This window comes from Ureibacillus chungkukjangi (genome assembly GCF_003217295.1).
Classification (GTDB): Bacteria; Bacillota; Bacilli; order Bacillales_A; family Planococcaceae; genus Ureibacillus; species Ureibacillus chungkukjangi.
Genome location: NZ_QJTJ01000001.1, coordinates 230687 through 285911 on the forward strand (window position 1 = coordinate 230687; position 55225 = coordinate 285911).

The following is a 55225-nucleotide window of genomic DNA, read 5'->3' on the forward strand; positions in this document are numbered from 1 at the left end:
AATATTTCTTTTTTGAACGAAACGGGAATCATGGGAATTTTATTTTATGAGGGGGTTGAGTTGGGGTGGGGGTTGAAACTCACTTCCAATCCGAATTCCATCCATAACGAGTTTCATTCCACTTATGAAACTCACTTCAATCCTGATTTTCTCCAACAACGCGTTTCATCCCAGTTAAATAAAAAAAGATAGGAGCAATAAATACTCCTACCTTCGTGTATTATTTCACAATTATGCGTGTACTGCTTTTAATGCTTTAACGATTTTCTTAGTTAGGTCAACTACGCGTGCAGAGTAGCCCCACTCGTTGTCATACCAGGCAAGAACTTTCACTTTGCGTGAGCCCATTACCATAGTTAACTGACCGTCAATTGTTGAAGAATAAGTTGTAGTGTTGTAGTCTGTTGAAACTAATGGCTCCATTGTGAAATTTAAAATTCCTTTTAATGGACCTTCACTTGCTGCTTTGAAGGCTGCATTTACTTCTTCAATTGTTACGTCTTTTTGTAGATCTACTACAAGGTCAACTAGAGAAACGTTTGAAGTTGGTACGCGCAATGCCATACCGTGTAATTTACCTTTTAGTTCAGGTAATACTAGTGATAACGCTTTTGCTGCACCAGTAGAAGTTGGGATAATGCTTTCTGCACATGCACGAGCACGGCGTAAATCCTTATGTGGATTATCTAAGTTCTTTTGGTCATTTGTATAAGCATGAACTGTAGTCATTAAACCATTTTCAATACCAAAAGTATCATTTAATACCTTTGCTACTGGAGCTAGACAGTTTGTTGTACAAGATGCATTTGAAATTACATCATGTTTGTCGATATCTAATAGCTCATCATTCACACCCATAACAAGCGTAATATCTTCATTTTTACCTGGAGCAGTTAAAATAACCTTTTTTGCACCAGCTTCTAAGTGCATTGCTGCTTTTTCACGATCATTAAATTTACCAGTTGCCTCAATTACAATATCCACACCTAATTGTTTCCATGGTAATTGTAGTGGATCACGTTCACTGATTAATTGTACATGTTTACCATTTACGATTAACGCATTCTCTTCAGTTTCAACCGTTCCTTCAAAACGACCATGATTTGTGTCATACTTAATTAAATGTGCTAACGTTTCTGCTGGGTAACTTGCATTTATCGCAACAATATTTAATCCCTCTTGAGCAATCGCTTGGCGGAAAACCATGCGTCCGATACGGCCAAAGCCATTAATAGCAATAGAAACTGTCATTATTAAAATTGCCTCCTATATTTGAAGTTTATATTAGTTAATTTTCATCTTGTAATTAGTATAACACATTTACGCAAAAGGTGAACACAATTTAACCAAAATAAAGAAGTTTCTATATTCTGAAAAGTCGACAATTATTTTTGAATCCAGTAGTTATAATCACTGTGATACTTTATATAACAGTAGTTATAGTTTTTCCTACCCATACTTAAATATTCTGAAACAAGAAAAAGGCCGACTCATAAAAGTCGACCAATTGTATAGCATATTTGGTTAAATAATCCGCCTAAAGTACAAGATTAATGTATAAAGCGCTAAATAACGTTCCAGTTACGCAATATAGTTTCTAATTGCTGAGCCGTTTCTTCGATTGTCCCATTATTATTTATAACCGCGTCTGCCCCTTGCTCTTTTACACTAAGTGACAGCTGTGTTTGAATACGTGCTTTTGCATCACCTTCAGATAATTGGTTTCGCTCCATTAAACGCTTTAGCTGCGTTTCTTCCGAGACTGACACAACCAATATCTTCTCAACAAAATGCTGTAATTTACTTTCAAACAATAATGGAATATCCATAACAACTGTTTTTTCACCATTCTCAACATGCTCGTCTCGTTGACGAAGCATTTCCTGGCGTATTGCAGGATGGATGATGCCGTTTAAAACTTTTCTTTTTACTTCATCATTAAATATGATAGCACCGATTTTTTGACGATTCATAGCTCCATCTTCTGTTAAAGCATCTTCACCAAAAGCCTCTACAATTTTTTGCAGGGTAGATGTTCCTGGTTCTACAACAAGTCGAGCAACAACATCTGCGTCAACTATAGGTAAACCATATTCCTTTAACATATTGGCCACGGTACTTTTACCGCTCGCTATACTGCCTGTTAACCCAATAATCATTCCCCATACACACCTTTAATGCTGACATTTCGGACAATATACCGAAGTACGTCCGCCTAATATCAATGATTTTGTAGCCGTATTACATTGTGGGCAAGTTTTCTTCCCGTACATTTTTAAACGGTCCTGCATCCCGCCAGCCTCACCGTTTATATTGCGGTAGTCTGAAATTGTTGAGCCACCCATTTCAATACTTTCCTGTAAAATCGTTCGAATCGCCTCAAACAATTCAATTTTTCTTTTTTTACTAATGCGATTTGTATTTCTAGCAGGATGTATGCCCATTTTAAAAAGAGCTTCTGTTGCATAAATATTGCCACAGCCCGAAATGACCTGTCCATCCATAATCACTTCTTTAATGGGCTTGTTTTGATATTTAGACTGCTCACACTTTTCTAAAAAGAAATCACATGCCCCTGTCTCAAAAGGCTCAGGTGCCATTAGAAGCAGTGGTGGATGCTCCTCAACTTTTCTTATAAAGCGAAGCTCCCCAAAACGTCGAATATCCGAATAAACTAACAGGTCCCCAGTCTCCAGGGTAAATATGGCATGTACATGCTTACGAAACTTATCTTCTGTAATTTCGCTTAATGCTTGTACAACAAACCATGCTCCAGACATCCCTAAATGATTCACAAAAAGAAATTTCTCTTCATTTTTTTCTAAATGAAAATAAATATACTTTGAGCGACGGGTAATTCTTTGAATCAGCATTCCTTGCATAGCCTCTTCAAAAAGATTCGGCTCTATATTTTTGACAATGCATTGCTTGCCTAGTCCAAAAGAGGTGTAGATTGTTTCAGAAAGCTCACATTTAGTAATGAGCTTCCCTTCAACTGCAGGCACCAGTGCCCGAACAACCCCTTCTACCTCTGGTAATTCAGGCATAATTCCACTTCCTTATTTTGCATCGTACCAGGTTTGACCATAATTGAAATCTACTTTTAATGGAACAGCTAGTTCAATGGCATGCTCCATTACTTCTGGTACAATTCTTTCTAAAATTTCTATTTCTTCTTGCGGTGCTTCAAAAATTAATTCATCGTGCACCTGTAGTAATAGCTTTGACTTTAATCCTTCTTCTTTTAAGCGAGCATCCATATCAATCATCGCTTTTTTAATAATATCTGCTGCACTACCTTGAATTGGCGTGTTCATAGCAGTCCGCTCTGCAAAGCTTCGCAAGTTAAAGTTTCTGCTCGTAATATCCGGTAAATAGCGTCGACGATTTAATATTGTTGTGACATATCCTTTGAGCTTCGCCTCTTGAACAATTGTGTCCATATATTCCTTAACACCTGGGAAGCTTTGTAGATATTTCTCGATAAAATCGGCTGCTTCCTTACGCGTAATATTTAAGCTTTGCGATAAACCATAATCACTAATTCCATAAACAATTCCAAAGTTAACTGCTTTTGCAGCACGTCGCATATTCGAGGTTACATCTTCCTCTGATACATGGAATACATCCATTGCAGTACGTGTATGGATATCCATCCCTTTGTTAAACGCATCTACTAAATTTTCATCATTGGACATATGAGCTAATACACGTAATTCGATTTGTGAATAGTCTGCTGCAAATAAAATCCAGCCTTCTTCAGATGGAACAAACGCCTGGCGAATTTTTCTACCTTCCTCCAAACGAATCGGAATATTTTGAAGGTTCGGATCTGTCGAGCTTAATCGACCAGTAGAGGTTAATGCCTGTTGGAAACGAGTATGCACCTTGCTGTCCTCACAGTGTACCTCTTTAATAAGACCTTCAATATAAGTAGATTGTAATTTGGCTAACTGACGGTAATCTAGAATAAATTGAACAATTTTATGCTCGCTTTGTAGCTTCTCTAATACATCAGCAGCTGTTGAGTAGCCCGTTTTTGTTTTCTTAACAACTGGAAGTGCCAACTTTTCAAATAAGATGACACCTAATTGCTTAGGAGAATTAATATTAAATTCCTCTCCAGCAAGGTCATAAATTTCTGTTTCAAGTGCAGCAATTTTCTTCTCTAAGTCTGCTCCCATATTTTCAAGAGTCGGGATATCCACCTTGATTCCCTTACTTTCCATAGACCCGAGAATCGATGCAAGCGGAAGCTCCAAGTCGTAATATAGCTCAAACTGTTCGTTTTCCCTTAGCTTCTCTTCAAGAATCGGCTGTAATGACCAAATAGCATAGGCTTTACGGCTAACATGCTCACCTAAAACCGTTTCTTCAGGAACCGTCCATTTTGCACCTTTTCCATAAATCGTTTCATTTGCTTGGACATCTGAATAGCCAAATTCCTTTGAAATTGTGGCGATATCATCACCTGAAATGGCTGGATTTACAATATAAGCTGCAAGCAGCATATCAAATTCAACACCACGCAAGGTTACACCAACACGATTTAAGATAGCCTGAGCTGCTTTACTATCTGACATGTATTTCTTTTTTGTTTCATCCTCTAACCAGTTTTTAACTGCTTCATTTTGCTGCATTGCTTCAAAGGAAAGATAGAACGTTTCTTCACCATTTGTAAAGCCAAATCCTAAAACTCGACAAGAATGATAATGTTCATTTTCAATTTCTACATGAACAGCCATGACATCCTTTAGCATATCCTCTGTTACTTCTTGCACAATATTAAAATCTAATTCAGCAGTTTCCTTTTCTTCTACCTGGAAATCACTTTTTTCGATTAACGATTTAAAAGAAAGCTCTTGCCATACATTTAATAGTTCTTCCTCATTTGGCCCCGGATAATTTAAATCCTCCAAAGTGATATCAATAGGAGCTTCTGTAAAAATTGTCGCTAGCTGTTTAGAAAGCTTTGCTTGTTCTTCGTTGTCCACAAGCTTTTCTTTCATTTTCGACTTTTTCATTTCTTCGATTTGTTCATATAAAGCTTCTACAGAACCATATTCCTTTAATAATTTGATGGCCGTTTTTTCTCCTACACCCGGTACACCTGGAATATTATCAGAGGCATCTCCCATTAACCCTTTCATATCAATGATTTGAAGAGGAGAAAGTCCGTACTTTTCTTCAATATGGGCTGGCGTGTATTTTTCAATATCCGTCATCCCCTTACGAGTGATATAAACAGTTACTTGATCAGTGGCCAGCTGTGTTAAATCCTTGTCCCCTGAAACGATGATGACATCCATCTGTTCGTTAGCAGCTTGCTTTGCTAGGGTACCAATAATATCATCCGCTTCGTATAGTTCCTTTTCGTAACGCTTAATTTGATAAGCATCGATTAGCTTTCGTATATACGGAAATTGCTCTGAAAGCTCTGGTGGTGTTTTTTGTCGTCCGCCCTTATACTCACCATAAGATTCGTGTCGGAAAGTGGTTTTCCCGGCATCAAAGGCTACTAGCATTTTGGTTGGTTTCTCTTCTTCTACTATTTTTTGCAGCATAGTTGTAAATCCATATACAGCATTCGTATGAATTCCACTATCATTTGCTAGTAAAGGCAATGCAAAAAACGCCCGATATGCCAAACTATTTCCATCTAGTAATAATAATTTATCTTTACCCATTAAACGCTCTCCTTCATAATTACAACAATTCTTTATCTACATATAAATAGTCTCTATTTTACTTTATCCTTTCAACGACCTTTTTTCCATTATAAAACACGTATCAGCCGAAATTACGACCAATACGTGTTACGAATATTCTACAAAAGAATTAGTTATGAATTTTAGGAGTTTGATTGTTTGATAATCTAGGATAGAAGATTTCCTCGTAAATCACTGTTAGTAAAAATGCATTCATAAAGGCAAATACTAAATAAAGGGGCATCCCACCAAGATCATGTACCATTAAACTGCGAGCAAAAATTTCTACGAATCCAACCTGTGTGAAATAGAAAATCATTCCTACACCAACCTGCCAAATTGGACGCTTGTCTTTTCTAGTTTCAAATTTCAATACTTTTTTAAAGCTATTTCGTACATCCTCTACGATGTATAGTGAAAGACCCAGTATAACGACGAATAATACAGGTATATGTAACAACTCAATTTTTAACCAAGAGTATGGAGTTGCATTAAAAATTGAAGTTATAGAACAAGACATTATGAATGCTAGAAGTATATTTTGAATCAGTTGGTTCACCTTTTGCAACATTCATTCCTCATTTCGCTAAATTTACTTCTTTTATAGTACAACAGATACTATATTAATGAAAAGTAGTAAATTATGTATCTTTTAAACTATTTTTTTAACATCAAAGCCATAAAAAGAGGTATAACCCAATCACTTAATAGGTTATACCTCAACATATTAGTTTACTTTCAAATTATTATAGGAGCACTTTCCACCTTCAAATGCATAGAGGCCCCACATACCATGTTGGAAGGTATCATCTTGTACGGTCAATAGATGCTCATCATTTATATATAAAGATAAATTATTATCTATTGCTTTCACCTTTAAATGATACAACTCACCGTGCTGCCATTTGAAATCTGTAGATGCTAAAACGGTTGTATCAAAGTTCTTTAAACCAATAGCTACCTTGTTATTAGCCTCAAAGCCTGCATAATAGAACTGTTCTGTACCTAATGATCTAAAGAGAATTCCATGAGAATTTCCTTTTTCTGGAGTTATTTTCGCTTCGATGATAGCATCCTCCATATAATAATGCCCGGTGTAGCTAGAGCAATCTTCATCGCTTTCCATTACCATTTTATCCTCTTCAATTGTCCAATTCCCACGCTGATGAGCAAAGGGTGTCACACATTTAAACTCAACCACTTGTTTATTAAAGTCAATTTCATATGACGGCTTACCATAGATTCGAAACTCATCTAAAAAGATTTTACCGAATGCCCTTTTTGTTCGAGAAGAGTCGGAATGAATCATCAAACCTACCTCTTCTATTAAATCACCATTTGTATCTGGAATGGTAAATTCAATCGTTTGCCAAATATTATTCCCGATAATCGGTTCTGCCGTTTTAATGATTTTTTTATCAGATGTTGTACGTATATATGGTGTTAAAACGATTGCTTTTCCATGTAAACGCTCTATCCTAACCTTCATGGAAACCGTTTGCCCACTATAGGCAGTTGGCGCAAAGGTTGGGGAATATTTTTCATCCATGAAAAGATTTCGCCGGTAAAAGGTTCTATAGAATACTGTTGATAAATCTCCTTGATACATTCGAAAAACAATAATTTCTAAGGATCCACTAGTTGTATATCCTTTGTTTTCCGAATTACGCAAAAATGTTTTAAATGGATAGCTAGTACGGAAGCCATGAGTTGAGCCTGGCAAAGTAAAGTCAAAATAAATTTCCTTCTCTTTATAGCTTTTTACTAATTCAGCAGGCGCTTCCTTATTTGCTTCCCGATAGCCTAAAAGGGCAACCTGTTTTGCAAATGTAGGTAAATCCACGATATTTAAATAGCCCGAAACACTCGATGCAACGATGGAATCATTAATTGGCTTGCGATAATTAGGAGCAATTCCATCTATCCCATTTAATGCTCCAACAATTGATCCTACAGTACCTGCATTACAATCGGTATCCCAGCCGCACATTGTAGCTATTTCAATTGTTCGGCTAACATCCCCTTCTCCGTAAAGAAGTGCTAAGATACATAACCCTGCGTTGGGAATAATATGGCAAACACCGCCATACTTATCGTATCCCCACTCATCCTCAAGAAACTGGCGACAAGCTCGGAAATCATCAGGATTATTTTTATGAAACTCCATTACAGCATGAACTACTTTTGTATAAGTACTTTCTTCTGGAATTTGTTTTAATGCCTCCTGGATAATTTCGTGGACATCGCTCTTGCCAAAAGCCAGCGCTATGCATGCTGCAATAAATCGAGCTCCGTATATCCCGTTTCGATCGTGGGATACACTTGCTGCAATTTCAGCATATTCTGCAGCCCTCTCTGGATTATTCGGGAAGATTAAGCCAAAGGAATCGATAAATATCTGACCTCCGATTTGCTCTGCTAAAATCTCGCCATTTTGTTCTATTGACCCAGAGCGGTGTGCTGTTATGCCATTTTTCAAATTTAAATAAGCTGTATGCTCGGTACTGATTTGGTCACCCCCCCACCAAATCATCCCTAGTCCTTCACGTAAATAGTTTAACCATGTTTTTGCAACGTCCTGTGGCTCTAACTTGCGGTCCTTTGCATGATCAAGCAGTGATCTTATAAAAAATATTGGACCGTTTGCATCGTCATCAGCTGAAAAAACATTATAATCCTTCACATAATCCGTAATATCTCCAAAGACATCCTGAATCATTTCCGCGGTCCATTCAGGTGGCTCCACTGGTGCACCTAACCGTATACCAGCATTCATCGCTAAAATACTTGCATATACTTTTTCTAAATAATCGTTTGGGATCATCATATGGCCCCCCCATTAATGCCCAATAATTCCTTCCTGTTTCCGAATGATTTGTAAATCCTTTTTAATAATTTGTTTTGCTACTTCTCCAAAGGAAGTCGCCTCGTTATCAAAATTAATCTGGTTCGTCCTTGAAAGTAAGTCTATGTCTTCCTCTTCAATAAATTTTGTTCCATACATCGCCCCCAAAATCACTCCCACCATTACACCGATTGAATCGGTATCTCTACCAGAATTGACACCATCTAAAATCGACTTATAGTATTCTCCATCGTTATAAACGATAAAGGCTAATGCCAATGGCAATTCTTCAATAGAGAATAACCGGCTTGGTGTATAATGATTCGAAGGAATTCCAACCTTCTCTATTTTGCGGTGCACATCATCACCCATTGGAGAAAAAGGGGCAATGCTGTCATGGAAGCTCTTTACTAATTCATGGTAGGAGCATTTACGTTTTTTTAATTCCTCCGCTTTTGTTGTAAGCGCTATTATCGCTTGCTTTGTGCCATCCTTGGCGACAGTAATAGCCGTTTCAACAACATTCTCTACTGTTGCATTCGGTGTAAACGCACATGCGACACATGCTGCCAAAACTCCAGCCGCTTCAAGGCCATAGCTTACTTGATGGCCAGAAGCAAATGCTATTGCTTCATTATATGCAGCAAGTGGGTTTCCTGCGTTTACTATTCCAATAGGGGCAATATACATCGCGGCACCACAGTTCACCATATTTCCTATGCCACCTTGTCGAGGCTCACAATTAGCAAGGACATGGCGAAGGAAAATATGTTTTTCTGGATAAAATAAGCGATCTAATATAGGTGCCTTTCGATTAAATTCAGGAATAAAGGTTTTACGAAAGGCAATCTCTTTTGTAAATTCATTTGCCAGGTCATAGGCATCTAAATGACGCTTTTCTGTTTTATAGACACGACAAAGGGCTAATGTCATCAAGGTGTCATCAGTAATAATCCCATTGCCTCGTCTTTTACCAAGTGTTGCATCTTCGCCCAATGCTTCCTTATACCAAAGTGTTTTTAAGCTTGTCACATAGCCATACTTTTCTTCAATTTCTTCACGTGACAATTTTTCAATAGGAGCACCGAGCGCATCGCCCAGTGCTGTTGAGATCAAAACCCCTTTTACACGTTCTTCAAATGATATCATTCATAACATTCCTTTATTTAATCGTTTCGTTCGCTAGCTTTGTAATGCCCTCTCCTCCGGCTGCATACCACTCTTCTACAAATGTATCGAACTCGTCGATTGAAATTTTCCCCGTAATAATATCAGCCGCATATTCTTTGTATAAATTCTCCATCGCATCCCATTGGCTAATGTACTCTTCTGGTATTGTGAAATCATTGTCTGCTACATAAGTATCAACGATTGCATTTGTAGATGCCTGACCTGGAGGGCTCAATAAAGGCGTTTCAGAACTGATCGGTGTATCTAGCTTCACATCTTGCGGCTCCCAGAAGCGAGAAAACCATTCAGAATAGAACTTCTCAGTTAACACGACTTCATCCCCTTCAATCGTGTATTGCTCTCCCTCATACCCTAGTAAATCAAGCTTCATCCCTTCAGGACTTGCTAAAAAATCTAAAATTTCAAATGCAATGATTTTGTTTGCTGATTGTGACGAAATGGCAAGTCCGCGTGGCTCCTTAGTAACACTCGTTGCAGCATAGCCCGATGAAACACCAGATGCACTTGGTAAAACAGTTAACTCAGCTCCCTCGCCATTTACAGCTACTGTGCGAGTATTATATAAATCGATTACTTTTCCATTTGTTCCAACGATAACGCCTGCTTTATTATTATAGAAATCATCTTCTTTAACGTCCCATTGCTTCGTTAAATATTGGTTATCTAGTAAACCAGCTGCATACAGCTCCGCATAGTATGCTAGCTTTGCTTTTTCAGCCTCAGATACTTTTTTGTACACATAGCTACCATTATCATCTTCTAGCCATGTCGAAGTAACTCCAAATGCCATGTTAAAGATAAAATCCAATTCCGCAATATCCCCAGCAACAGTTACACCATAATCAGACAATCCTTTATCAACCATCTCCTGGAAGAAGGCCTTATAATTCTCTGGAGATGGGTCTGCTAATAAGCTTTCTGATGTGGATATCTGCTCTAAATAATCCGTACGAACAACCGGCACCTTATGATTAATTGGCTTTACCCATAATAGATATGGATAATTCTCCAATCTTGTGACATTATGTTCATATAAAATATCCTTTAAATATTCAGAGCCCTCGATATACGGCGTCAAATCCTCCAACAATCCTTGAGATGCAATTTGTTCGTCACTGCCCTGGAAGTAAATAATGTCTGGAATTTCGCCACTATAAAGAAGTAAATTTAACTTTTCAGCATAATCGCCTTGTGCAATTTCCACAATATTAAACTCAACGTCCAAGTCCCTATGCTCTTTTAAAGCGACCTCTAATGCATCATAGTATTTTACTGAAGCCTCACTCGATGGACCATCATCTTTATAAGCAATCGTAATAACTGTTTTTCCATCCTCTGTCACTTCTGGTTCTGCAATTACTTCTTCCCCTTTGTCACTGCAAGCTACTAAAAAAACTGCCAACAACCCAAATAACATGAACCCCCAAACTTTTTTCACCCTTTAACCCCCTGTTTATATTTATTTATTCTTTTACTCCACCATCCATAGTCCCCTTTGTAAAATACTTAAGGATAAGTGGATAAAGTAATAACATTGGAATAACAGCAACCACAATTGTTGCTGACTGTAGAGACCCAAAATCCAGAGTTGCCAATAATTCAGGAGTCATCCCCTCTACCCCCTTTAATAACGTTGTATTGTCCTGTGTTACAACGAACTGGCGTAATACAACCTGAAGTGGCCATTTATTTGGATCTGATAAATAGATTGTGGCACGGAAATATTCATTCCAATGATATACCCCATAAAATAAGGCTAATGTGGCAAGGGCAGGCTTTGAGAGCGGCAGCATAATTCTCGTGAAAATTCGAAAATGTCCCGCGCCGTCTATTTTTGCCGCTTCTAATATACTAGTAGGTACCTCCTGGAAAAAACGCATTAAAATAAAGAGATAATAAACATTAATCGCCTTATATAAAATGACGGCTGCATAGGAATTTAACAAATGCAAATCCTTCATAAGCAAATACTCAGTAATCATTGATGGTTCAAATACCATAATAGCTATCAAAACTACTAAAACAATTCGCTTTCCAACGAATTCGGTTCTAGCTAAAACATAGGCAGTAATCGCCGTTAAAAATAGGTTTAGCAAGGTACCCACAATCGTGATAAACACTGAGTTAAAAATACTTTTTAATATAAATGGATTGGACATGATAATTTCATAGTTGATAAGGGAAAATCCTTTAGGCAACACGCCCAGTCCAGATAATTCGCTGACTCTCGCTGGATCAGATAAGGACAGCGCAAGTATATTCAATAATGGAATTAAGACAGCTAATGTAAATAAAAATAAAATAAATTGAATGATCGTCTTTGTCATACTAAATTGCCTCATCTTAATTCCCCCTTACCATACGCCTTTTCCGGTTAATCGCTTCGACAAGAAGTGAGTGCCCAATATCAATACCAAGCCGATGACACCCTTAAATAAGCCTGCTGCTGTGGCATAGGAATATTGTCCATTCAAAATTCCGATTCTATAAACATACGTATCTAAAATATCGATAACGCTCAAAACAGAATCATTCATAAGGTTAAATACTTGGTCGAAGCCTGCACTCATAAAGAACCCTAAATTTAATATAAACAATGTAACGACTGTACTCATCAGTGCTGGTAACGTGATATAACGCATTTGTTGAAGGGTTGAAGCCCCATCGATTCGGGCTGCTTCATAAAGTGAGGGATTTATTTTAAGAATAGCTGCCAAATACAGAATGGAATCCCAGCCTGCACTTCGCCACATTTCTGAATACACAAGCACCCATCTGATATGCTCTTTACTTGTCATATAGTCAAGTGAAGGGAGCTGGAAGAAATCTCGAATAACATTTACTCCTCCATTTACTGGATTTAGCAATGTAATCCAGATTCCTGCTATAACCACCCATGATAAGAAGTGAGGTAAATAAGAAACAGACTGGACATATTTTCGATATGGACCAAAACGCAATTCATTTACTAAAAGCGAAACAAGTATCGGTATTGGAAAAATAAAAATAATTTTCATGGTACTGATGATAACGGTGTTCATCAAAACATCCTTGAAGGCTGGTGAGCTAAATAGCTGTTCAAAATGCTTCATGCCAACCCAGACATTTTCACCGATTATTCGATAATCCTGAAAGGCTAGCTTCATGTTGACAATAGGTATAATGTGGAATATTACAAAGTAAAGCATTCCGGGCAAAAGCATCAAATAGAGTATCCAATCCTTTCGAATACGTTTTAAGCTGCTTATTTTTCTCATCCCCTCACCCCTTTCTTCACATTTCACTCATTTTATAGCTCGAGATTCATCAATGGAGCATGCTGCTGGGCGCCATATACATCTCGATCCCCAGGGCTCCCTGAGGAGATTTTTCTAGCAATAGTTATTTTTATGCCAAGTGCTTGATCGAAATAAACTAGATGATGAATATCTTTGATCGGCAAATTATAAATCTCTGCAATGGTCTCTTTTGAGATAATCCCTGAATTCTTTACTTCCTCATAGACTGATTTGTCATCAAATAAAACATCCAAAGTGATTTCAAAGGGTCCTGCATTTTTACTTCGCAGGATTTTCGCTTTTTCAACTAATTTGACCATACTTATACCTCCACAATTTCCAGAAGGAATGGATCACGGTTAATCTGCATTAAATGATAGATTGAAAACTCATAGACAGGACCAAATTCAATATCACTTGGCGCAAATGGGAACGCTAAATTTCCTGCTGAGGATTTTCGCCCCTGGTAGCCATAATGTAAAAAGGTAGATCTTACATTGGCACAGATTGAATTGGCAAGCTCCTGATCCTTTGCTAATACCTCAAACATGACTCCAATTTCGTGTCCATTGAAGGAGCTTGGCTCTTGCTCCCCTAATACGGCATCCTTCCCATAGTGATAAAAGTTTACCTGATAGTCAGCCTCCGAAATCTCAGCGAAATAACTTTTCACTTGCACAAGGACTTCCTTTTCTACCTCTTCCAATTGAGAGATTAGTAACGGATCCCGAACACCAGCAATCACAAATGTACGAAAGGCAACCTGTCGGGCTCCTTCTAGCTTGATTTTCATTTCTTTATCCGGGAGGTATTGACTGTTTCGAACCTCAATAATCCCCTCTGCTACTTCATTGAATTCACATTCTTCCAGATTTAATGTAAAGCCAGGCCCATGCAATATAAAGGGATGCTCTTTTTCATAAAAGGTATGTGCTGCAACGCTTGTTGGAGTGCATTTTCGAATCGGGTTTAATGCCTTCACAGTAAAGGAGTCATGGTAAAGCGTCCCTAAAATACTGTCCTTAGTTGTTCCAGGCTCGGCACATAAAGCACCACACTCCAATATCTTTCCTAAATGATAAGACAAGCCGGGATCCATCCCATGATAAATGCCTAATGCAGCAAAAGGAGATGGATCATAGCTTCTACCACATAGGATAATGTCACATTTTTGTTTTAATGCTTTTAAAATTGGTTCATGCCCCATCTGTGCCACAATTGTTTTTGTATCTAAAATCTTCTCTTTCGTAAGCTGGGGAATATTGGCACTTAATGGTGTAATGCGCCCCTCCTCTAGAGCATTAATAATCGTTTGTTGCTTAAAATCAGCCCATATAATACCGATTTTTGCATGGGTGCTTCGTTCAGCTAAAATCTCCCTTACTACCTCAAGAGTTAGCTCTACATGTGTTTTCGCACCAGCTCCACCTGAGGAACCGATGATAACTGGAATTCGATGCTGTAAGCCCTTTTCTAAAATAATGGACAAATCCTTTTTGAGGGCTCGTCGACTCACAATTGAAACATTGGCTCCTAATTTGTGAGGACCTGCGTCTGTTGACCCTGCATCTACTACAATTCCATGAATCTTTTCCTGGAAAGCTTTTAAAAAAGGTTCTTTTGGAAATCCATATCCGAGAATGCCACAAGGAGATAGTATTTTTATGCTGTTTTGCATCTATTTCCTCTCCATTTCTTGACCATTTTTGTAATCGGTTACACTCTAAAAAAAAGGATTGGAACCAATTACTTTACCAAAACCTGTCTACTATTTTATTTTTTCCATTCGTTCCTTAACCTGTGCTAGCGTTGGCATACCACCCTGTGCCCCTATTTTCTCTACAGATAACGAAGCAGTCGCGTTAGCAAATGTTAAAGCCTCTTCAAGAGAGAAATCATTTGAAATCGCATAAGCAAAAGCGCCATTAAAGGTATCGCCCGCACCAGTCGTATCAGTCACTTCGCTCTTATAGCCAGGCACCTTAATAAGCTTTTTCCCATTGTGATAACAAACTCCATTTTCTCCAAGGGTTACAATTACTTTGTTAGGGAATTGTTCAATTACGTCTTCCACCTTATCTCCAAAAATAGTCTCAAGCTCATGTTCGTTTGGAGTTAAATAGTCTACTAAATCCATCCACTCTAATTTAAAAACACTCGCAGGCGCAGGATTAAGTATCACTTGTATACTTTTTTGTTTACATTTTCCCAATACATATTCAACAGTTTCAGCTGGAATTTCAAGCTGCATGACAACTAGGCTACTATTATTTATATGCTCCCAATGTTCATCAATCACTTCTTTTGTTACTTCTAAATTAGCACCCGGAACAACAATGATGCGGTTATCCTTTTCATGAAGAATAATATTAGCTATTCCCGTTGAGACATCCCCATATTGCAAACCCTTAACATTCACATTCTCTTGAACTAACTGCTTAAAAAGATATTCTCCAAAGGGATCTCTTCCAACTCTACCAACAAACGAAATATCACCACCAAGCCTAGAAATGGCTACGGCTTGATTAGCTCCTTTTCCACCTGGATTCATTTCAAAAAAAGAGCCTAACAAAGTTTCTCCCTTTTTTGGAAAAACCTCAGAACCAACCGTTAAATCCATATTGATACTTCCGATTACTGTAATCATGCATATAACCCCTTCTCGCTGTACTCCGTATAAATTAGTTTAGGCAAAATTCGTTGTCCTCATAAAACGATAGAAATGGAATGCTAAGCTCATGCATAAAATAATCGTATATTCTATAGTCCTACAACCCATCAACTTTACGAGCTAATTTTATATTCTATGCGTGCTTTTTCTAAAATTTGAAATGGATTACCCGAAAAGTTTTTATAGAGGAGGAAGTTTATGGAAGCTTTAGCTTTGGAAAATATTTGTAAAACCTATGCTGACGGCTCTCAGGCAGTTAGCAACTTTAATTTACTAGTGGAAGAAAAAGAGTTTATTGTACTAGTGGGACCATCTGGTTGTGGAAAATCTACAACTCTACGAATGATTGCTGGACTTGAAGAGATTACAGATGGTACCTTGCGTATTTCTTCCAAACAAATGAACGAGGTTGCCCCTAAGGATCGAGATATTGCGATGGTATTCCAAAACTATGCGCTCTACCCTCATATGAATGTTTACGAGAATATGGCTTTCGGTTTAAAGCTTCGAAAATTTTCAAAGAAGGAAATTGATAAAAGAGTAACAGAGGCTGCTGGCATTTTAGAGCTTACTAACCTCTTAAAGAAAAAACCCTCCTCCCTATCAGGTGGTCAAAGACAGCGTGTTGCTTTAGGCCGTGCCATTGTGAGGGATGCCAGTCTATTTTTAATGGATGAACCGCTATCGAATTTAGATGCAAAGTTACGTGTCCAAATGCGTGCAGAAATTTCAAAGCTTCATCAACGCTTAGGGACTACAACTGTCTATGTAACACATGACCAAACAGAAGCAATGACAATGGCAACCCGTCTAGTGGTGATGAAGGATGGCATCATCCAACAAATAGGCTCGCCAAAAGAAGTCTATGACCTGCCAAATAATATTTTTGTAGGCGGATTTATAGGAGCACCTGCGATGAACTTTTTTGAAGGAAAAATTGAAAATGACCATTTCCTAATGGAAGCCTATCAATTTAGAATTCCTCAAAATAGATATAAAAAGTTAAAGTCATTGGGCTATGAGGGGAAAACAATCAAATTAGGCATTCGACCAGAATATATTAATCAAAATACAATTTTAAAGGATTCTCCAAATTTGGTGAGAGAAAAAGTTCTGGTGGCAGAATTAACAGGCTCCGAGCTGATGCTCCATTCGATGATAGGAGACCAACCCTTTATCGCCCGAGTCCACCCAGATACAATCGCTTCCCCAGGTGACGAAGTAGAACTGTACTTAGAGATGGATAAAGCACATTTCTTTGATGTGGAGACCGAAGAACGAATCTGAATGCTGGTAATCTTAGAATAGAATCGTTGGTTAGTAAGATTTTTAAAAAGAAGAATACACGCAAAAAGGCAGCTAACTAGTAGATTAGTTGCCTTTATATTTGGTTATAGGGGGCTTCTATTGAAGGGGCTGCCGGTTGTCTGACGTGTTTTAGGTTGTCGTTTCCTCCATAACGCGTTTCATCACCGTTTTCTGGTGCGTTTCGCTTTCCCTTTACATCCACAACGCGTTTCATCCGCTCTCTCTGACTCGTTTCACTTTCCATTTACATCCATAACGCGTTTCATCACCGCTCTCTGTCTCGTTTCGCTTTCCCTTTACATTCATAACGCGTTTCATCACCACTCTCTGACGCGTTTCACTTTCCCTTTACATCCATGACGCGTTTCATCACCGCTCTCTGTCTCGTTTCGCTTTCCCTTTACATTCATAACGCGTTTCATCACCGCTCTCTGACTCGTTTCACTTTCCCTTTACATCCATAACGCGTTTCATCACCGCTCTCTGACTCGTTTCGCTTTCCCTTTACATCCATAACGCGTTTCATCACTGTTTTCTGGTGCGTTTCGCTTTCCCTTTACATCCACAACGCGTTTCATTCGCTCTCTCTGGCGCGTTTTCGGCAGATAAAAAACTGTATCCACATTCACATGAATACAGTTTTTTCGTCTGTTTTACTTGCTTCATAACTATTTAATTTTTAATATAATTTTCCCTTTAGCTCTCCCGGCTTCTGCATATTCCATCGCCTTTTGAGCATCCTCAAAAGGAAAGACTTTATCAATGACAGGCTTGATTTTACCTGCTTCAATATAGTTTGCTAGTATGCGTAATTGCTCACCGCTTGGCTCCATGAACAAAAATGTATATTGAACATTATGCTTTTTTTCAAGAGCAGTGAGCTTTTTACTTGCTACTGCGAACAGGAAGGTTTTAAACAATCCCGAGCCATATTTTTTCGCAAAGCGAGCATTCGGTAATCCAGAAACTGAAACAATTTTCCCTCCTTCTTTGACTATGCCAAACGATTTCTCAAGTATCTCACCCCCAAGAGTATCAAATACCGCATCGTAATTTTGCAATATATCTTCAAACTTTTCTGTTTTGTAATTAATAATTTTATCTGCGCCAAGAGAATTTACTAAATCCGTTCCCGCTGCACTTGCTGTCGTTGCAACAGTGGCTCCCATTAACTTTGCAAGCTGGATTGCAAAAGTTCCGACACCACCAGCTCCTGCTTGTATTAAAATCTTTTGTCCTTTTTGTAATTGTAGAATGTCTTTAAACGCTTGATATGTAGTTAACCCAACCAACGGAATCGAAGCTGCTTCTTCAAAGGTTAAATTCTTAGGTTTTAAGGCAATATCATCTTCATGTACAGAGATATATTCAGCAAAAGTACCAATTTTACTTTTACGTGGACGGGCATATATTTCGTCACCGACTTTAAAACGAGTTACCTTTGCGCCAACTTTTACTACAACACCCGAAAAGTCATTTCCAAGAATAAGAGGCATTTTATATTTAAGTAACAATTTCACTTTCCCATCACGTATCTTAAAATCAACCGGATTAATACTAGCTGCATGAATTTCTGCAAGTACCTCATGATCAGCAATTTCTGGTGTAGGCAATTCTGCCATACGCATTGGAGCCTTTCCGTATTTATCTATGACCATTGCTCTCATGTCTATTCCCCCAAATAATGTATTTTATATTATAAATTTCAATAAAAATCCTCCAAAAACTTATCAATATCGCTCACTAGATTTTTTAATAAACCTATTTTGGTACGTATATTTATATAGTAAAAATTCATTGTCCCTTCCTTACGCATTAAAATAACACCGGCTTCTCGTAAAATCTTAAGATGATGTGAAACAGCAGGTCGAGAAAGATGTGTTTGTTCAGTAATCTCACCTACACGCAATCCGGTTTGACATTCCGTTCCCATTAAAACCAAAAGAATAGATTGACGGGTTTCATCACCAATCGCCTGTAATACTTTTTGAGAATGAATAAAATCTTCTTTGATACGATTTAGTTGGTCTTGTTTATTCAATAAAATCCCTCCAATAGTCCGTCGAATAGTTTAAGTTAACGAACCATATCACCGAACACAACAATATAATATAGTTAAGTTTGGTGCAATATTGAGAAAGTAAATCGAGACGAATGAAATTTCACTTCAAATACAAGGCATTCGTTTCATCTATTAATGCCAATATAAAAAGCACCTTCCTTGGAAAGTGCCTACTTTTTGAAGAATATTTTTCAGACAAAGCTGCTTTTTGAGTTTGTACGGATTTTATCTACAAATAGAAAAGTCAAATAACCTACAATATTAAAAATGATAATTACTAAAGCCCATTTGACATTTAGTTTTTGCTGGCAACTAATACTTTTTATTGCCCATATAGAAAATAAGATAGCATAGAGGAGACCTCCTAATAATAAGCAGAATACGCTTAGCTCATGGAAGCTTTCTCTTTCAGTTACAACATACCAATTACCAGTACCACTCCCTGTAGGTAATTTATCAATAAATAATAATTTATGTGTCCCTAGATCTCGACTATACTTAAAATCAGATTTGGCATTATTAACATACTCAAATATTTTTTCAATAGGAATATCTTTAACATAATAAATTTGAATCTTTGAGATATGCTTGGTCTCGTGGACTAAATGTTCTATTTCTTTTTTTTCAGCAATTGATATATTACTGTTACTGTCTAAACTATAATGGACTGCTGTTGATAAAAATGATTTTTCATTTAAACTTGTGGTCTAACTTGACTGAAGAACACTAAAAACAATGATTGCTAAAATAAGAAAACCTAAGGCTAAGGCGAAATAAAGTAACCTATCCCTCTTTTCACCAATCTTCAAATAGACACCTCCATTATTAGTACATGTCCACGGTTAACGAAATATTACTCTGCTAATTATCACATATTAAAATAACTATTCATTAATTAACTTATCATTGAATGTTGCCGTCATACCCCACGATGTTAAAAGTTATTCAAAAAATAATTCCCTTTAAAACAATAAAAAAGGTACATTCCTCGAAAAAGAAATGCACCACATAATGGACTAGCCTGCAATATTTTAATTTTCATTATTCCCCCCCCCATAGTAGCCCTTTGCCACTATAAAAGCTATTCTTTATCAAGCATCGTTTGCTTCATTGGTAGTGCTCAATGTATTTGCCTTTTTCAAAAATGTCTTGAGCTGTTAAAGCTGTCCATTCTTCTGGTGTTAGTGTGGGATATAAGTCGAGATAGGATTTAACCATCTTATAGCCCTCACTGTAACCATATAAATCAGGTAAATCTTTTCCACCAATTATAATTTCTAACGACCGATTCAAGTCCTGTTTGTTTAAATCTGGTTCTACTTTAGACCATAATTCTTTGTTGTATGTTAAATCTACTGAAGTGCTGCTTTCTAGCTCGGGATAAACGGTTTTTTCGAACATGACCGCTTTTCCTTCAAAGATAAGATTATCTAAAACAGTTCCGAAATGATTATTCAAATACTTTTGGGTCCAAAAACTGTGATGATATTCATGTGCAACACCAACCTTTATAAAATCATCACTAAAATAGCCATTATAGGGAATAATAATTTTCCCTGCCCCAACAGTAATCATATGTACATCATGGGTAGAGGGCAAAACGCACACCGCTACCTCTTCTTGAGAGGGTAGAAGTTCTGCAGATTTCAAAAGGGACTCCTGAATGAGCTCATTGATTTCTATTTTACGAGTTTCTAAATTTTCACTAATTATTTCTAATTCTGTTAATCTATTTGGAACATCCCCCAGTAAGTCCTCTGCCATATAGAGGTATTCAGCATTTTTAAAACAATCCTTGTATATAGGCTGTATAACTTCCTCTTTATATTTTTCCAGAGTTCCATTGCTTGGATCCCCCTTTGTTTCTTCAATATACCGCTCAAATAGTTGATTGGCATGAATGATTTTAAACTTTTGCTTTGTCTGGGGATTCTCAAATGTATACATTATTTCAATATCATCGGTATTTAGTTCTTCCTTACTTTTTTCAGCTTGCGTACAAGCCGTGAGTGTAAATAATAATAGAAATACCATGAAAAAAACACTAGTTTTGGATTTCAATTTCAATCTTTTCCCCCCATGCAGTTTGACATTGAAAGCTACTGTTACTACATTTTAAATTTTCCCATCTTATAAAATATAGTATTCTAACAATTTTTGTAAAAATAGGCTGACCTCCAAACAAGAAGCCAGCCCATTTTCTTATTCTAAATACCCTGATAAAATTCTAGCATATGGAGAGTTTGATGGAAGGATAATAACTGTGTCTTCCCCGATTGTCTTTTTGTAGGATTCGAGTGTTCTGTATAATCCATAGAATTCTGGGTCGCGTGAGAAGGCAGAGTTATAAATTTTGGCTGCCTCTGCTTCCCCTTGTGCACGGATAACAGCAGCATCTTTATTTGCTGTTGCTATTAATTCACTAACTTCACGATCCGTTTGGGCAACACGCTCATTCTTTACTGCATCCCCTTCAGATAGATATCTCTGAGCAATTGATTCACGTTCAGAAATCATGCGCGTATAGACAGATTGTTCATTCTCCTGTGGTAAATCCGTACGACGAATACGGACATCAACAACTGCTATTCCAAAATTACCATTTTCCAGAGCCTTATTTACTTCTTCCGTTACACGGTCATTTATACTACCACGCTCGGAATTTTCATCATTTATAATTTGGTCGTAATTTAATTGTCCCAGCTGTGTACGCAGTACGGAATAAATATATTCCTCCATACGAGACTCAGCATTTATGAGCGTCCCAGCATTAGAAATTAACGATTTCGGATCTGTAACACGCCATACTGCATAGTTATCAATAATAATTCTCTTCTTATCTAATGTGTTAATCTCTTCTTGTGTCATTTCGTATGTCATCAAGTTTTTTGGTAGGGTAGTTACACTTTGGATAAATGGAATTTTAATATTTAAGCCAGGTTCTTCCTCATATTTTACAACTTCTCCAAATTGACGAACGACCTTGTACTCATTTTCTTTCACAACATAGACATTCCCTATGACAATAATAATTACAGCAAATATGGCAGTAAGGAGGATAGCCGATTTGGCGAATTGCCGTCCATTAAACGGCTTTTTCTCCTTCACAATCTTCGTATCATTTGGGTCGTTTGAATTTTTCTTTTTGTTTTTATTATTTCCGAAAAGCGATTTAGCCACTTTTTCTAAATCACCATCAAATTGATTGTTGTTGTTACTCATTGCTTATCGCTCCCTTCAGAGGATTCTTCTGTTTTGACAGGAGAGGTTGCCGTTGGTTGAAGCGGTAAATATTTTAAGGTTTCACCATCATCATTCATGATATAGATCTGAGTATTTGGTAAAACATTTTCTAAGGTTTCAAGAATTAAACGCTGTCTAGTAATATCTTTATTGCCTTCATATTCTTTATATAAATCATTGAAGATTGCAACTTCCCCCTCGGCTTGCTGAATACGGGCAATTTTTTCTCCCTCAGCACGAGACTTAATAGCACTTACTTCACCCTGTGCTTCACTTAATTTTTGATTTTTATATTTTGCTGCTTCATTTGTTTTCGTGCTTTTCGTTTCACGAGCATCTGTTACAGCAGTAAAGGCTGCACGTACTTCCTTATTTGGTAACTCGACGTCCTGAAGCTTTACACCCAGAATACTTACGCCAATGTCATATTTATCGACTAATGACACTAATAAATCTCGTGTAAATAATTCAATATCCGCTTTTCCGTTTGTTAATGCATTATCAATAGTAGTGCTGCCAATAATGGAGCGAATCGCACTTGAAGTGGCATTATGTAGTATTTGTTTTGGATCTTCGGAGTTAAAGAGATATTTCTTCGGATCTGTAATCTTCCATTGTACGACTAAGTCTGTAAGTACAATATTTTCGTCACCTGTAATCATTTTTGTTTCATTGTCATAGGATTCAATCACGCCATCCTCGGTCTGTTCATAGCCAAACTGCAAACTATACGTTTCCTTTGAAAGGATTTCTACCTTTTGTACCGGCCATGGTAACTTAAAATGTAATCCTGAATCTGTAATGGTTTCATCTGCTTGACCAAAAGTAATCACAACTGCCTGCTCTGACTCATCTACTGTATACCAGGAAGTAAAAACTGCTATCAGTGCAATGATTGAAAACAAACTTAGTCCAGTGATTAACAAAGTACGTTTAACACTCATCTTGTGGTCCCCCTAAATTGTAAAATTTTGTTTCTTAATACATTTACGGATAACTCTCCGATAAGTTTCAACAAAAAAAGAAAATGCCCCTACATTGGGACATTTCCTTTTTGTATATATCTATTTACTATATTTGAAACAGGGGGGTTTCTATAAATAATCATAGGGTAGAAATATGAAGTAACAATAACAATATTGTAAATCTATTGTTAAGTTATTTTTTTAATGGAATTAAGACCTTCATGCAAGTACCTTTTCCAACCGTACTTTCTACATTGATCTTACCATGATGAGCTTCTACTAAGTGTTTTACAATCGCTAGCCCTAATCCTGTACCTCCAGAATTACGACTCCGTGCTTTATCAATACGATAGAATCGTTCAAAAATACGAGCAATCTCATTCTTTTCAATGCCCATTCCCTGATCCTCTACCTCGATAATTCCATATTCACTATTTGCTTTTATACGTAAAGTAATGGTTGTATTTTCCGGAGAATAAGTAATAGAGTTTGTAATTAGATTCGTGAAAATTTGAATCAGTCGATTAAAATCACCCATGACCATCACATCTCGCACAATATCTACATCAAACTGCATGTTCTTTTCATCCATTCGTGGGCTCGTTAACTCCACTGAGCGAATCAACACCTCCTGCAGGCTGGCAGGCATTATATTCACAGAGAAGCCATGCTGTTCAATTTTCGATAATTCAAGTAAATCTTGAATAAGCATTTGAAGTCTATTACTTTCCTGATAGATGATATCTAAAAATGAAATAAGCATCTTTTCATCTTTAAATGCACCATCTAACAGGGTTTCTGAAAATCCTTTAATGGAGGTAATCGGTGTTCTTAATTCATGAGATACGTTTGCCACAAAGTCCTTCCGTATTTGCTCCAGACGGATGAGCTCAGAAATGTCATGCATAACGATTACTACACCTAGCCAACGCCCATGATCTCCTACAACAGGTGCTCCATATATTTGTTTGTATTGGATTTCCTGATGGATTTCCACTTCAATTTGTTTACGATATGGAAGCTCTGTTAAGAAAACATGGTCGATAAACTTTTCAATCTCACTTGGCAGTCCTAGCGTTAAAAAGTTGAACCCCTTCACTTCATCGATGGATAGCTCAAAGCCTTCAAGAAATTGACGATTTACAATCGAAACGGTGGCTTCACGGTCAATCATAATTAGTGCACTACCCATATTTTCAATAAGGGTTTTTAAACGCTCTTCTTCAATTTCTCTTATTTTCTCAATTTCCTGCAGGTTCCTTGCCAAAATATTAATGGAATTTCTCAACTCCACGATACTAACAGGTCCAAGTGCATATGCTCTTGCACGATAGTTCCCTTTTGTTAACTCTCTTGCTGTTAGTGTTATATTTTCAATTGGGTCCAATAAGTTTCGTATTAGATAATTCGCAACAAAGCAAATTAGTACAAAGCTTAGGAAAATCAAGAAAGCTATGATAGAAGCGAACTGTCTCCGTGTCTCCTCAATACTTTCCATATCAAAAACAAGACTATTTTTGGTTCCAAAGTTTTCGATGATAAAAGGAAAAAGCTGACCTAAAATAAAGCCAAGGACAGCTAAAATCGAACCTGTTAATATCATGAAGGTAACAAACAATCGGTTACGATATGCCTTCATAGGCTTTTTGGCTCCTCAAATTTATAGCCGATTCCTCTTATAGTTTTGATAAATTTTGGCTTGCGGCTATTTTCCTCAATTTTATCTCTCAAATGACTGATGTGGACATCAACAATTCTTGTATCCCCAGCAAAATCATAATTCCATACTGCACTTAGAAGCTGATCTCTTGTTAGTACACGATTTTTATTTTCTAAAAGATAAACAAGTAGTTCAAACTCTTTTGGTGTAAATTCCAATGACTCCTCATCCAGAAAAGCTTCGAAACGATTTGGATAGACTTGTAGTTTTCCAAATTGATACACAGCATTTTCCGGCTCTTCTTCCTCTTGAGGCAGAACTGGTGTAAAACGACGCAAAACAGCTTTTACACGTGCAATTACTTCACGAGGACTAAAGGGCTTCGTCATATAATCATCTGCACCAAGCTCTAAGCCTAAAACTTTATCAAACTCATCATCTCGAGCTGTAAGCATAATGATAGGAATATTGCGTCTTTGACTGCGTAACTCCTTACAAACTTCCATTCCATCCATAGTAGGAAGCATTAGATCTAATAAAATCAGATCAGGTGAGTGCTCAATTGCCATATCAAGGCCAACTTTCCCATCATGTGCAAGGAGCACCTCATATCCACCACGCTCTAGATTGTACTTTAATAATGTTGCGATTGATACTTCATCTTCTACGACTAAAATTGTTTTTAACATAAGTAACCTCCAATGATGATTTGAAACCCCCATTTCAAATCAGAAAACAAAACTCTAATAAGGTGGTACTACTTTTATAACACCATTTAATACTTGAATTTTTTTATCCTTAAATGCATTCACATAGATTTCCACAAAATTTTGAGCGAAATCAATATGCTGTACTTCAAGTAAAAGCTCAATTGTTTCGTAATGATACACAGGCTCTAAATAAATGATGTTTTGCTCACGAATATGAGAACCTGGTCCAGGCAGGTGCTTGGATATAGCAGAAGTAATGATGCCATTTAACATAATTGCAGGAACTATCGGCTTTTTATAAGGTGTATCAAGCGCATAGTCATGTTGAATGTATAGCGGATTATTATCATTTGTTAAACCTAAATACAGAAGCAGATCTTTATCTTCAATCTTTTCATTTAACTGAAGCTTTTCGCCAACAATGATTTCATCAATCTTCTTTCCTAATTTCAAACCCTTACGTAGCAGCAATTAAGCAGCAACCCCTTTTCTTCACGGTTACCTTCATATTATCAATTTTTACTGAAAATAACAATCTCTAGAAGTATTGAAAGAATTTAGTTAGCTTAAGGAGATATGATTTGAAGGATACGTTCTGTTGAAGAACATAATAGTCTTACCCACTTTTACTTTTTATGACAACTTTTATGGTATACCCTAATAATTAAAAAAATCGAGTGAGATTATTCCCACTCGACACTTTAGAGAAGCATTTATTAATCTAATATTCTCATTACTTCTCGAACAGCTTCTGCTGAGACATCCAAAGCTACTTTTTCTTTTTCGGTTAGCTCAAGCTCAAAGATTTTTTCGATTCCGTTTGCACCTAGCAATGTAGGAACGCCGAGATAGATGCCATTATAGCCGTATTCACCCTCTAAATAGGCAATAGAAGGCAAGACGCGTTTTTGGTCTTTAATGATTGCTTCAGCCATTTCAATGAGCGCTGCTGCAGGTGCATAGTAGGCTGAGCCGTTTCCAAGGAGGTTGACTATTTCTCCTCCACCGACTCTGGTGCGTTGTACAATCTCCTCTAAACGTTCCGGAGCAATCAGGGTTTCTAATGGAATTCCCCCGGCATAAGAATATCGAGTCAGTGGAACCATTGTATCCCCATGTCCTCCTAATACAAAACCTCGAATATCCTTTACTGAGATATTTAACTCTTCTGCCACAAATGCACAGAAGCGAGCAGTATCAAGGACTCCAGATTGTCCGATTACGCGACTCTTAGGGAAGCCAGTTTCCTTAAATACTGTATAGGTCATTGCATCAACTGGATTTGTTAAAACTAGGATGGTTGCATTTGACGAATGTTTGGCAATCTCACTTGCAACCGATTTCATGACCTTTTGATTTATTTGCACTAAATCATCACGACTCATGCCAGGCTTACGTGCAACGCCAGCAGTAATAATCACTAAATCTGAGTCAGCAGTATCTGTATAATCCGATGTACCTTTTACATGAGCATCAAAGCCTTGTACAGGTGCTGCCTCCCACATATCTAAAGCTTTCCCTTTTGTTGGGTTTTCACTTTGTGGGATATCTACTAAGACAACATCCCCTAGTTCCTTTTGAGCTGCTAGGAACGCTGCTGTTGCTCCAGTGAATCCTGCACCGATTACAGATATTTTTTTACGTTTTAGAGACATATTGTAAAACACTCCTTTTGAACCTGAGTTTGTTTAGTGCTTATTTATTTTATAAGGGGAGGCCCAAAATAAGCATCCGCCTTCTCCATAAATTAAAGGATTGATTACTTATTTACCCGTCTAAACTCAATATATCCAAAAAAGAAAGAAATAAAAAGAAGGGTAGCTAATAATTCATAAAGTATTACTACTTTAATCATAAAAGCTTTTAATATAATTTTAAGTTTTCGAGAAACTAAGAATTAAAGGTTTTTGATTAATTCGTTAGCGAACTCTGAACATTTAACTTCTGTAGCGCCATCCATTAAACGAGCGAAGTCATAAGTTACAACTTTAGAAGCAATTGTTTTTTCTACAGAGTTAGTGATTAAATCTGCAGCTTCTTGCCATCCTAAGTGTTCAAGCATTAATACACCTGAAAGTAATACTGAAGATGGGTTAACTTTGTCTTGACCAGCATATTTAGGAGCAGTTCCGTGAGTTGCTTCGAAGATCGCATGTCCAGTTACATAGTTAATATTAGCTCCTGGAGCGATACCGATACCACCAACCTGTGCAGCTAATGCGTCAGAGATATAGTCACCATTTAAGTTCATTGTAGCTACTACGTCGAACTCATTTGGACGAGTTAAGATTTGTTGTAAGAAAATATCAGCGATAGAGTCTTTTACAAGAACTTTACCAGCAGCTAAAGCTTCGTCTTGAGCTTTGTTAGCAGCTTCTACGCCTTCTGCTTCTTTAATGCGGTCATATTGATCCCAAGTGAATACTTGATCACCATATTCACGTTCAGCTAAATCGTAACCCCATTGTTTGAATCCACCCTCAGTGAATTTCATGATGTTACCTTTGTGTACTAAAGTTAAAGATGGACGGTTATGCTTAATAGCATACTCGATAGCAGAACGTACTAAACGCTCAGTACCTTCTTTAGAAACTGGTTTAATACCGATACCTGAAGTTTCTGGGAAACGGATTTTGTTAACTCCCATTTCTTCTTTTAAGAAGTTGATTACTTTTTTCACTTCTTCAGAACCTTGAGCATATTCGATACCAGCATAGATATCTTCAGTGTTTTCACGGAAGATTACCATGTCAACATCTTCTGGTTTTTTAACTGGAGAAGGTACACCTTCGAAGTGACGTACTGGACGTAAGCATACATATAAGTCAAGTTGTTGACGTAATGCTACGTTTAAAGAACGGATACCGCCACCGATTGGAGTTGTAAGAGGACCTTTAATAGCGATTAAGTATTCGTTGATTTTATCTAAAGTTTCTTGTGGTAACCATTCACCAGTTTGGTTGAATGCTTTTTCACCAGCAAGTACTTCTAACCATTCAATTTTCTTTTCACCATTATAAGCTTTTTCAACAGCTGCGTCGATTACGCGAGATGCTGCTACCCAGATATCTGGACCAATTCCGTCACCTTCGATGAAAGGAATTGTTGGATTATTTGGTACCTGAAGTGCACCGTTTTCTACTACAATTTTAGACATGGATGTTGCCTCCCTATTTTCATAAATCTAGGACTGTGATTTCACAGTCCTAGACAATTTTAACATATATTCGAAAAATTATCTTTCCTCGATTGATACGTATTTTTGCATTCCTGGTCCAACATATTCTGCACGAGGACGAATTAAACGATTATTTGCATATTGCTCTAAGATATGTGCAATCCAACCTGAAGTACGAGAAACTGCGAAGATTGGTGTGAATAAGTCATGTTCGATTCCTAATGAATCATAAACTGATGCTGAGAAGAAATCTACGTTAGCTGGAAGATTTTTTTGCTCAACGATCATGTCATGAATTTTTACTGACATGTCATATAATTCTGGCTTACCAGTTAATTTAGTTAACTTTTCGCTCATTACACGTAAGTGTTTTGCACGTGGGTCGCCTTTGCGGTATACGCGGTGACCGAAGCCCATGATTTTTTCTTTGTTGTTTAATTTAGTTTGGATATAGTTCTCAACATTATCAAGTGAACCAATTTCAGATAACATTTTCATAACTTGCTCGTTAGCTCCACCGTGAAGAGGACCTTTTAAAGCACCAATTGCAGATGTAATACCAGAGTATACATCTGATAATGTAGCTACACATACACGTGCAGTGAATGTAGAAGCGTTTAATTCATGGTCAGCATGTAAAACTAATGCTTTGTTGAATGCTTCGATTTCGATTGGTGCTGGCTCTTTACCATGTAACATATATAAGAAGTTTGCAGCATATCCTAATTCAGGTTTTGGTGCAATTGGTTCTAAACCTTTACGGATACGAGAGAAACCAGTTACTACAGTAGCAATTTTAGCTTGTAGACGAATTGCTTTACGGTAGTTAGCTTCAGTAGACATTTCGTCTGCTTCTGAATCATAAACACCTAATAATGAGATAGCTGAACGTAATGCAGCCATAGGGTGAACTGTATCTAATGGATATGTTTTGAATTGGTCAAAGATTGCTTGAGGTACTTCAGCATTGTCCGCTAAGCTTTGAGTTAACTCAGCTAATTCGGCTTTGTTTGGTAAACGTGTATGCCAAAGTAAATATACTACCTCTTCAAATGTAGCATTTTCAGTTAAATCATCAATATCATATCCAACGTATGTAAGTGTGTCATCGATAATTGAACTGATTTTAGTTTCTGCAGCTACGATACCTTCTAAACCACGTGTTGCTGTCATAAAAAATCGCTCCCTCTTGTATAAAAGTTTTTAGTTGTAAGTGCTTTCTTTTTGTAGCACTCAATTATTCTGCTCATGTGAACCTATAAGTAAATCGCTTACATCTCATATTATAATAAATTTTGACGTCTTTGTGAATGAAATTAAATGAAATTAAGAAAAAATTGATTAGTTAATGAAAATATCGTTTAAAGAAGAAGAAATTAACTAAAACGAGATATGAATTACATAAAATAGAGGTGGTAAATTTGCAAGCAAGTAAAAAGAACGTCTTTCCTTACAAAAAAAACCTGAAATATTTACTGTTAATTCTATACTTTGCTATTTTATGGCTCATATTACCTGTTTCAATCGCTGTATTTTTTGCCTATTTCTTGTATCCTATTATCAACTTTTTTCATAAGTATTTAAGAATACCATACATATTAAGTGCTATCCTGATTTCCGCATTAATATTCATATCCACTTATGTATTCTTTTTCATGACCGTTCAAAGCATAATCGCTATTTACCCAGAAGTAAAGGTTCAAGTCCAAAATTTAGATATTCTTAATTCGGGAGATCATATATTATTAGAAACTATTTTCAATAAGTCTCTTTCCTATATTGATGGTGCCATTATGGGCATTGCCAATGTATTGCAGGATATCCTATCCTACATCATCGAGCTTTTCATCTTTATCGTGGCTTTCTTCTTTGCCATATTCGAGTCAAAAAACAATCGCTATTGGTTTTTCATCTATGTTCCCAAACAATACCGCGACGAGTGGAAGGGCTATTTTTCAAAAGGTACAAGTCTATTCGGATACTTCATCTTTGTAGAATTCCAATTATTTATCATTACCTTCTTCTTATTAAGCAGTGGACTTGCCTTAATGCAATTTGAGCATCCAGTGAATAAATCGTTCTTAATATCCTTAGCAGATGCCCTACCATTTTTCGGAATTGGCTTATTTCTAATTCCGATTGCTATTTACTTCTTTGTTATTGGCGAAAAAATTCTTTGTTTAGCTTTAGTCGTTCTATATATATTTATACAGATTACAAGGCAACTCGCTGAGTCTCTATTGTGGGCATCCACATTCCATCTAAGAACTGTACACACCTTCTTTATAAGCGCTGCCTCAATATTACTTTTCGGAGTATATGGAATACTATTAAGCCCATTCCTTTTGCTGATTGCAGTAAAGCTTAAATCAAAATCTATCTATGGACAATAAATACCTGCCCATTCTTAAGCTTCTTTCTTAACCAATAAAATATTGCTGGCTTATATAATTTTCGAGTAAACGGAATAATTAAAGTAAATCCAACAAGATCTGTTAGAAATCCTGGTGTTACTAATAGTACCCCACCTACAAAGATTAAAAACGTATCGATTATCGCAACTCCTGGCGGGTTTCCTTCAGATATACTATTTTGGAGATTACGTACAGATTGCATTCCTTGTTTTTTCGCTATAATAACTCCGATTACGCTAGTTAGTATTATCAATAGTAATGTAGTAAATACACCCATTACTTTTCCAACCACTATAAAAATAGCTATTTCAACTAATATTGCTGCTATAAAAGCACCTATTATTTTTCTCAAGATTTCAACCTCCATTTTCTAGAGTATTTCTATAGTATATACGTTCTATCTAGGGTAAAAGTTTCATTTCCATAGAGGTTAAAAAAAGGAGCATACTCATACATTGAGATGCTCCTCTTCTATAGTTTTACATATTATAAAACACTCGCATGACCTTTATAAATTACACCTGTTTCAGCGTCCATTGTAATTTCTTGGCCGTGACGGATTACAGATGTCGCTTCATTTACTCCAACAATGACAGGAATTCCAAGGCTTAAACCTACTACTGCAGCATGACTTGTTAAGCCACCCTCTTCTGTAATAATCCCTGCACATTTCTTTATAGCATCCATCATTTCGCGATCTGTTCCTACAGTTACTAAAATCGCATCCTCTGCATCGTAGCTGCGTGCTTCTTCAGCATTTTTCACAACAATCGCTTTCCCAACGACTGAAAGCTTACCAACACCTTGACCCTTTGCCAATAAATCGCCAATTACATGTACTTTCATTAAGTTTGTTGTACCCGCTTCACCAACTGGTACACCAGCTGTGATAATTACAACATCTCCATGATCTACATGGCCGCGTTTTAATGCTTCATCAACCGATAATTCTAAAATTTCATCGGTTGTTGTCACTTTAGGTGTAACAATTGGTGTTACACCCCATACAAGTGTTAGCTTCTGAGCTGTTGACGGAATATTAGTAATAGCGATAATCGGTACCCCAGGACGATATTTGGCTATCATTCTAGCTGTAGTCCCACTTGCTGTAGGTGCAAGTACAGATTTTACTCCCAGGTTAATGGAAGTATAAGCTACTGCTTGTGAAAGCGCCTCAGTCATTGTTGACCCACGCTCTTTACTACGCGTATTTACAATGGATCGGTAGTCTAAAGAATTCTCTGTATGCTCAGCAATTTTGTTCATAGTCTTTACAGATTCAACTGGATAAAGTCCAGCTGCTGTCTCACCTGAAAGCATGATTGCATCCGTTCCATCAAAGATTGCATTGGCCACATCACTTGCCTCTGCACGAGTTGGACGAGGATTACGCTGCATCGAATCTAACATTTGTGTTGCAGTAATAACTGGTTTTCCTACTAAATTACATTTTTTAATAAGATTTTTCTGTACAAGTGGTACTTCTTCAGCTGGAATTTCTACACCTAAGTCTCCACGTGCAACCATTAAACCATCCGAAACCTCAATAATTCCATCGATATTGTCGACGCCCTCTTGGTTTTCAATCTTAGGGATAATTTGTATATGACTACCGCCATTTTGTTCAAGTAATTCACGGATTTCAAGAACATCCTTTGGTGTACGAACAAATGAGGCAGCAATAAAATCAACACTCTGTTCAATACCAAACAGAATATCCTGTGCATCCTTTTCTGTTATACCAGGTAATTTAACCGAAACACCCGGCACGTTTACACCTTTTTTATTTTTTAGTAGCCCTGCATTTTCAATAATTGTATGGATTAAACCCTTTTCTAAATCCTTCTCTAATACGCGAAGTTCAATTAAACCATCATCTAATAGAATTCTGTCATCTTTGTCCACATCTTCGATTAGGTTCTCATATGTTACTGAAAAGGCGCTTTCAGTTCCTACTACTTCTGTCATTGAAATATCGATAGCTTGTCCTTGCTTAAGATGTAGCTCACCATTTTCCATAGTATGTGTACGAATTTCAGGACCCTTTGTATCAAGTAAGATCCCCACAGTTTTATTTAGTTTTTGAGCTACTTCTCTAATTGTTGTAATTCTAACGGCATGCTCTTCATGATTGCCGTGGGAAAAGTTTAATCTTGCTACATTCATGCCTGCTTCCATAAGCTTTGTAAGCATTTCCGGCGATTCACTTGCTGGACCAATAGTACATACGATTTTTGTTTTTCTCATTGTTTTCTCTCCGTTTACTATAGTTATATTGAAAGTTCCTTGGATAATGTATATAGACTTAAATCTGCCTTATGCTTGTTAGCAAATGCTTCGTCTAAGTCGTAATCATAGACCTGATGATTTTTTATGCCCACTGCTCGTCCACTTCCACCTTCTAGTAGGACTTCCACAGCTTTTGCACCCATACGCCCCGCTAAAACTCGGTCTCGCGCAGAAGGTGAACCACCTCTTTGAATATGTCCAAGTACTGATACTCTTGTCGTAATGTCTGCTTTTTCTTTTAAAAGTTTTGCTAATTCACTACCAGCCATGACACCCTCTGCCACAATGATAATACTATGTTTTTTCCCTCTAGCAATACCATGTTCAATCCGAGAAACGATATCATCAATGTCGTATTCCTCTTCAGGGATTAATATCGACTCTGCACCTGCTGCAAGCCCTGCCCACAACGCAATGTCACCAGCATCTCTACCCATAACCTCAACGATAAATGAATTTTCATGTGAAGTGGCTGTATCTCGAATTTTATCTATGGATTCAATAACGGTATTTAAAGCCGTATCAAAGCCGATTGTATATTCTGTACCGGGTATATCATTATCGATAGTTCCAGGAACGCCCACACTTGGGAATCCTTTTTTCGTTAGTGCTAATGCACCTCGATAAGAACCATCTCCCCCAATGACTACTAGGCCTTCTACTCCTGCTTCTTTCATTTTTTCAATACCCTGCAATTGATATTGATCTTCTTTAAATTCTGGGCAACGGGAGGAGAATAATTTAGTTCCACCTCTTTGAATAATCCCGCCTACAGAGCCTAAATCTAAAAGCTCCATCCTACCATTGATAAAGCCCTCATATCCATGGTAAATACCCATTACATCAACACCATGGAAATTTGCTTTACGGACAACAGCTCGAATGGCAGCATTCATCCCTGGTGAATCTCCCCCACTTGTTAAAACGGCAATTCTCTTCATTGCATAAAGAACCTCCTAAAGTTTCCTCTTATTAAACACATTAGCATAAATTGAAATGAATGTGATTATTTCAAAAAAGTTGTAATGATACTTTACAATAAAAATAAATTAAATAAATATTGGAGAAATGCTCAAAATTTAAATAATAACTAATCTTGTGTTTTATTCTACTCTTATTCTGCAAAAAACACGAGCATCTCTATAATGTGAAATTAGATGTTTTCATAAACAGATAATTAGAAATATGTAAATAATTCAACTATTGGCTTTATATAGATACCCGAAAAAGGGTAATACTAGTAAAAATTGCTAGAAAAATTTCTGGGGCTAGCCCATTTGAATGTCTGACCATAATTCCCTCGAATCGAACGTGAGCTTAGCAAAAAAAACGACAAAACCCAAGTTGGATTTTGTCATTTTATTTTGATCATTTCTCGAAAGCTTTAGATAGATGAATTTATCATTCAAATCAGTTTACTTCTACTTCTACATCTACTTTTCCATCTACTTTTACTTCAACTTCTTCTTCGATGAATTCGCCAATTTTTCTAAATTTGTCGTAACGATCATTGATAAGTTCTGTTTCTGATAAGATAGTTAATTCTGTTAATGCATTGTGAATACATTCTTTTAGTTCATTGGCTTGAGCTTGTACATCTCGGTGTGCTCCCCCAGCAACCTCAATGACAATTCCATCAATTATATTCATCGCCTTTAGGTCGTAAGCAGTAATTTTCATAGCCTCTGCTGCTTGTTTTGCTAAAGTGGCATCCTTCCAAAGGATCGATGCTGCTCCTTCTGGAGATATTACGGAATATGTTGAATTCTCAAGCATAAATATTCTATTTGCAACCCCTAATGCTAACGCTCCCCCACTGCCGCCTTCACCAATAACAACACTGATTACTGGAACCTTTAGTCCTGCCATTTCAAAAAGGTTTTTTGCAATGGCTTCGCTTTGACCTCGTTCCTCAGCTGCTTTACCTGGATATGCTCCCTTTGTATCAATAAAACATATTATTGGTCGTTTAAATTTCTCTGCTTGCTTCATTAAGCGTAGTGCTTTTCGATAGCCTTCTGGATGTGGCATCCCAAAATTACGACGAATGTTTTCTTTTGTTGTTTTACCCCTTTGATGTCCAATAATCGTAATCGGTTGACCATTGAAGCTAGCAATTCCCCCGATGATAGCTTCGTCATCTCCAAAGCTGCGATCCCCATGCAGCTCTATAAAATCAGAGAAAATCTCATTAATATAATCTAAAGTTGTTGGACGCTGTGCATGTCGAGCTACTTGAACTCGGTCCCATGGCTCCATATTTGTGTAAATCTTCGTTTCTAATTGCTGAAGCCTTGTTTCAAGTGTTTCAATTTCAGTTGACATATCGACATCTGCATTTTTCGCAATTTCCTTTAATTCTTGGATCTTTTCGCGAAGCTTTACAACTGGTACTTCGAAGTCAAGTGACTTAGACATTTGAAACTCCTCCTTTTTGATGCAGCTTTACAATCGTTGCTAATTTATCTCTCATTTCCTTACGATGGAAAATAGCATCTAGTTGGCCATGTGCAAGTAAAAATTCAGCTGTTTGGAAATCATCTGGCAGCTTTTCACGAACAGTTTGCTCAATTACACGACGCCCAGCAAATCCAATCAAAGCTTGTGGCTCTGCAATGTTTAAATCCCCTAATGATGCAAAGCTTGCTGAAACTCCCCCTGTTGTTGGATGAGTCATAATTGAAACGAAAAGTAAACCATGATCACTATGACGTTTTAAAGCAACACTTGTTTTAGCCATTTGCATAAGCGAGATTACCCCTTCTTGCATACGCGCCCCACCACTTGCTGTGAAAATAATAAATGGCAATTCATATTCAGTTGCTTTTTCAATCGCCCGAGTGATTTTTTCTCCAACTACTGATCCCATCGATCCCATCCTGAAATGAGAATCCATAATCGCTATAACTACTTGTGCCCCTTTAATACTTCCCATCCCTGTTAAAACTGCTTCATTTAACCCCGTTTTGAGTGAATCAATTTCAATTTTCTCTAAATAGGAAGGGAATTTTAATGGGTTAGAAGTACGTAAGTTTTCATCAAAAGATTCAAATGTACCTTCATCTAATAAAATAGAAACTCGTTCCCAAGCAGTCATTTTGTAGTGATAATCACAATTAGTACAAACTTTTAAATTGTTTTCTAATTCCTTAGATAAGTAGATTTTTTTACATTCAGGACATTTTGTCATTAAATCTGCAGGAAAGGAATTTTCTTTATTACGATCTACAATGACCCCTTTTTGTTTCTTTTTGTTAATAGATAATAAACTTCTAATTGCCACTGTTTTTCCCCCTTACCATTATGATGATGAATTTCTCAAATAGTGAATCCAGTTTTCATAAGCGCTCAATGCTTCTCTTTCATAGCCTAACTGTAAGGATTTTATGAGCATCTGAAGCATTGGCTTTTCTTCTTCAGTCGATAATTTTTTCAGTGGAGTTGCACTATATGCGGCAAGCTGTATCCATATTTTTAAAGCTAGTCGATTACCAGAAGCAATCATTAATTCTCTTAATAAAAGATCTCGAACGATTTCATTTTCTAGCTCCAGTTTCATAAACAAGCTTTCCCAAACCGGCAAACTTCTTAAAGATTGTTCTGAACAGATGACTCGTATGGCTTCCTTTTCGTGCATTCTTCTTACTATATGAACATCCTCTACTGCTTTATTTTCCTGCAATATAAAGGATGCTAAAAGTTCGACCAGCTGGTTAGAATGAACTGCTGATAAAAAGGTTCCCCCGCCATGTCTCGTTTCAATAAGCCCAAGCAATTCTAGGCTTCTTAATGCCTCTCTTACTGAAGAACGGCCAACATTCAGTCTTTCAGATAGCACACGTTCTGAAGGTAATTTTTCTCCCGGTTGAATCCCCTCGTGTTTAATTAACTCTCTTAATTGATTAACAATCTCTAAAAATACTTTTTTGTTTTCCTGTTTTTTATCCATAAGCACCCCGCATAACGTTAGGAACTAAAGGCATTATTTACCGTACAATGTAAATCACATAACAAACAATAAAAACTACGATTTTTGGCAATACTAGAGCACATTAACGAATTATAATTTCAATTTCCACATTTTATTTCTTATCAGTTCAAAAGTGGTCTGACCACTTTTTATTAGAATACATAAAGTTTTTTTATTTGTAAAGAAAAAACTGTGCAAAATTCGCACAGTTTTTGTAATTACTTCTATTATTCGCTCGCTATTGACTGTTTTTCATCGTTTTTACCTTGATTTGCGAATTTCCATTACGGAATTCTAATACACCTTCAACATAAACTATTTTGTCCTCTTTTATCCAACCGATAACTTCATTATAGCTTTGTGGAAAAAGTGTTGCAGAGGTTGTCCCATACTCATCCTGAAGCTGGACAAAGGCCATTAGCTCTCCTTTTTTCGTACGGATTTGGCGAATACTTTCAACCATGCCGACTAATTTAATAAAGCTATTTGGTCTTACCTGCAAAATTCCCTTTGTCGTAGCATTGACTTCACTCCATTTCGCTCTTTCTAAAGCAACTGGATGCTCCGACAAATAAAAGCCTAATGCTTCTTTTTCAAATTGTAGCTTCATCTTATCTGGAATTTCATGGGTTTCTACATATTTAGGCTTACCAAAGATTAAACTATCTGAGCCAAACAAATCATTTTCGTCTTCATTTGGTCGAACAAGGGAAGCATGCTTTTCTGCTGCATCGATTGTGGCTAATAGCGTTGCTCGGTCTTTCCCGAAATCATCCAATGCACCGGATTTAATCAAGGGCTCAATGACTTTTCGAGTGAAATGAGCTGCACTTAGCGAAACTGCTAAGTCAAAAATATCCTCAAATGGCTGCTCCTTTGATTTTCGAATGGCCACAATTTTTTGTAGTAGAGGCGCTGGTACACCTTTAATAGCTGATAAACTGAAGCGAATCTTTCCTTGCTCAACCGTAAAGGCTCTTTGGCTCTTACGAATGGACGGCCCTAAAATCTCTATACCTTTGTTTCTTGCTTCTAAAATAAGCTGGAAAAGCTTTTCTTGGTTACCTATTGCATTGGTCATCAGAGCTGCATAAAAATTAGCTGGGTAATTAGCCTTTAAATAAGCCATCTGATAGGAGATAAAACTATAAGCAACAGCATGACTTTTAGCAAAGCCGTAATCAGCAAATCGAACGATTAACTCATACACTTCCTTTGCGATATGCTCAGGGTATCCTTGAGATACTGCTCCTTTAACGAAAGCATTTTCTTGCTGCTCTAGTACTTCTCTTTTCTTTTTACTGACAGCTCTTCGAAGCAGATCTGCCTGACCAATCGTAAATCCAGCAAATAGATGGGCAATTTGCATAATCTGCTCTTGATACACGATTACGCCATAGGTTTCCTTTAAGATTTTCTCTAATATTGGATGGGGCATTCGAACCTGCTCACGATTCGCTTTTCTTCTTGCATATACAGGAATAAATTCCATTGGGCCTGGACGATAGAGTGCATTTACAGCCACGATATCCAAAAATTCAGTTGGGGCAATTTCTCGCAAAGCATTTTTCATTCCATCGGATTCGAGCTGGAAAATCCCCGCTGTATCCCCTTGCCTTAATAGCTGAAAGGTTTTTTCATCATTTAATGGAATTTGGTTAAAATCAATCAATTGTTTATGTGTATAGTAAATCGAATGGCGTATATTTTCTAAGATGGTTAAATTACGAAGCCCTAAAAAATCCATTTTCAATAAGCCAATTTGCTCAACCTCTTGCATTGGCCATTGAGTTAGATAAATTCCATCATGACCTTGTTCAATCGGCACTACATCTACTAAGGACATAGGGCTAAGTACTACTCCAGCTGCATGGGTCGAGGCATTTCGAGGTAAGCCCTCAAGCTTTTTCGCTGCATGGAACCAGGTAGTATGAATCTGCTCTGCTTCCACCCATTTCCGGAATGCTTCTGATGTATTATAGGCTTCCTGTAACGTGACCCCAGGTTTATTTGGAATCAGTCTTGATATCATTGAAAGAGTCTCACTCTCAAAGTTAAACATCCGCGCAACATCTCTCGCCACTGCCTTTGCGGACAAAGTGCCAAAAGTAATAATTTGAGCTACATGCTGTTTGCCATATTTCGCTGCTACATATTGAATAACTTCCTGACGCTTGGTATCAACAAAATCAATATCTATATCAGGAAGAGTAATACGTTCAGGATTTAAAAAACGCTCAAATAACAAGCCGTATTTTAATGGATCCACCTGGGTGATATTTAAACAATAAGCGACAAGTGAACTTGCCGATGAACCCCTACCTGGTCCAGTTAATATATTCGACTTTTTAGCGAAATTCATGAAATCCGCAACAATTAGAAAATAATCGGCATAGCCCATTGAAGTAATTACTTGTAATTCATACTGTAAACGACTTAAGTACTCTTCTGGCGGAGTATTCGATTGTAAACGTTCCTTTAATCCAGCTATCGCTTGCTCTGTGAGGAGCTTTTCTGAGGTTTGTCCGGATTGCAAAGGGAATTTTGGCATGAAATGTTTATCATGCTTTAAGTCTACCTGACAGCCCAGCATAAATTGTCTACTATTTTCGAGCAAGTACGGTTGGTCTTGGTACCAATGTTGCCACTCGGCTACTGTAGGGACATACTGGTTTTCACGATTACTATGTATTTCTTCACTTAGCTTCACACCTGTTTCAATAGCTCTTGCAACCTTGTATGCAAAATGGTCCTCACGTTTTAGAAATAAGGATTCTGAAATTGCAATACAGCGAACATTGAGACTTTGGCTTAAATGGAATGCTTTTTGCTCTATTGAGGAAATAAACCCTCCACTCCGGGCAATCCCAAAATAAAAATCTGATTGAAAGTTTTTAGCTACCGCTTGTGTATAGCCCAAATTATCCTCATTAAACCACTGTTCAGAGTCACTTGAAATAACTGCCGCGCACCCTTGTGAGTAAGCTACTAGCCAGCGCCATGGAATCTTTTCATCTTCACGAATCGAAATACTGCTGCTAATTTTTAAAAGATTTTGATAGCCCTCATTATTTTTAGCATAGATAAGTATCGGCAGTGTCACTTCATCAGTAAATTCAACCTGAATAGATAAACCTACAACTGGATGTATACCTGCATTTTTTAACGCATACCAAAAAGGCAAAAGCCCGTACAATTTCGTATTAACCATTGCACAAGCTATTGCCTTTTGTGATTGTAAAAAAGGGATGAGCTCTTCCATACGAATTGTACTTTTTAATAAATCTGCACTTGTCCGTATTTGTGGATATACGACTGTCAAACTACATCCCTCCATTATTATTTATATTTTATATTGACGACAGATATCTTTTAAATCCTCAATAGCTCGTTCAACTTCTTCCCAAGAGTAAGCTGTTGCTCCTGATGCAAGAGGATGTCCACCGCCGTTATATTTCTTTGCAAGCTCGTTAATAATCGGGCCTTTAGAACGTAATCGGATACGAATTTGATCGCTTTCCTCTACAAAGAACACCCACGCACAAACACCTTTAATGTCGCTTAAGGATCCTACCAGTAACGATGTATCATTAGGGGTTACTTGGAATCTTTCTAAAACGTCTTTTGTTAGTTTGATATAACAAGCTCCGTTTTCATCGATTTTAAAATTCTCATAAATATAACCCTGCAAGTGCAATAGGTTTGCCTCTTTTTCATACATGCCATTAAATACTTCCGTACGATCGAAATCGTATTTAATTAACTGTCCAGCAACCTCAAATGTTCTCAGTGATGCACTTGGATATAGGAAGCGTCCTGTATCACCAACGATTCCTGCAAATAAAAGACGTGCAGAAGCATCTGACAGTTGCCAATTTTTATATTCTTTACCTTCTATAAATAATTCATAAATCATTTCACTGCATGAGCTAGCATTAGTGTCTACCCATAGTAAATCACCGTATTGATCATCATTCGGATGATGATCAATTTTAATGAGGTACGCACCAGTATTATATCGACTATCATCAATGCGTCCTGTATTTGCTGTATCTGTAACGATAACTAGACTTTCCGTAAAAACGTCATCACTAATAGTTTCAGGAGTTTCTAAAAAAGTAAGTGAGGGATCATGCTCACCAATTGCATAGATTGTTTTGTTTGGATAGTTAGCTTCTAATAATCGCTTTAGACCGAATTGAGACCCATATGCATCCGGGTCTGGACGAACATGTCTATGGATGATTATTGTATCATATTGCTCAATTTTGTCGATGATTTGTCGTTTCAAAAGGAATTCCCCCTGTTATCTCTATTTTCCGTTTTATGTGTTAGCTTTTTTGGATAAAAATCGTTACAATAATGTAAGCACTTTCTACATACATGAAATTATACACCATTTGGAGGTAAAAAATGGCAAACTTAGTTTTCGTATTTTTCATTGTCATATCATTTGTAGCTTATTTTTACTATAAAACAAAGGATTTCCGCTCGACACTACCTATTCGAAAAAAATGGTATAAAGCAAAAGCTGGTCTTGCATTAGGCATTTTTGTGATTGTATTTGGAATCAATACATGTATCGTTTACCCATCACTTGTCGGCTTTTTGATTGCGGCAGTGTTTATTCTTATAGGGGCTGTAAAAGCCTATTCTAGCTATAAACGAGTACGACATGAAGGTCAATATGTTAAAGAAGAGTATGAGTTAAATAAATAACTTCATTTAACGACTAAGCAATATACAAGTAATCCTTGTATATTGCTTTTTTTCATTATTTAACGTTCTAATAATTGGAACATCATCATCGCTTTTCCTACGAGCACTGATTCATTAAATACATCAAAATCCATTTTTACGAATTTGCGACTCATATCCAGAATGTGAGGTACAACCGTTAAAACACTTTCCATTTGAATTGGCTTAATAAAGTAAATTGTCATGTTTTCAGCTACTGCATCGCCACGTTTTCTACGTTTTAATGCAAATGAGCCCACTTCTGCCAGTAATGTTGTAAAGGCACCATAAGAAATTGCCCCATATTGATTGGTCATTTGCGGCGTTACCGTAAACTCAACCACAACATCCTCTTCACCCATAACTTTCATTTCACTTTTTACTAAATCGTCGATAGTTTCACCATGCTGCGGCTGTCTTTGTGCATGCTGGAGGGCTTTTAGTACATCTTGACGGCTAATAATACCTTGAAGGACACCATCAACATTCACTATTGGCAACAAATCGATTCCTTCCCAGATCATACGGTGACCTGCAGAAGCTACACTTGTTTTCATAGATCCTGAGATTGGATTTTTAGTCATAACCTTATCGACTGTCTCACTATCATCTTTTCCAATAACGTCTTTTACAGAGATCATACCTACTAGCTTATTTGTAGCAGTCACTATTGGAAAGGCACCATGCGATGTCTGTAAATTCAGCTTATGGAAATCTGCAATTGTTTCAGTTGTTTTTAAAGAATACGTTTCTTCAATCGGAACATAGATATCCTCAATTAATAAGATATCTTTTTTGATTAATTGGTCGTAGATTGCACGGTTGATCATAGTAGCTACGGTGAAGGAATCGTAGCTAGAAGAAATGATTGGCAATTCTAATTCATCAGCTAATTGTTTGTTTTCTTCAGTTGTATCAAAGCCACCAGTAATTAGTACTGCAGCCCCTGCTTTTAAGGCATTCTCATGTGCTTTAAAACGGTTTCCTACAATTAACAGGCTACCTGCATCTGTATAACGCATCATGTCCTCTAATTGCATAGCTCCTATAACAAACTTTCCTAAGGTTTTATGCAAGCCATCTCGTCCACCTAGTACTTGTCCGTCTACTATGTTAACAATCTCCGCAAAAGTTAATCGTTCGATATTCTCTTTTTTCTTTTTCTCAATTCGAATTGTTCCAACGCGTTCAATGGAACTAACTAGACGACGGTTTTCAGCTTCTTTTATAGCTCGGTATGCAGTCCCTTCACTTACATGCATTTCCTTCGCTATTTGTCGTACTGAAATCTTATCGCCTACAGGTAGAGATTCTATATATTGTAAAATCTTCTCATGTTTTGTTGACACTCTATCACCTATTCCCATCTATCTTTCCTGATATAAGTGTAACATATTTTAATTTATGTATAAAAAAAGAAAGTAGCGTAAAATTTTGCTGTTTGAAGAATGTTTTTCAAACGTTCAAATTTACACCACTTTCTAGTTATTTAATTAGAATTTAACTTCTTCGCCTGCATTTAAAATTTGCACTTTACTATCCTTTACAAGCTCAGCGAAGACTGTTGGATCCTGTTTAATAACAGGGAAAGTATTGTAATGGATTGGTACAACTGATTTAGGCTTCAGCAGCTCTACCGCATATGCTGCATCCTCCGGTCCCATAGTAAAGTTATCACCAATTGGTAAGAAGGCTACATCGATTGAATTTCTATCACCGATAAGCTTCATATCTCCAAATAAGGCTGTGTCACCTGCATGGTACAGCGTTACTCCTTCTGCGTAGAAGAGAATCCCACCTGGGTTGCCTGCATTAACAACTTCTGATTCTGTTTCATAAACAGAGCCATGGTATGCAAGAGTATATTTCACTTTCCCAAAAGGAAATTCATAGGCTCCACCGATACCCATCGGATGTACATTTAACCCTTGCTTTCCTAGATACACTGCTAATTCATTTGGAGCGACAACAAGAGTATTATTTGCTTTTGCCAGTTCAATCGTATCCCCCACATGATCATTGTGACCATGAGTTAAAAGAATAACATCCGGTTTTTCTTCTTCTACTTTTAAATCAGTTAGACCATTCCCATTTATGAAAGGATCTATCAAAATCGTTGTACCGTTCGTTTTAATTTTTACAATTGAATGTCCATGATATGAGACTTGCATCATTTCTCCTCCTTCAAATTGTCTTCAACTAATCTTGATTCGAAATTAAATCGTTTTTTTCCTTCTTTTGCTATACTATAGACAGCGATACTAGCATTCAGTTACTATTTTCAATTCACTGAACTAGTTGGGCATATATGCTATAAAACTGCATGACAAGATATATACAAAATATTACTGTATAAAACGATGCACATGCAATTATATGACTCAAGAAAATTAGGAGGACTCTTTATGAGTAAATTACAACAGCTACAAACTTATTTAAAAGAAAATCAAATTGATGCTGCTTTTATCACAACACCAGACAATGTTTTCTATTTTTCAAATTTCAAAAGCAATCCACATGAACGATTATTAGGTGTTATGGTATTCCAGGAGGCAGAGCCCTTCTTAGTTTGTCCAAAAATGGAAGTTCCGGATGCTGTAAACGCAGGCTGGAGTCAAGAAATCATCGGCCACTTAGATACTGATAACCCATGGAATTTAATTGCTGATGCAATCCAATCACGTGGTATTAAGGTAGCAACGTTAGCAATTGAAAAATCACACTTAACTGTTGAGCGATTAGAGAGTTTACAAAAAATTTATGTGCAAGCAAACTTTGTACGACTTGATGACAAAATCAATGAAATGCGTGTTATTAAGGATGAAATTGAGATTGAGAAAATGCGAGAAGCTGCAAGACTTGCTGATTATGCTATCGAGGTAGGCTGCAAGGAAATTGCAGAAGGCAAAACAGAGATGGAAATCTTAACTGCTGTCGAAAATGCCATTCAGGCTAAGGGTTGTAAAATGTCCTTCGAAACAATGGTCCTTTCTGGTCCAAAAACAGCTTCTCCTCATGGGACACCCGGAGATCGTAAAATTCAAAAGGGCGATATGATCTTATTTGACCTAGGTGTTATTTACGATGGTTACTGCTCAGATATTACACGTACCGTAGCATTCGGTGAAGTAACTGAAGCACAAAAAGAAATATATAATACTGTGCGTCAAGCTAATGAAAATGCCATTGCTGCTGTTAAACCAGGTGTTCGTGCAATGGATTTAGACAAAATTGCTCGAGATACAATTACTGAGGCAGGCTACGGCGAATATTTCACTCATCGTTTAGGTCATGGTCTTGGGATTTCTGTTCATGAGTTCCCTTCTGTAACAGGCACAAATGATATGGAGCTTAAAGAAGGTATGGTTTTTACTATCGAACCAGGAGTTTACAAAGCAGATGTTACTGGCGTACGCGTCGAGGATGATGTGGTTGTAACAGCTGATGGAGTAGAGGTTTTAACTAAGTTCACAAAAGAATTAATCATTCTATAAGTAAAAATGGTGGTGTGAATTTTTATTCACGCCACCATTTTTTTATTTTTTATAAAAGTGAATCAACAGGTACGTATTCGCGACCTTGGTCTTCAGCAACCGCTTTATAAACCACGTAACCATCTAATGTATTAATACCTTTTCTTAACGCTTCATTTTCAATACAAGCTTGTTTATAGCCCTTATTAGCAATTTGTAATGCATAAGGAACTGTATTGTTCGTTAAAGCAATTGTTGCTGTACGTGGAACTGCACCTGGCATGTTAGCTACAGCATAGTGTACAACACCATGTTTAATATAAGTAGGATCATCATGTGTTGTCACTCGGTCAGTTGTCTCGAAGCTTCCGCCTTGGTCGATAGCGATATCAACAATAACAGAGCCTGGACGCATTGATTTCACCATTTCTTCTGTTACAAGCTTTGGTGCTTTTGCTCCTGGAATTAACACTGAACCGATTACTAAATCTGAATCCATGACTGATTCAGCAATATTATAAGGGTTTGAGATTAATGTTTGAACAGAAGATCCAAAGATATCCTCTAATTGGCGCAGGCGCTCAGGATTTAAGTCTAAAATTGTTACCTCTGCTCCCATACCAACTGCGATACGAGCTGCATTTGTACCAGCCATACCACCACCAACAATTGTTACTTTCCCGCGTGGGACACCAGAAACTCCGCCTAGTAGAATCCCTTTTCCACCATTCATTTTTTCTAGATATTGCGCACCAATTTGGACAGACATTTTACCAGCTACTTCACTCATCGGAGTAAGTAATGGTAGAGAACGGTTTGGAAGCTGTACAGTTTCATAAGCAATTCCAACTACTTTGTTATCTAGCAGACTTTGCGTTAGTTCTAGTTCTGGAGCTAAATGTAAATACGTAAATAATACTAAGCCCTCATGGAAGTATTGATATTCACCTGAAATTGGCTCTTTAACCTTCATTACCATTTCTTGTGCCCAAGCTTCTTTTGCTGTGTCAACAATTGTTGCACCAGCAGCTACATAATCCTCATCAGAAAATGAAGACCCTATGCCCGCGCCAGTTTCAATAAATACTTCATGACCAGCACTTGTTAATGTAACTACTCCAGCAGGTGTCATTGCTACACGATTTTCATTGTTTTTTATTTCCTTAGGTACTCCGATTTTCATAGCTGATTTCTCTCCCTGTTGTAGAATTTTATGTATCCATTAATATGAATTCAAATCCATAATAACAATAATTTCCCCATATTGTAAGATACTAATTTCATGTTCGTTAAAATTATTATCAAAATTATAAAAAAATAGGACATTTAAGAAGATTCGACGTAAAAATGAGTCTATACCTACTAAAAATAGGATTATTCTAAGAACAGAATCTAACAGCAATTTGCAACATGTTTAAATTGACAAAACTGTGGATAAATTTAGTAATAACTGTGAACGTTTTCATTTCAGTCCCAGACTCAATATCTTTTCCTGTCTTATTTGATATAATAAGACTATAGAAAAAGGAGGAATTTTTTATGACTCAATATAAAAGTATCGTAGTGGCAGTAGATGGTTCTAAAGAAGCTGAATTCGCCTTCGAAAAATCAATTGAAATCGCAAAACGTAATCCTGAATCAACACTTAATTTAGTAAACGTGATTGATACTCGCTCCTTTGCAGCAATTGAAGCTTATGACAGATCAATTGCTGAACGTGCACAAAGCTTCTCAGAAGAATTATTAAATGGCTATAAAAAGCAAGCTGAAGAAGCAGGCCTTACAAGTGTAAACACAATTATCGAATATGGTTCTCCTAAAACAATTATTACGAAGGAGCTTTCTAATACTGTTGAAGCTGATTTAATCATCTGTGGCGCAACTGGATTAAGCACTGTCGAACGTTTCCTTATTGGATCTGTGTCGGAAGCAATCGTTCGCTCTTCAAAATGCGATGTATTAGTAGTTAGAACTCCTGAATCAATCTAATACCAATAATAGATTAGCCCTTCTACACAATTCTTAATCTGTAGAAGGGATTTTTTTATTGAATTCATTCTATTTTATGTGTAAATTTCGAATAGTTTTAGGGTGACTACCCTTTCTAAAATTAAAAAGGCATCCGAGTATAATAGTTTTATACACCCGGATACCTATTGATTATTTATTTACTTTCTTTCCACATTTGAACCTTTTCAAAGAACATGGCTAAAGCTTCTTTATTTGACATGTTTGGCACTTTCGCAAGTAATACTTCACGTGGGGCTCTTTCGGACTTCGTTTGCTTTTGTAAAATCAAGATGCTTTTTTCGTGTGCTTTTGCTGAAAACAAATTCTCTGGAAGCTGAATAACGGCCTGAATCCAAGTTGTTTTTTTCAAATATTTATGTAAATCCTTTGACTGCTCAGATTCAAACATATTTGCCGGAATTAAGAAAAATAAGTACCCACCCTCTTTTGTATGCTTAATCGATTGCTCGATAAATAGGTGGTGAGCATAGCTCATTCCTTCATGGGCGCAAAGCTCATATTCTAGTGCAACTTCTTCATTTGGGTAATATCCAACCGGTAAATCACAAATTACAGCATCTACCGGGTCTACCAGCATTTTTTGTAATGCATCCTGATGGTATAACACAATCGGCTGTTCAGTTAGCTCTGCACTATCAGCTGCTAAACGAATAAGTAATTCATCTACTTCAATACCTGTAGCAGACGTTTTCCCATCAAATAAATTCATCACCGTAAGTAGTAAATTTCCCGTTCCTACAGCTGGGTCAAGTAAAGAGATTGGACCTGTTTTTAACTGTTCCTCGAAAAACTGCTCTACAAAATAACCAACTAACAATCCAAGTGTATCTGGTGTCATTTGATGATTTGGCTGAGAGGTTTTACGCATCCCCTTCAATATTGCAATTTGAATCGCTTTGCGGATATCATCCTTTGTAGAATCCTGGAAGAGTGGCTGTTCTTTTTCGTCCAGAACATCCTCAAGGGCTTGTAATACACCATCTAAAAAAGAGATGCCTTCAGCTTTTTCATATTTTTCTGCTTTTTCATTTAGTAATGAAAATATCTGTTCAAATTTTTCCATAAAAAAACTCCTTTTGAAATGAACAACCCACTCCAGATCTTCCTCCGAGTGGGTGTCATCTAAGCATTCCTATATAATAGACAATCTTAGTCTACCATTTATCTATTAGATAAACTTAAATTAATGCTTTTACAGCTTCGATTGCTGCTTCATAATTTGGGTGGCTAGTACCTTCTGATACATACTCAGCATATGTTACAGTACCTTCTGAATCGATTACAAATACTGAACGAGCAAGTAAACGTAGCTCCTCCATGTAAACTCCGTATGCTTTACCAAAAGATAAATCCTTGTGGTCAGAAACAGTCTGAGCACCCTCAAGACCAGCAGCTGCACACCAACGTTTTTGAGCAAATGGTAGATCAACTGAAACAGTATAGAACGCTACACCGTCTCCTAAAGCTACTACTTCCTCATTGAAACGGCGAGTTTGTGCATCACAAACGCCTGTATCTAATGATGGTACAACACTAATAAGACGTACTTTTCCTTCAGAATCCTTTAATGTTACTGGTGATAAATCGTTAGCTAATACTGTAAAATCAGGTGCTTTCTCCCCAACCTTTACTTCGTTTCCAATTAATGTTACTGGGTTATTTTTAAATGTTACTTGTGCCAATTTGGAACCCTCCTTTATATTACGTTAATAATCTTACTAAAGATAATTCCATCTTTGCAAATAACTTACCTTACATATTTTTACGGTTAATATAAAAAGAGCGAAGAACCACTCTTCGCTCCCTCTAATATTTCCTTAAATACTTGGTGAAACTGAATTTTGATTATCAAAATCATCAATTTTAGGATTTTCGATAACTACTTCTTTTTTGTGTTTTATAAATAGCTTTTCCTGAACAACCTTTGTATCGGCAATGATATCATTTAAGCCATGATTTTTTGGCATGAAGGCTACCATTAGATAGATAATCGGAATTTTATTACTTATAAAGCGTCCAATGATTTCTCTAAATAACACAGTAAACCAATCTAGATTTTCTCCATTTGTCCCCTTCACCTTTAGACCAAAAATCATTTTCCCTACTGTTTGCTGCCAATATTTCGTTGTAATCACAAAATAAGCATAGTAAAAGACACCTGATACGATTGTCATCGGTGAATACCAATGCGTTTCTCTTAAACTCCATCCAAATAAATGGAAAATCGGATTAACAATAATGCCCACAATAGCTGCTACAATTATAATGTCCAGCACAAACGCCCAAAAGCGCATCCAAAAACCGGCTGTCTTCTCTTCAATCTGTTCAACAATTTGTAATTGCTTTTTTGTAAGAGCAGTCACAGGTTCTTCTTGAGGAAGAGCAACATTTGAGTCATAATTTTCATTTTCTGACATCGATTACCCCTCCTTAATATTCACCATATAAATACATCATACGTGGTCCACTATTTGAAGACATAAGCTTTGTTAAGAATTGCTGCTCAGGAGATGGTCCAAAGAAAGAACCGATTTTCATACCGAACATAGATGTTAAACTACCTAAGCTTGTTTCGTATTCAAATAGTTCAGCATTCTCTAAACCGAAGTCCGCTCTTACTGAAGCAATTGTATCCTCAAGTCCACCGATTTCATCAACAAAGCCTGCTTTAAGTGCTTGTGATCCACCCATTATACGACCATCTGCTACCTTTTTCACATCAGCCTCAGACATGCCCCTACCTTGCTCGATCACATCAACAAATTCCTCATAGGATTCGTTAATCATTTCTTGTACCATCGCTTTTTCTACTTCTGTCGTTGGACGTGTTCCACCAAACATATCTTTGTGCTCGCCCGATTTAATTGTTTCGAATTCAATCCCTAAATTACTTGCAAGCTCAGAGAAGTTATAGCTTTGCATAATTACCCCGATTGAACCTGTAATTGTTTCTTTATGTGCAAAGATTTTATCTGCTGGTGCTGAAATATAATAGCCGCCTGATGCAGCATAAGAGCCCATCGACACATAAATTGGAATATTTCTTTGTTCTTTAATTTCAAGTAGCTTTTCATAAATTTCAGCTGATTCGATAACTCCACCACCCGGTGAATTTACATATAATACGACTGCTTGTACAGATTGATCATATAAAATCGTCTCTAATTGCCCCAGGAAGTTTTGATGATCATATTCTACCGCTGTAAAGGCTGTACCTGAACCAACATCCTGAATCGTTCCGTCAACAGATAATAAGGCGATTCTTTCTCCCATACTACCTGGCTCTAATACTGTTTCAATCATAGTTTCTTCTGTTGCAGTTAAGCTTTCAAAGTTGGAAAAGAAGTCCGTTTTGAATATAGACATCACTGTATTCAATCCAATTGAAAAAACAACCAACACTGCTGCTGCCCCCAAGGCAATCCATCTTTTTGTATTCATCTCATTATTCCTCCTCCATCCATACATACGTATTAACTGTTTATTTGTTTCAAAAATCTTCTATTTTATTTAGAAAATTAATCCATTTATTAATATAACATTTTTCCTGCTAATTAGAAAACTAAGGTAATCACCATTAGTCAGTATCAAAAAAAGAGATTTTAAAGCCAATAGCTATGACTTTAAAATCCCCTTAAGAATTCGACATTATTCCCTAGGAAATAAAACCTGCCTATAATTATTAATTAGTTGGTGATTTCTTTTTTGAATTCCTTCTGACGGAGTTCGACACGTCTAATTTTACCAGATGAGGTTTTTGGTAATTCATCGATAAATTCAATAGCACGTGGGTATTTGTATGGTGCCGTTATCTCTTTTACATGCTCCTGTAATTCCTTCACTATCGTTGGGCTATTCTTTTGCTCGGAGTCACGTAAAACGATATAAGCCTTTACTATATTACCGCGAATTTCGTCTGGACTGGCAACAACCGCACATTCCTTTACAGCTGGATGCTTAACAAGTGCATCCTCTACTTCAAATGGGCCAATAGTATAACCGGAAGAGATAATAATATCGTCCCCACGACCTTCAAACCAGAAGTAGCCTTCCTCGTCTTTATAAGCACGGTCTCCTGTTAAGAACCATTCACCACGATATTGCTTATTTGTTCTTTCACTATCCTTTAAGTAACCTTTAAACAATGCTGGTGTGGATGAATGTACTGCAATATCCCCTACTTCACCAGCCTCGGTTGGCTCCCCTAAGTCATCAATGATTTCTACAAGGTTACCTGGAGTAGGTTTCCCCATTGAGCCCGGCTTTGGTGTCATGCCTAAAAGTGTCCCAACGAGTAAAGTATTTTCAGTTTGCCCATAGCCATCACGTACTTGCAGTGAGAAAACATTCAAAAATTTGTTGATCACTTCACTATTTAATGGCTCTCCAGCAGAAACAGCACTTCTCAGACTTGATAAATTATATTGTTCAAGCTTGTCTACTTTGGCCATTAGACGATATTCAGTAGGTGTACAGCATAAAACATTTACTTGATAATTCTCAAGCATTTGAAGGTAGGCTTGTGGTTCAAATTTTCCCATATGGATAAATGCCGTTGCCCCACTCCCTAAGGTAGCCAAAAACGGACTCCAAATCCATTTTTGCCAGCCAGGTGCTGCCGTTGCCCATACTAAATCATCCTCTTGAACGCCAAGCCACTGTGCTGCCGTTGTTCTCAAATGGGCATATCCCCAACCATGAGAATGGACAACTCCTTTTGGATTGCCTGTTGTTCCACTTGTATATGATAAAAATGCAATATCGGAATCTTGTGTTTGAACCCCTTCAAAAACATCCGATTCATTTTCTAATTTTTCTCCAATAGACACCCAAGCATTCTTGGACTGCCCATAAACAAAAAGCTTTAGTCCATCTAGATGCTGTGCATCGTCAAATTGACTGATTTCATTTTCAAAAGCAACAATAGCTTTTGCATCTGAATGTGTAATTCGGTAATCGATATCTTTAGCTCGTAGCATTTCAGAGCTTGGAATTATCGTTAAACCTGCTTTTAAGGCCCCTACATATGTAACATATGCTTCCTCAGAGCGAGGTACCATGATTAGAATTACGTCCCCTTTTTTCAAACCGCTGCTTTTAAATAAATTGGCCACCTTATTAGCCTTTTTAATCAATTTTTCATATGAAATTTTCTCGATTTGTCCGCTTTCATGATGAATCAATAATGCAATTTTTGAGCTTGATGCTGCATACTTCTCAATCTCATCTACAATATTGTAATTCTTAGGAGCAAGTAAATCATCTCTTCTCATATTCATCCCCCTTTTATGCATCCCAAAAATGATACATTATGCTAATTATAATAATATTCGACTAATATATCAAAATATTCCTCGAAAAAGAGAAATAACTGTACTAAATGAGAATTTGATATGTAGGAAACAATAGTAAGTGCTAAGAATAAATGAGATTATTTGGGTGATGGCTGTGATAATTTTTAATGAGTGGTCGTAAATGCAAGGGGTGTGGATTAGATTTCAGTTTGGCAATAGCATTGTTAGGAAGGAGAATTGGTCCTTATTTTATTGTAGGATTTTTTGGGGAAGAAATGGGACCTCCGAGTACAAGTAAATATTAATTTTTTGAGCAAAATAAAAGCTAGTAGCGTTTTAAGCTACTAGCCCTCATTTTTAATTATTGTTGTGAACCACGTAATTGTGATTCAGCCATTTGTACAAGACGTTTAGTAATTTCTCCTCCAACTGATCCGTTTGCACGAGAAGACGCTTCAGGTCCGAGTTGAACACCAAACTCTTGCGCGATTTCGTATTTCATTTGATCTAAAGCTTGTTCTGCACCAGGTACAGTTAACTTGTTACGGCTACCGCTGTTGTTGTTTGACATTTACCTCACCTCCTTGTGAGTTTAGATTGTGCAGAATTCGAGTTTTAATACACAATAAATATCATTTTTTTAATTAGCTCACTAGTGTAGACAAGTTCTATTTTTTTTAACGTAAATATTTCAATTGTTACAAAGTTTTTTCGTATATTTCGAAAAAAGTGGGGTGGGTGGTGGGATTGGGGTGGGTGGAATCGTCGTAATACTTGTAGTATTGCTACCTTTTGTTTGGGTGATTGATCTCGATCGTCGTAATGTTTGCTCGTTTGCTACCTTTCGTTTGGGTTATTGATCTAGATCGTCGTAATACTTGCTCGTTTGCTACCTTTCGTTTGCGCGATTAATCTAGATCGTCGTAATACTTGCTCGTTTGCTACCTTTTGTTTGCGCCATTAATCTAGATCGTCGTAATACTTGCTCGTTTGCTACCTTTTGTTTGCGCGATTTCTCTAGATTGTCGTAATACTTGCTGGTTTGCTACCTTTCGTTTGGGTTATTAGTCAGATTCGTCTCAATGTTTACTCGTTTGTTACCTTTCGTTTGCGCAATTGATCTAGATCGTCGTAATACTTGCTCGTTTGCTACCTTTCGTTTGGGTGATTGATCTCAATCGTCGTAATGTTTGCTCTTTTGCTACCTTTCATTTGCAGGATTGATCTAGATCGTCGTAATACTTGCTCGTTTGCTACCTTTCGTTTGGGTTATCGATCTAGATCGTCGTAATACTTGCTCGTTTGCTACCTTTCGTTTGCGCGATTAATCTAGATCGTCGCAATACTTGCTCCTTTGCTACCTTTTGTTTGGATGATTAGTCGGATTCGTCGCAATATTTACTCGTTTGCTACCTTTCATTTGCAGGATTGCTCCGTAATGTCTTAATACTTGTTGGTTTGCTACATTTCGTTTGCGCGATTGCTCTAGATCGTCATAATACTTGCTTGTTTACTACCTTTTGTTTGTTCGATTGATCTAGATCGTCGTAATACTTGCTCCTTTGCTACCTTTTGTTCGGATGATTAGTCGGATTCGTCGCAATGTTTACTCGTTTGCTACCTTTCATTTGCAGGATTGCTCCGTAATGTCTTAAAGATGTTCATGAAACTCATTCCCCACTAACATCAACTTCCTTTCACGTTTCATTCCCTTGATAAAACGCATTCACCACAAACAATAACTTCTCTATGTATTTCAATCCGCTTTCCCTATTTACATCGACCTTCTAAACACTCTTCATCCACCAATCCAGACTCTTTCCGCAGCAATCCACTTCTAGCAAACCTTCTCAAACCAACTCCAACCAACTCCAACCCAACCACGATCGCATAACCGCAACCGCATGCACATACTTACTTATCCTCCCTCACTTCCAACCGAACTATAACTGCTCCATATCTAAAAAGTATCTTTCGCCAAGCTTTGTTACACATTAAAAGAGCTAGTAGCTTTTACGCTACTAGCTCCGCTTTAATTTTTAATTATTGTTGTGAACCACGTAATTGTGATTCAGCCATTTGTACAAGACGTTTAGTGATTTCTCCTCCAACTGATCCGTTTGCACGAGAAGACGCTTCAGGTCCGAGTTGAACACCAAACTCTTGCGCGATTTCGTATTTCATTTGATCTAAAGCCT

Annotated in this window: 48 protein-coding genes; 5 read left to right on the forward strand and 43 right to left on the reverse strand. The window is 37.1% G+C overall.

Annotated elements, in window-relative coordinates; all coding sequences use genetic code 11:
• Positions 1-231: 231 nt before the first annotated feature.
• From BJ095_RS01140 to rbsK, 13 genes are all read right to left on the reverse strand, one after another.
• Positions 232-1251 carry a glyceraldehyde-3-phosphate dehydrogenase gene (locus tag BJ095_RS01140; protein ID WP_107934220.1) on the reverse strand — a complete coding sequence of 340 codons (1020 nt, stop codon included), beginning with the start codon at positions 1249-1251 and terminating at the stop codon, positions 232-234.
• Between the two features lie 314 nt (positions 1252-1565).
• A complete protein-coding gene (coaE, locus tag BJ095_RS01145; protein ID WP_107934222.1) occupies positions 1566-2159 on the reverse strand; it encodes a dephospho-CoA kinase in 594 nt (197 codons plus the stop codon).
• A gap of 15 nt (positions 2160-2174) precedes the next feature.
• Positions 2175-3047: a bifunctional DNA-formamidopyrimidine glycosylase/DNA-(apurinic or apyrimidinic site) lyase gene (gene mutM / locus BJ095_RS01150; RefSeq protein ID WP_107934224.1), complete on the reverse strand. Its 873-nt coding sequence runs from the start codon at positions 3045-3047 to the stop codon at positions 2175-2177.
• Between the two features lie 12 nt (positions 3048-3059).
• Positions 3060-5687, reverse strand: a complete 2628-nt coding sequence (gene polA, locus BJ095_RS01155; protein WP_107934226.1) for a DNA polymerase I — start codon at positions 5685-5687, stop codon at positions 3060-3062.
• 151 nt (positions 5688-5838) lie between these two features.
• On the reverse strand, positions 5839-6228 hold the full coding sequence (locus tag BJ095_RS01160) for a DNA polymerase I (RefSeq protein ID WP_235867540.1): 390 nt from the start codon (positions 6226-6228) through the stop codon (positions 5839-5841).
• A gap of 207 nt (positions 6229-6435) precedes the next feature.
• Positions 6436-8535, reverse strand: a complete 2100-nt coding sequence (locus BJ095_RS01165; protein ID WP_235867541.1) for an ADP-ribosylglycohydrolase family protein — start codon at positions 8533-8535, stop codon at positions 6436-6438.
• A gap of 12 nt (positions 8536-8547) precedes the next feature.
• Positions 8548-9702, reverse strand: coding sequence for an ADP-ribosylglycohydrolase family protein (locus BJ095_RS01170; RefSeq protein ID WP_107934229.1), 1155 nt, complete (start codon positions 9700-9702; stop codon positions 8548-8550).
• 13 nt (positions 9703-9715) lie between these two features.
• Entirely contained in the window at positions 9716-11182 is a 1467-nt protein-coding gene (locus BJ095_RS01175; protein WP_107934231.1) for an extracellular solute-binding protein, read from the reverse strand.
• 25 nt (positions 11183-11207) lie between these two features.
• Complete coding sequence (locus BJ095_RS01180) at positions 11208-12086, reverse strand: carbohydrate ABC transporter permease (protein WP_107934233.1); 879 nt, start codon at positions 12084-12086, stop codon at positions 11208-11210.
• A 12-nt stretch (positions 12087-12098) separates the two neighbouring features.
• Positions 12099-13001, reverse strand: a complete 903-nt coding sequence (locus tag BJ095_RS01185; RefSeq protein ID WP_107934234.1) for an ABC transporter permease — start codon at positions 12999-13001, stop codon at positions 12099-12101.
• Positions 13002-13033: 32 nt separating this feature from the next.
• The gene (locus tag BJ095_RS01190; protein ID WP_107934236.1) at positions 13034-13342 is read right to left on the reverse strand and encodes a DUF4387 domain-containing protein; all 309 of its coding nucleotides are present in this window, start codon (positions 13340-13342) and stop codon (positions 13034-13036) included.
• A gap of 2 nt (positions 13343-13344) precedes the next feature.
• Complete coding sequence (locus BJ095_RS01195; protein WP_107934238.1) at positions 13345-14700, reverse strand: acyclic terpene utilization AtuA family protein; 1356 nt, start codon at positions 14698-14700, stop codon at positions 13345-13347.
• A 90-nt stretch (positions 14701-14790) separates the two neighbouring features.
• The gene (rbsK, locus tag BJ095_RS01200) at positions 14791-15669 is read right to left on the reverse strand and encodes a ribokinase (protein ID WP_107934240.1); all 879 of its coding nucleotides are present in this window, start codon (positions 15667-15669) and stop codon (positions 14791-14793) included.
• 222 nt (positions 15670-15891) lie between these two features.
• Here rbsK and BJ095_RS01205 point away from each other — a divergent pair, with 222 nt between their 5' ends.
• Complete coding sequence (locus tag BJ095_RS01205; protein ID WP_107934242.1) at positions 15892-16980, forward strand: ABC transporter ATP-binding protein; 1089 nt, start codon at positions 15892-15894, stop codon at positions 16978-16980.
• A 94-nt stretch (positions 16981-17074) separates the two neighbouring features.
• Here the strand turns inward: BJ095_RS01205 and BJ095_RS18895 are convergent, their stop codons facing one another.
• The 12 genes from BJ095_RS18895 to citZ all read right to left on the reverse strand — a co-directional run bounded on the left by BJ095_RS18895 (position 17075) and on the right by citZ (position 29992).
• Positions 17075-17215 carry a hypothetical protein gene (locus BJ095_RS18895; RefSeq protein ID WP_181417920.1) on the reverse strand — a complete coding sequence of 47 codons (141 nt, stop codon included), beginning with the start codon at positions 17213-17215 and terminating at the stop codon, positions 17075-17077.
• A gap of 454 nt (positions 17216-17669) precedes the next feature.
• Complete coding sequence (locus BJ095_RS01210; protein WP_107934244.1) at positions 17670-18668, reverse strand: NADP-dependent oxidoreductase; 999 nt, start codon at positions 18666-18668, stop codon at positions 17670-17672.
• Between the two features lie 38 nt (positions 18669-18706).
• Entirely contained in the window at positions 18707-19048 is a 342-nt protein-coding gene (locus BJ095_RS01215; protein ID WP_408056956.1) for an ArsR/SmtB family transcription factor, read from the reverse strand.
• Positions 19049-20170: 1122 nt separating this feature from the next.
• Positions 20171-21097 carry a DUF2268 domain-containing putative Zn-dependent protease gene (locus BJ095_RS01220; protein WP_107934313.1) on the reverse strand — a complete coding sequence of 309 codons (927 nt, stop codon included), beginning with the start codon at positions 21095-21097 and terminating at the stop codon, positions 20171-20173.
• Positions 21098-21265: 168 nt separating this feature from the next.
• The gene (gene hflC, locus BJ095_RS01225; protein ID WP_107934248.1) at positions 21266-22285 is read right to left on the reverse strand and encodes a protease modulator HflC; all 1020 of its coding nucleotides are present in this window, start codon (positions 22283-22285) and stop codon (positions 21266-21268) included.
• The gene (gene hflK / locus BJ095_RS01230) at positions 22282-23250 is read right to left on the reverse strand and encodes an FtsH protease activity modulator HflK (RefSeq protein ID WP_107934250.1); all 969 of its coding nucleotides are present in this window, start codon (positions 23248-23250) and stop codon (positions 22282-22284) included. Before hflK ends, hflC begins: the two co-directional genes overlap by 4 nt.
• A gap of 214 nt (positions 23251-23464) precedes the next feature.
• Positions 23465-24910, reverse strand: a complete 1446-nt coding sequence (gene pnpS / locus BJ095_RS01235) for a two-component system histidine kinase PnpS (protein WP_107934252.1) — start codon at positions 24908-24910, stop codon at positions 23465-23467.
• Complete coding sequence (locus BJ095_RS01240; RefSeq protein ID WP_107934254.1) at positions 24907-25620, reverse strand: response regulator transcription factor; 714 nt, start codon at positions 25618-25620, stop codon at positions 24907-24909. Before BJ095_RS01240 ends, pnpS begins: the two co-directional genes overlap by 4 nt.
• A gap of 54 nt (positions 25621-25674) precedes the next feature.
• Positions 25675-26112, reverse strand: a complete 438-nt coding sequence (locus BJ095_RS01245) for a MaoC/PaaZ C-terminal domain-containing protein (protein WP_107934256.1) — start codon at positions 26110-26112, stop codon at positions 25675-25677.
• A gap of 245 nt (positions 26113-26357) precedes the next feature.
• A complete protein-coding gene (mdh, locus tag BJ095_RS01250) occupies positions 26358-27296 on the reverse strand; it encodes a malate dehydrogenase (RefSeq protein ID WP_107934258.1) in 939 nt (312 codons plus the stop codon).
• 242 nt (positions 27297-27538) lie between these two features.
• Complete coding sequence (icd, locus tag BJ095_RS01255; protein ID WP_107934260.1) at positions 27539-28798, reverse strand: NADP-dependent isocitrate dehydrogenase; 1260 nt, start codon at positions 28796-28798, stop codon at positions 27539-27541.
• Positions 28799-28876: 78 nt separating this feature from the next.
• Positions 28877-29992: a citrate synthase gene (citZ, locus tag BJ095_RS01260; protein WP_107934262.1), complete on the reverse strand. Its 1116-nt coding sequence runs from the start codon at positions 29990-29992 to the stop codon at positions 28877-28879.
• A gap of 239 nt (positions 29993-30231) precedes the next feature.
• Between citZ and BJ095_RS01265 the strand changes: the two genes are divergently transcribed.
• Entirely contained in the window at positions 30232-31212 is a 981-nt protein-coding gene (locus BJ095_RS01265; RefSeq protein WP_235867542.1) for an AI-2E family transporter, read from the forward strand.
• Here BJ095_RS01265 and BJ095_RS01270 read toward each other — a convergent pair.
• The 8 genes from BJ095_RS01270 to BJ095_RS01305 form a co-directional block, all read right to left on the reverse strand.
• Entirely contained in the window at positions 31196-31585 is a 390-nt protein-coding gene (locus BJ095_RS01270; RefSeq protein ID WP_235867543.1) for an FxsA family protein, read from the reverse strand. The genes BJ095_RS01265 and BJ095_RS01270 overlap by 17 nt on opposite strands.
• Positions 31586-31719: 134 nt before the next feature.
• On the reverse strand, positions 31720-33480 hold the full coding sequence (gene pyk, locus BJ095_RS01275; protein WP_107934268.1) for a pyruvate kinase: 1761 nt from the start codon (positions 33478-33480) through the stop codon (positions 31720-31722).
• A gap of 23 nt (positions 33481-33503) precedes the next feature.
• Positions 33504-34463, reverse strand: coding sequence for a 6-phosphofructokinase (pfkA, locus tag BJ095_RS01280; RefSeq protein WP_107934270.1), 960 nt, complete (start codon positions 34461-34463; stop codon positions 33504-33506).
• Between the two features lie 469 nt (positions 34464-34932).
• Positions 34933-35940: an acetyl-CoA carboxylase carboxyl transferase subunit alpha gene (gene accA / locus BJ095_RS01285; protein WP_107934272.1), complete on the reverse strand. Its 1008-nt coding sequence runs from the start codon at positions 35938-35940 to the stop codon at positions 34933-34935.
• Positions 35933-36805, reverse strand: a complete 873-nt coding sequence (gene accD / locus BJ095_RS01290) for an acetyl-CoA carboxylase, carboxyltransferase subunit beta (RefSeq protein WP_107934274.1) — start codon at positions 36803-36805, stop codon at positions 35933-35935. The genes accA and accD overlap by 8 nt, the downstream gene beginning before the upstream one ends.
• Positions 36806-36823: 18 nt before the next feature.
• Positions 36824-37471: a FadR/GntR family transcriptional regulator gene (locus BJ095_RS01295; protein ID WP_107934276.1), complete on the reverse strand. Its 648-nt coding sequence runs from the start codon at positions 37469-37471 to the stop codon at positions 36824-36826.
• Between the two features lie 259 nt (positions 37472-37730).
• Complete coding sequence (dnaE, locus tag BJ095_RS01300; protein ID WP_235867544.1) at positions 37731-40814, reverse strand: DNA polymerase III subunit alpha; 3084 nt, start codon at positions 40812-40814, stop codon at positions 37731-37733.
• A 21-nt stretch (positions 40815-40835) separates the two neighbouring features.
• Complete coding sequence (locus BJ095_RS01305; RefSeq protein ID WP_107934280.1) at positions 40836-41783, reverse strand: DHH family phosphoesterase; 948 nt, start codon at positions 41781-41783, stop codon at positions 40836-40838.
• Positions 41784-41905: 122 nt separating this feature from the next.
• Here BJ095_RS01305 and BJ095_RS01310 point away from each other — a divergent pair, with 122 nt between their 5' ends.
• The gene (locus BJ095_RS01310) at positions 41906-42211 is read left to right on the forward strand and encodes a YtpI family protein (protein ID WP_107934281.1); all 306 of its coding nucleotides are present in this window, start codon (positions 41906-41908) and stop codon (positions 42209-42211) included.
• Between the two features lie 59 nt (positions 42212-42270).
• Here BJ095_RS01310 and BJ095_RS01315 read toward each other — a convergent pair whose 3' ends face one another.
• A complete protein-coding gene (locus tag BJ095_RS01315) occupies positions 42271-43578 on the reverse strand; it encodes a DRTGG domain-containing protein (protein ID WP_107934315.1) in 1308 nt (435 codons plus the stop codon).
• A gap of 144 nt (positions 43579-43722) precedes the next feature.
• The gene (locus tag BJ095_RS01320) at positions 43723-44400 is read right to left on the reverse strand and encodes a metal-dependent hydrolase (RefSeq protein ID WP_107934283.1); all 678 of its coding nucleotides are present in this window, start codon (positions 44398-44400) and stop codon (positions 43723-43725) included.
• A gap of 234 nt (positions 44401-44634) precedes the next feature.
• Here BJ095_RS01320 and BJ095_RS01325 point away from each other — a divergent pair, with 234 nt between their 5' ends.
• Entirely contained in the window at positions 44635-45723 is a 1089-nt protein-coding gene (locus BJ095_RS01325) for a M24 family metallopeptidase (RefSeq protein ID WP_107934285.1), read from the forward strand.
• A 49-nt stretch (positions 45724-45772) separates the two neighbouring features.
• Here the strand turns inward: BJ095_RS01325 and ald are convergent, their stop codons facing one another.
• Positions 45773-46885: an alanine dehydrogenase gene (gene ald / locus BJ095_RS01330; RefSeq protein WP_107934287.1), complete on the reverse strand. Its 1113-nt coding sequence runs from the start codon at positions 46883-46885 to the stop codon at positions 45773-45775.
• Positions 46886-47241: 356 nt separating this feature from the next.
• Between ald and BJ095_RS01335 the strand changes: the two genes are divergently transcribed.
• Positions 47242-47691, forward strand: a complete 450-nt coding sequence (locus BJ095_RS01335; protein WP_107934289.1) for a universal stress protein — start codon at positions 47242-47244, stop codon at positions 47689-47691.
• A gap of 175 nt (positions 47692-47866) precedes the next feature.
• On the opposite strand, the gene BJ095_RS01340 is transcribed toward BJ095_RS01335, so the two are convergent.
• The 7 genes from BJ095_RS01340 to BJ095_RS01370 form a co-directional block, all read right to left on the reverse strand.
• Complete coding sequence (locus tag BJ095_RS01340) at positions 47867-48796, reverse strand: class I SAM-dependent methyltransferase (protein WP_107934291.1); 930 nt, start codon at positions 48794-48796, stop codon at positions 47867-47869.
• A 115-nt stretch (positions 48797-48911) separates the two neighbouring features.
• Complete coding sequence (gene tpx, locus BJ095_RS01345; protein ID WP_107934293.1) at positions 48912-49415, reverse strand: thiol peroxidase; 504 nt, start codon at positions 49413-49415, stop codon at positions 48912-48914.
• 135 nt (positions 49416-49550) lie between these two features.
• Positions 49551-50150 (reverse strand): RDD family protein, encoded by a 600-nt coding sequence (locus tag BJ095_RS01350; protein WP_107934295.1) that lies wholly within the window; start codon positions 50148-50150, stop codon positions 49551-49553.
• A gap of 13 nt (positions 50151-50163) precedes the next feature.
• Positions 50164-51174 carry a signal peptide peptidase SppA gene (gene sppA, locus BJ095_RS01355; RefSeq protein WP_107934297.1) on the reverse strand — a complete coding sequence of 337 codons (1011 nt, stop codon included), beginning with the start codon at positions 51172-51174 and terminating at the stop codon, positions 50164-50166.
• A gap of 245 nt (positions 51175-51419) precedes the next feature.
• Positions 51420-53006 carry an acyl-CoA synthetase MbcS gene (mbcS, locus tag BJ095_RS01360; RefSeq protein WP_107934299.1) on the reverse strand — a complete coding sequence of 529 codons (1587 nt, stop codon included), beginning with the start codon at positions 53004-53006 and terminating at the stop codon, positions 51420-51422.
• Between the two features lie 382 nt (positions 53007-53388).
• Positions 53389-53598, reverse strand: coding sequence for an alpha/beta-type small acid-soluble spore protein (locus tag BJ095_RS01365; protein WP_107934301.1), 210 nt, complete (start codon positions 53596-53598; stop codon positions 53389-53391).
• A gap of 1472 nt (positions 53599-55070) precedes the next feature.
• A partial coding sequence (locus BJ095_RS01370; protein WP_110561287.1) for an alpha/beta-type small acid-soluble spore protein occupies positions 55071-55225 on the reverse strand: 155 nt, incomplete at its 5' end.

What these genes read in the sequence shown, in the direction of transcription:
- BJ095_RS01340 (WP_107934291.1), bottom strand. Translation starts at nt 48,796, where the DNA reads ATGGAAAAATTTGAACAGATATTTTCATTACTAAATGAAAAAGCAGAA.
- sppA (WP_107934297.1), bottom strand. Translation starts at nt 51,174, where the DNA reads ATGAATACAAAAAGATGGATTGCCTTGGGGGCAGCAGCAGTGTTGGTT.
- BJ095_RS01335 (WP_107934289.1), top strand. Translation starts at nt 47,242, where the DNA reads ATGACTCAATATAAAAGTATCGTAGTGGCAGTAGATGGTTCTAAAGAA.
- BJ095_RS01220 (WP_107934313.1), bottom strand. Translation starts at nt 21,097, where the DNA reads ATGGTATTTCTATTATTATTTACACTCACGGCTTGTACGCAAGCTGAA.
- BJ095_RS01195 (WP_107934238.1), bottom strand. Translation starts at nt 14,700, where the DNA reads ATGCAAAACAGCATAAAAATACTATCTCCTTGTGGCATTCTCGGATAT.
- icd (WP_107934260.1), bottom strand. Translation starts at nt 28,798, where the DNA reads ATGTCTAAAATTGTAGTAGAAAACGGTGCACTTCAGGTACCAAATAAT.
- mdh (WP_107934258.1), bottom strand. Translation starts at nt 27,296, where the DNA reads ATGTCTCTAAAACGTAAAAAAATATCTGTAATCGGTGCAGGATTCACT.
- BJ095_RS18895 (WP_181417920.1), bottom strand. Translation starts at nt 17,215, where the DNA reads ATGAAACGCGTTGTGGATGTAAAGGGAAAGCGAAACGCACCAGAAAAC.
- BJ095_RS01320 (WP_107934283.1), bottom strand. Translation starts at nt 44,400, where the DNA reads ATGCAAGTCTCATATCATGGACATTCAATTGTAAAAATTAAAACGAAC.
- coaE (WP_107934222.1), bottom strand. Translation starts at nt 2,159, where the DNA reads ATGATTATTGGGTTAACAGGCAGTATAGCGAGCGGTAAAAGTACCGTG.
- BJ095_RS01325 (WP_107934285.1), top strand. Translation starts at nt 44,635, where the DNA reads ATGAGTAAATTACAACAGCTACAAACTTATTTAAAAGAAAATCAAATT.
- pyk (WP_107934268.1), bottom strand. Translation starts at nt 33,480, where the DNA reads ATGAGAAAAACAAAAATCGTATGTACTATTGGTCCAGCAAGTGAATCG.
- BJ095_RS01180 (WP_107934233.1), bottom strand. Translation starts at nt 12,086, where the DNA reads ATGAGGCAATTTAGTATGACAAAGACGATCATTCAATTTATTTTATTT.
- BJ095_RS01310 (WP_107934281.1), top strand. Translation starts at nt 41,906, where the DNA reads ATGGCAAACTTAGTTTTCGTATTTTTCATTGTCATATCATTTGTAGCT.
- BJ095_RS01365 (WP_107934301.1), bottom strand. Translation starts at nt 53,598, where the DNA reads ATGTCAAACAACAACAGCGGTAGCCGTAACAAGTTAACTGTACCTGGT.
- BJ095_RS01170 (WP_107934229.1), bottom strand. Translation starts at nt 9,702, where the DNA reads ATGATATCATTTGAAGAACGTGTAAAAGGGGTTTTGATCTCAACAGCA.
- BJ095_RS01190 (WP_107934236.1), bottom strand. Translation starts at nt 13,342, where the DNA reads ATGGTCAAATTAGTTGAAAAAGCGAAAATCCTGCGAAGTAAAAATGCA.
- BJ095_RS01210 (WP_107934244.1), bottom strand. Translation starts at nt 18,668, where the DNA reads ATGAGAGCAATGGTCATAGATAAATACGGAAAGGCTCCAATGCGTATG.
- hflK (WP_107934250.1), bottom strand. Translation starts at nt 23,250, where the DNA reads ATGAGTGTTAAACGTACTTTGTTAATCACTGGACTAAGTTTGTTTTCA.
- BJ095_RS01165 (WP_235867541.1), bottom strand. Translation starts at nt 8,535, where the DNA reads ATGATGATCCCAAACGATTATTTAGAAAAAGTATATGCAAGTATTTTA.
- pfkA (WP_107934270.1), bottom strand. Translation starts at nt 34,463, where the DNA reads ATGAAGAGAATTGCCGTTTTAACAAGTGGGGGAGATTCACCAGGGATG.
- accA (WP_107934272.1), bottom strand. Translation starts at nt 35,940, where the DNA reads ATGTCTAAGTCACTTGACTTCGAAGTACCAGTTGTAAAGCTTCGCGAA.
- citZ (WP_107934262.1), bottom strand. Translation starts at nt 29,992, where the DNA reads ATGACAGCAACACGTGGTTTAGAAGGTATCGTAGCTGCAGAAACTAAA.
- ald (WP_107934287.1), bottom strand. Translation starts at nt 46,885, where the DNA reads ATGAAAATCGGAGTACCTAAGGAAATAAAAAACAATGAAAATCGTGTA.
- BJ095_RS01160 (WP_235867540.1), bottom strand. Translation starts at nt 6,228, where the DNA reads ATGTCTTGTTCTATAACTTCAATTTTTAATGCAACTCCATACTCTTGG.
- polA (WP_107934226.1), bottom strand. Translation starts at nt 5,687, where the DNA reads ATGGGTAAAGATAAATTATTATTACTAGATGGAAATAGTTTGGCATAT.
- BJ095_RS01205 (WP_107934242.1), top strand. Translation starts at nt 15,892, where the DNA reads ATGGAAGCTTTAGCTTTGGAAAATATTTGTAAAACCTATGCTGACGGC.
- rbsK (WP_107934240.1), bottom strand. Translation starts at nt 15,669, where the DNA reads ATGATTACAGTAATCGGAAGTATCAATATGGATTTAACGGTTGGTTCT.
- mbcS (WP_107934299.1), bottom strand. Translation starts at nt 53,006, where the DNA reads ATGAGAAGAGATGATTTACTTGCTCCTAAGAATTACAATATTGTAGAT.
- mutM (WP_107934224.1), bottom strand. Translation starts at nt 3,047, where the DNA reads ATGCCTGAATTACCAGAGGTAGAAGGGGTTGTTCGGGCACTGGTGCCT.
- hflC (WP_107934248.1), bottom strand. Translation starts at nt 22,285, where the DNA reads ATGAGTAACAACAACAATCAATTTGATGGTGATTTAGAAAAAGTGGCT.
- pnpS (WP_107934252.1), bottom strand. Translation starts at nt 24,910, where the DNA reads ATGAAGGCATATCGTAACCGATTGTTTGTTACCTTCATGATATTAACA.
- BJ095_RS01240 (WP_107934254.1), bottom strand. Translation starts at nt 25,620, where the DNA reads ATGTTAAAAACAATTTTAGTCGTAGAAGATGAAGTATCAATCGCAACA.
- BJ095_RS01140 (WP_107934220.1), bottom strand. Translation starts at nt 1,251, where the DNA reads ATGACAGTTTCTATTGCTATTAATGGCTTTGGCCGTATCGGACGCATG.
- BJ095_RS01295 (WP_107934276.1), bottom strand. Translation starts at nt 37,471, where the DNA reads ATGGATAAAAAACAGGAAAACAAAAAAGTATTTTTAGAGATTGTTAAT.
- BJ095_RS01185 (WP_107934234.1), bottom strand. Translation starts at nt 13,001, where the DNA reads ATGAGAAAAATAAGCAGCTTAAAACGTATTCGAAAGGATTGGATACTC.
- BJ095_RS01350 (WP_107934295.1), bottom strand. Translation starts at nt 50,150, where the DNA reads ATGTCAGAAAATGAAAATTATGACTCAAATGTTGCTCTTCCTCAAGAA.